Genomic DNA, 43,621 nt, shown 5'->3' with positions numbered 1-43,621 from the left:
TTTTACATTGGAGGATCTGGGCTTCATCTTCGTTCCTTCGTCACTACGACGAAGCCCAGATCCTCCTTAAATCACAACCTCAAATCTGTGCCATTGGTGCTGACGGCGGACAAGCAAACCCTCTTGTTCAACCCGCTCGATGCCCACGGTCGCACATGCCGCTACAACCCGCTCGCCTACATCAATCGACGCGATCAGGTCGAAGTCGTCAACGAGCTGCAAAAAATCAGCGTCATGCTTTTTCCCCTGCCCCTGCAGGGCGAGACGTTTTGGGCGGAAAGCGCAAGGACGGCGTTTCTCGGTGTCGCGGCCTATGTCGCCGCCACGGCGGATGATGGCGACGATGCGCTCCCCTTCACCATCGGCGAAATCTACCGCCAATTCGCCGCCGGCGATGCACAGAAGCGATTTCCCAAAATCATCTCGCAGCGCGAGCGGGAGGGCAAACCGCTATCAGGTGCGTGCGTGTCGGCGCTGCGGGATTGGATCATGGCCTCGGCCAATACCTTCACGTCAACCCGCCAGTCCGTCACCGCCAAGATCAATCTGTGGCTGAACCCCTATGTCGATGCGGCAACGGCTGTCAGCGATTTCGATCTGCGCGAGTTCCGCGACAAGCGGATCTCGCTCTATCTCGGCGTCTCGCCGGATGATCTGGATCGCGTGGCACCGATCTATGGCCTGCTTTTCCAGCAGCTCATTGACCTCAATGTCCGCGAGTTGCCCTCGGGTAACAAGCACCAGGTCCGCTTGCTGCTCTTGCTGGACGAGTTCTCGCGCCTCGGCCGCGCATCGGTGATCGCCAATGGCTTCAGCTACGTCGCCGGCTATGGCATTCGCCTCCTCCCCGTCATCCAGAGCGGAGCGCAGCTCGAGAACGTCTATGGGCCGAAAGTCGCCACGGAGATTGAATCCAACTGCGGCGTCCAGATGGTCATGCGCCCCGCGACCAACGATGATGCGAAGGATATTTCCGAGCGGCTTGGCACTTATACGTTTCGCGCCAAATCGCGCTCCTTCGGCATGTGGGGCCGTGGGGGCGGCTCGGTATCGGAATCCGATCAGCGCCGGCCCCTGATGCTTCCTCAAGAGCTGATGCAGCTCCCCGAAAAGGACATGATCGTCCTGCGCCTCGGCATCCCGCCCGTCTATGGCAAGAAAATCCGCTATTATACGGAGAAGGCCATGGTCGCACTGACCAAGATCCCCGCACCGCAAATGCCGAACATTCGACCCGACCCCACCGCACCGATAAACAGCCTGCGGGTGATCGCCGCGGCCGAGGCGGATGATAATGGCGCCCCTGGCTCGGCCCCGCCTGCTCATGGTCCTGGGCCGCAATCCGGAGGCGGCGGCACGGCCCCGACCCACCACCGCTTGAACCAAGCCGCGATCGCCGCCGCCATGGCCGCCCCTGCCGGGGAACGCACCAGCAAGCTTTTCCAACATATTGTTATGGTGGGCGAGGCAAAGGTCGCTTAGCGTTATGTGATCTTGCCCTCGCCGGTGGGATGACCCGAAGGGGGAACGGCTGCACAAGAGAGGCAGGCGCCTTGAAACCAATGGCAGTTTTTGCCATAATGGTAGTGAGGTGATTTATGGCTTCGATGAACGTCTCCCTTCCAGACCCCATGCGGGATTACGTCCAGCGCCGCATCGACAGCGGGCATTATGCCAGCGTGAGTGATTATGTTCGCGATCTCATTCGGCGCGATCAGGGTGAGACGCAGGATGTCGAACGGTGGCTGCATGATCTTGACGCCTCGATCGAACGCGGCCTTGCCGATGCGGAGGCGGGGCGCACCCACGACCTCGACGACGCCTGCGATGCTATCATCGACAGGATTCGGACACGGGCAAGCGCTCAGCCGCAATGAAAGTCATCCTGACGCCGGATGCGCTGGCCGACCTCGATCACATCGCCGAACATATCGAAAAGGACAATCCCGCGAGAGCCATCAGCTTTGTCGAGGAATTGCGTGAGGCGGCCCGTCGCCTTGCCGATCTGCCCCAGGGCTATCCTCTGGTGCCTCGCTATGAGCGCTACGGTATCCGTCGCCGTTCCTATCGCCGCTATGGCATCCTCTACCGGCCAGAAGCCCACCGTATCCTGATCCTGCGCTTTCTTGGCCCCGGTCAAGATCATGATCGCGCGCTCCAATTGGTTTGAGCGATCGCTTGCTAGGGATTGATCGGAGCGAAGGCGGGCCAGTCACGACTTTTGAGGCCGGGCTGTGACAGGAAGCTCGGGCCGTCCAGCAACAGCGTCATGCGCGTGTAGCCGATCCTGAGGGATTCGAGCGGCACCGCTCGCAATGTCTCTTCAAGACCGGCATATCGCTCGTCCGAGATCACCACATAGTTTATCCTGCCGGTCGAACATTCGATCAGGGCCTCGACAACCCGGCCCAGATTCATCCCGCTCTTGTCATCAACCGCCATGCCGATCAGGCCGGTCGCGGTGAACAGGTTCGGCGTATCGGATCTTTGGCTGGCTGTTTCGGCCGATCGGCCGCCATCCTCATATTTGGTCTGCTGCCCCAACCATCGCCAGATACCGACGAGGTTCGTCAGCATCAGGAATCCATTGGTGGCAACCAAGGCTGTCTGTCCTGTGGCGTAGCCCAATGTGGTCCAGCAAACCGAGCTGATGCTGAACACCACGAAGCCCCAGCCCGTCACGCGCGCGCCCAGGTTGGAAGCCGTCATCATCGCCGCGATCATCGTCGCGATCGTGGCGAGCCAACCGACGAGACTTATCATCGTCCCACCCCTCGCTGCGGCCCGCGTGGGGGCGGCGCAACCGGCAACGCCTTCACGCCGGCTGCGCCGACGCTTCCGCTGTCGGGAGCGAAACAGCCGCCTCGCTCGTCAGCAGCCGGAAGGTGAAGCTCTCTTGCAGGTACAGCTCAACCACCTCGGCGGTGTGGCTGAGATAGCCAATCGACAAGTCCTGTCCGAGATCGAGTTCGAAATCGCCGCCCCGTGTTGTCAGGACGACGCCGCCCGTGATGCCCGGCGCCCAGATGATATCGCCATCCACCAGACGATTGATGTGCTGGAGCACCGGATAGCCCTCCTCGCTGCCGCCGCTGATCGCGGTGAACGGATCATCGCCCAGCACCAGTCGATAAGGCCCCTCGACCCCGGCAAGGCGCAACCGGTCGACGGCTTGGGCGACGATGGCGGGATATCCGGCGACGGCCGTGGGCAGCGGCACCGGCTCGTTGCTCGCGCCGGGACGGATGCCGCCGATATCGGCAGCGGCATAGCCATCAAAGATCGCACGATTTTCGGCAAAGGCGATCGTGCGGGCAGCTTCCTTGAGCGGCTGCCAGTCGGAATCTTCGGAGCCACGCTCCACATCGTCGATCGCAGCGCGGGTCAGCGTGAAGGGCACGCGCAGTTCGACTACGGCATTGGCCGCACGCCGCACGGCCTGGACGCCATCGCTCGGCGCATCGATCGGCTTGGTGTGGCCCGTGCCCACGGCCGCGAGCGTAGCCCCCTTCGGGTCCGGCACGTCCACGACGCGGCGCGCGGCCAGATAGCGCTTGAGGGTTCGGGTCGCCTCTTGTTCGATCTGTGCCCAGGCGGCGTCTGAGATCGGGGCGAGTTCGCGATGGAGGTTATTCATGTCCGGCCTCGTCTTTGAGTGATCCAATGCGGAGCGATCCGTCCAATGCCGTTGGAGCCTCCGGGGTCGGAGCCGTGGGTGCCGGCGCAGCCACCGCTTCATCGCCATTGCTATCGTCGCCATCGGCCGCAGGCGGCCCCGGCGTCACGGCGTCCAGAAAGTCGGCCGACGGCACGAAATAGAGCGAGCCGGTCACGGCCCGGCTGACATCGAGCAGGCGATCGTAGTTGCCGGGCGGCAGGCCGATGAACATATTGTCGAGCATCCGCTCGATCCGCGTGGGTGAGCGGGCGTAACCGATGAAATAGGTGCCGAACTCCCCCTTGCCGACATCGCCGAACGGCATGTTGTCGCGCAGGATCTGGAGTTGCTCGCCGTCCTCCTCGATGTTGGTGAGGACGTTGTGCGCGAAGCTCGGCTTCGCTGCCTCGTCCAGCTCGATGTCCGACAGTTTCTCGCGCCCGACGATCTTCTCCTGTTGCTCGACGGGAATCGCGTTCCACTTGTCGAGGTCATGGAGGTATTTCTGGACGATCACATAGCTGCCGCCAGCGAAGACCGGATCGTCCGCCGCCCCGATCACCGTGGCATCTCTCGCCCCCTGCTCGACGGGGTTTTCCGTCCCATCGACGAAGCCCAGTAAGTCGCGATCATCGAAGTAGCGGAAGCCATGCACCTCGTCCGTGACCGAGGCGACGCCGGCGAGGCGCTTCACGATCTGCGCGGCCATCTCGAAGCACAGGTCCTGCCGTGCGGCGCGAATGTGGAACAGCAGGTCGCCGGGTGTCCAAGGCGCATGATGGACGCCATGAATTTCCCGGAACGGATGCAGCTCCTTCGGCCGCGGTGCCCCGAACAGTCGGTCCCAGGCATCGGAGCCGATCCCCATGATGCAGGAAAGCCCTCCATCCGCTGCCCTAAAGCCGACGCCACGCACCAGCGAGGAAAGGATTGCGCAGAGATTTCGCACCGCCATCTCGGGCTTTGCACCCGCGCCCATCGACACCACGAGGAAGATGGCTGCACGAGTGAGCCGGGCATCGACGGCCTGGGAACGTGCGGTAACATCCTGAGCGACAGTGGAAGGCAAGCTCGTCTCCTATGGCCGGACCCGGCCCATCGTTATGGCACACACCCAAGAGGCGGCTAAAGCGCCGCCTTGAGATAGGGCGCGGTCAGACTGCCTTCCGCCTCTGCAACGTCGCTAGGGACGCCGCTGGCGATGATTAGGCCACCTTCCTCCCCGGCTCCCGGTCCGAGATCGATGACCCAATCCACCTGTGCGATGGCGCGCATGTCATGCTCGACGACAACAACCGTATTGCCCACGTCGACAAGGCCCTGCAGGTGCCGCATCAGCCGGTCCGCGTCGGACGGGTGAAGCCCCGAAGTAGGCTCGTCGAGGATGTAGATGGTGTTGCCGCGCTGGGCGCGTTGCAGCTCGGTCGCAAGCTTGATGCGCTGCGCCTCGCCGCCCGACAGTTCCGTCGCCGGCTGCCCGAGCCTCAGATATCCAAGGCCGATCTCCCGCAGCACATCCAGCGAGCGCATGACGGACGCCTCACCCGCGAAGAAGTCGCACGCCTCGTCCACCGTCAGCTCCAGCACCTGGGCGATGTTGCGGCCGTTCCATTCGACTTCGAGCGTTTGCGGGTTGTAGCGGCTGCCGTGGCAGGTCGAGCACGGCGCATAGACGCTTGGCAGGAACAGCAGCTCCACCATCACGAACCCCTCGCCCTCACATACCGGGCAGCGGCCTTCGGCGACGTTGAACGAGAAGCGGCCGGGGCTGTAACGGCGCTTCTTGGCCAACGGAGTGCCGGCAAAGATCTTGCGCACATGATCGAACAGGCCGCTGTAGGTGGAGAGGTTCGAGCGTGGGGTGCGGCCGATCGGCTTCTGATCGACCCGCACCAGTCTGCGCACATGCTCCATGCCCGCAACGATGCGGCCTTCGGTCTCTTCCTGCGCAACATCAAGCAGCGGATCGGCATCCTCTTCCTCGGCAGCCGGCGAGCCGCCGAGCTGTTCCGCGACAAGCTCCGGCAGCGCCTGGCTGACCAGACTGGACTTGCCCGATCCCGAAACCCCGGTGACAGCGGTGAAGCAACCGATCGGAAGCTCGACGTCGAGGCCGCGCAGGTTGTTGCGCGTCACCCCCTCTAGACGGAGCCAAGCCTTTGCTTCGCGCGGGGTCCGGTCATGGGCGACGGGCTCTGCGAACAGATAGCGGCGCGTGATCGACGCCTCGACGTCGGCCAGTCCCGCGATCGGCCCGCTGTAGAGCACTTCACCGCCCTTTTCGCCTGCTCCTGGCCCTACATCGACCAGCCATTCGGCATGGCGGATCACGTCAAGATCATGCTCGACGACGAACAGCGAGTTGCCCGCCGCTTTCAGCCGCTCAAGGATGGTGAGCAAAGCTTCGCCGTCTGCCGGGTGCAGCCCCGCCGAGGGCTCGTCCAGCACATAGACCACGCCGAAAAGCTGCGAGGACAATTGAGTGGCAAGGCGCAGGCGTTGCAGCTCGCCGGAGGAAAGCGTCGGCGTGCTTCGGTCGAGCGAGATGTAGCCAAGGCCAAGATCGATCAGCGGGCCGAGCCGTTCGAGCAGCTCGGATGCGAGACGCTGCGCGGCGACCCGCTTCTCATCGGAGAGGTTGGGCGTGCGGCGCACGTCGGGCGCTGCCTTGTGCGCCGAGCCTCCCGCCGCGACCCTGCGTTCAACTGCCGCATCGCGGGCCGCCTTGCCAAGAACATGGCCCTTCGGGGCCGCCGCGGCGCCCCCATACTCGCCATGCGCGACAGGCGTGAGCAAGTCCCGGAGCTTCAGCACCGTCAGGTCGCCAAACTCGGCGATGTCGAGGCCCGCGAACTTCACCGACAGAGCCTCGCGCTTCAGCCGCTTGCCGTCGCAGGTCGGGCAATCGCGGCCTATGATATATTGCGAGACGCGCTTCTTCATCAGCGCGCTTTTGGTGTTGGCGAACGTCTCCAGCACATAGCGACGGGCGCCGGTGAAGGTGCCCTGATAGCTCGGCTCCATGCGGCGCTTGAGGGCGACGCGCGTCTGCTCGGGCGTCAGACCCGCATAGACCGGCACCGTCGGCGTCTCGTCGGTGAAGAGTATCCAGTCGCGATCCTTCTTCGGAAGATCCCGCCATGGGGTGTCGACATCATAGCCGAGCGAGACGAGGATATCGCGCAGGTTCTGGCCGTGCCACGCGGGCGGCCATGCGGCGATGGCGCGTTCCCGGATCGTCAGCGTGTCGTCGGGCACCATCGTCTCTTCGGTCGCGTCATAGACGCGCCCGATGCCGTGGCAGGTCGGGCAGGCGCCCGCGACTGTGTTTGGCGAGAAGTCCTCCGCATAGAGCATGGGCTGATTGCGCGGATATTCGCCGACGCGCGAGTAGAGCATCCGTACCAGGCTGGAGAGCGTCGTCACGCTCCCAACCGAGGACCGCGCATTGGCCGAGCCGCGCTGCTGCTGCAACGCGACTGCGGGAGGCAACCCGTCGATAGCGTCAACCTCCGGCACACCGGCCTGATCGATCAGGCGGCGGGCGTAGGGCGCGACCGATTCCAGATAGCGGCGCTGTGCCTCGGCATAGAGGGTGCCGAAAGCGAGGCTCGATTTGCCCGATCCGGATATGCCGGTGAACACCACGAAGGCGTCGCGCGGCACGTCCACGTCGACATTCTTGAGATTGTTCTGCCGCGCGCCGCGTACCTGAACGAAGCCGGAGCGCGGCGCGCGTTCCTTGCCGGGGGTGGTTTGAGGCTCCTGATCCTTGCTCATACGGTCACTTTCACTCGGCGCATCACAGATAGATGAACTGACGGTACAGGCCGTCCAACTCGCCCCGGATCGTCTCCGCCCGATCCTCGTCATCGTTATCTACTGCCGTCAGCAGCGCCTGTTCCTTCGCGGTGATCCGGTCGCACAGCTCGTACAGATTTTCGCAGAAAGCCTCCGAATGGACCGACGGCTCTTCCCGGTCGGGCTGCGCCGACGCCAGGCCGCGAACCGACGAGAGCGGGGTGACATCGTTCTCTTCGTTGAAGGCGATCTGGCGCTGTCGCCGACTCTCGGTCTCGTCGATCGCGGCCCTCATCGCCGGCGTCACGGTATCGGCGTAGAGAACTGCGGTGCCGTTCACGTTGCGCGCGACGCGGCCGATCATCTGGATCAGCGCCTGGGCCGAGCGCAGGAAGCCCGCGCGGTCCGCATCGAAGATCGCGATCAGCGACGCTTCGGGGATATCGAGCCCTTCGCGTAGCAGGCTGATACCGATCAGCACGTCGAACTCGCCCGCGCGCAGGCCCTCGATGATCGCGACCCGATCCTCGACCTTGACGTCAGAGTGCATGTAGCGCGCGCGCACGCCCTGGCTTTCGAGGAATGCGTGCAGCTCCTCGGTCGCGACCTTGGTCAGCGTCGTGACCAGCACGCGCTCATCGCGCTTCGTGCGCTGCGCGATCTCGCGTAGCAAATCATCCCGCGCGCCTTGGGACGGGCGGATTTCCACTTTCGGATCGAGCAGGCCGGTCGGCCGAACGATCTGTTCGACCACCCTGCCTTGCGAGGCCCTTACCTCATAGGCGCCGGGGGTGGCGGACACGAAGATCGTCTGCGGCTTGACCTGTTCGAACTCGTGGAAGCTCAAGGGGTGGCTGTCCTTCGAGGATGGCAGGCGGAAGCCATAATCGATCAGCGTATCCTTGCGGGCCTGGTCGCCCCGGAACATCGCCGAGATCTGCGGGATCATCACATGCGATTCGTCGACGAACAGCAGCCCATCCTTGGGCAGATAGTCGAGCAGGGTTATGGGCGGGAGCGCTGGGTCACGGCCGCTCAGATAGCAGGCGTAATTTTCCATGCCCGAGCAATATCCGACCTCGCGCAACATCTCGGCATCGTTGGTGATGCGATCATAGAGGCGCGCCGCTTCCGTCAGGCGATTTTCGCTGGTCAGCCGCTCGACCTGCGTCTCCATCTCTGCGAGGATCGCCGTTGCGGCCTTGCGGGCCTGATCGGCGGTCGCCGCCAGAACGGTCTTGGGCGATACGAGATAGTGATCGGTGCTCTCTAGCTGCCTTCCGGTCGCCGCATCGAACCACTGGAGGGACGCGATCAGGCCGTTCGCCAATCCGACCCGCAGGGCCTTATATTCCGAATCCGCCGGGTAAACCTCAACAGCGTCGCCATCAGCGCGATAGGTGCCGCGCTTCAGCTTGTGCTCGGCCCGATCATATTGCAGACGCGCCAGGCCGCGAAGAAGCTCTTCCTGTCCCAACCGCGCGCCCTCGGTCAGCGGAACCTGGAGCGCGCGATAATTGTCGGGATCGCCCATGCCATAGATCGACGATACCGAGGCAACGACGATCGTATCGCGGCGCTCAATCAGGGATTTTGTCGTCGAAAGGCGCAACCGTTCCAGATGCTCGTTGATCGAGGAATCTTTCGGAATGAACTCATCGCGGCCCGGCAAATACACCTCTGGCTGGAAATAGTCGTAGTAGGAGACGAAATACTCCACGGCGTTTTCAGGGAAAAATCGCCGCATTTCGTCATAGAGCTGCGACGTTAGCGTCTTGTTGGGGGCCAGGATCAGCGTGGGACGCTTCAGGCGATGGATCACGTTGGCCATCGTGAACGTCTTGCCCGACCCCGTGATGCCCTTGAGGGTCTGATGGTGCGCCCCCTCCTCGATGCCGGATATGAGCCGCGCGATCGCTTCGGGCTGATCGCCCGCCGGGGTATAGTCGGAGTGCAAAATGAATATGCCAGTCGACATCAGATATCCTCCTGCCAGGGCCAGGCCATGAACGCCTCAAGCGTGCCCAAAAACGATTGTCGGGTCACATCTGCCCCTTCGCGGGCGGCTGTCCATGGTCCTTGTGTGCGTGCCTGATCCGCCGAACGGTCCACCAGACACCAAGGAGGACAAGGGGAACCAAAGCTGCGATCACCAGCTCAGGCGCCACTGCGTCGTGAATGCCCGGTATGCCCTTGATGAAATAGGAGAGCAGGCCGATCACATAATAGGAGATTGCGGCGACAGACAGGCCCTCCACCGTCTGCTGAAGCTGCAATTGCAGCTTCGCCCGGTTGTTCATCGAGGCGAGCAGGTCGCTATTCTGGCGTTCGAGCTGCACATCGATCCAGGATCGCAGCAAGGTGGTCGCGCGCGCCAGCTTGTCCGAGAGATTGGCCTGCCGCTCCTCGATCACGCGACAGGTCCGCATGGCGGGGGCGATCCTGCGATGCAGGAAGCTGCGCCAGCGATAGCAGCCGGGGACGAAGGTTTCGCCGAGTGCGGCAAGCCGTTCCTCGACGATCTCGTAATAAGCGCGGCTCGCGCCGAAGCGGTAGAGGCTGGACGCCGTGTCCGCCTCCAGCTCGGCCGAGAGATCCGTCAATCTGGAAAGCAGCGCCTCGCTGTTGCGCCGAGCCGACTTGCGCATCTCATCCGTGATCGCGGCGAGGCGCTTTTCTATATTGCGTAGATGCGGACCCAGCGATTGGGTCAGGGGAATACCGAGCAGGGCCAACGTCCGATAGGTCTCGATTTCAAGGAGCCGCTGCGCCAGCGCGCCAAGCCGGATCGGCGTCAGGCCGCGATCGAGGATGAGGATGCGGGTCAGCCCATCTGCATCCTGACGGAAATCGGTAACGATATCCGCCATGCCGTCCTCGACGAGCGAATGGCAGCGGCTGATCGGATCGAAGCGGTCAATGTAGGTCGCGGTCTCTTCCGTCCACGCCACCACGTCCAACCGGATGCCGCAAATGACCGGCCCAGGCGGGGTGAAGCCGTGCTTGAACGGGTCTTCGCCCGCCAGATCCCCGGTGTCGGGATCAACAGGCGCGCTCCACAGGTAGGTCGAAAACTCCGTATGCTTCTCACAATGCAATTTGCCCTGATCCCAGGTCAGGCCATGAAGGGGGGAGTTCTGATCGGGCAGCGACGCGCCCATTCGGCTCGATATTTCCGCGAGCGTCGCCTTATCCTTGGCCAGATTGCCTTCATTCATGAAGGCGAGCTGCACCAGGGCGCGCGGTGACTCGATCAGGAGATATGGGCGCGCATGTACCTCGTCGATGGCAACCCGCCTATTTTCATAGGTCGGCATACCATAGACAGTCGAACCGCCATTCGGAGCGCTGCCCGCTTCACTCAATCGGCTTTCCCCCCTTGTCATCCTTCTCCCCCACGTCGCGATGATCTAGATCGCCATAAGTAATCAGCCGAGAGCCACGATATCCTATGCCATGGGTCCACAGCCAGCTTAGTGCCACACTAAGCCGGTTCTGCGCCCCGATCAGGAAATAAATGTGGATGAGCTTCCACATCCACCACGCCAGGGCCCCGCGCAACTTAAACCGACCCATGTCGACGACGGCAAGGCTGCGGCCTATAGTCGCCAAATTGCCCTGATGCCGGTAATGGAAGGGCGCGACCTCGTTCTGCCCCTTCAGGCGCTGGCGGATAAGCCGGGCGACATATTGACCCGCCTGCTTCGCAGCCGGCGCAAGACCGGGGACAGGCTTGCCATCGAACCCGTTCGAGGCCGCGGTGTCGCCGATCACGAAAATGTCGCGATGACCCGGCACCGTCAGGTCCGGTCCGACAATCACGCGGCCAGCGCGATCGGCTTCAGCGTTCAGCCAATGCGCGGCGGGCGATGCCTGGACGCCTGCTGCCCACAGGATCGTTTCGGCGGGAATCTGCTTCCCATCCACGACGACGCCATCGGCGGAGCATTCCGTGACCGGCGTGCCGAGCTTGATTTCGACGCCGAGCTTTTCGAGCGCCTGCCGGGTATAGGCGGAGAGGTCTTCCGGGAAAGCCTGCAAGAGCCGTTGCCCGGCTTCGATCAGCACGACGCGGGTCGCACGCGGGTCGATCGACCGGAAATCCCGCACCAGCGTCAGGCGGGCAAGCTCCGCGATCGTGCCGGCCAGCTCCACGCCGGTCGGGCCACCACCGATGATGACGAAGGTCTGCAAAGCGGCACGGCGCGCGGGGTCCGTCTCACGCTCGGCTTCCTCGAAGGCGACCAGAAGGCGCCGGCGAATGGTGGTTGCATCCTCCAGCGATTTCAGGCCGGGAGCAAACGGTTCCCATTGATCGTGGCCGAAATAGGAGTGCCGCGCGCCCGTCGCGATGACGAGCGTGTCATAGGCAACCGTCGAGCCGTCCTCCAGAATGACGCGCCGACCGCCTGTATCGACACCTTCAACCTCGCCGAGCAGGGTCCGCACGTCCTTCCGCTTGGCGAAGAGCGAACGGATCGGCCATGCGATCTCCGATGGCGACAGCGAGGCGCCCGCCACCTGATAGAGCAGCGGCTGAAAGAGATGGTGGTTGCGGCGATCGACGAGCGTGATGTCCACGCCGCTCCCGGCGAGCCGCTGCACGGTTTCAAGGCCGCCGAAGCCCGCCCCCACGACCACCACGCGATGGCGGCCGTGAGCCGGCTCATGGCTGGGCGCGATTTCGCGCATGGTTGAAGGTGACGGCCCGGTCATTGGGACAACGCCGCGGCATGGTGGGCGATATGTTCGCCGATGAAACTCGCGATGAAATAATAGCTGTGGTCGTATCCAGGCAGCCGATGGAGCGTCAGCGGGTGCTCGGCAGCCTTGCACGCCGCCTCCAGCAAGTCGGGGCGCAGCTCGCGCTCGACAAACTCGTCATCCAGACCCTGATGGACGAGCAACGGCAGACGCTCGCGGGCGGCCTTGATAAGTTCGATGGCGTCATATTGCTTCCACGCCTCGCGATCGTCACCCAGATAGGCCGTGAAGGCACGCTCGCCCCAAGGCACCTGGCTCGGCGCTACGATCGGCGAGAAGGCCGATACGCTGCGATAGCGTCCGGGGTTGCGCAGGGCGGCAACAAGGGCGCCATGCCCGCCCATGGAATGGCCCGCGATAGCCCGGCGATCATCGGCCGGGAATGTGGCTTCGATCAGCGCCGGCAATTCCTCGACGACATAATCGTACATGCGGTAGTGTGCGGCCCAAGGTTCCTGCGTCGCGTTGACGTAGAAGCCGGCGCCCTGCCCCAGATCATAGCCGGGATCGTCGGCCACGCCTTCGCCTCGCGGGCTGGTGTCCGGCACGACGAGGATGATCCCGTGCTCGGCCGCGAAACGCTGCGCGACAGCCTTGGTGATGAAATTCTGCTCGGTGCAGGTCAGGCCGGACAGCCAATACAGCACCGGCACGCGACCGTCCTTCACCTGGGGAGGCAGATAGACGCCGACCTTCATCGGACAACCGAGGCTGATCGAGTCATGCTGATAGACGTCCTGCCAACCGCCGAAGCTGGCGTGATGTTCGACACGTTCCATTTTTGTTTCCTTGCTTCGACGGTTGGTGGACGGTGTGGCGATAGGAGCCCTTTTGCTGGCTGTTGTGCGGGGGGAAGCGCCGGCGCCTGTTTCAGCGCCGGCGACAGCCAGTCATAGGGTTGCGGGTATCGCCCTCACCTTCCGGCTTCAGATGAAGGTGTACGAGCAGACCTTGTTGCCCGCCGGATCACGCAGATAGGCCGCATAGGCACCCGGCAGATGGCCACGCGGGCCGGGCTGGCCCTCGTCGGTGCCACCGGCCGCGAGGCCGGCCGCGTGGAAAGCGTCCACTTCGGCGGGCGTCGCGGCGGCAAAGCCAACCGTCACGCCGTTGCTGGAGGGCGCTTCGCCATTGCCGGGACGGGCAATGATGAAGGCGGGCTTGTCGCGACCGTACAGCACCCAGCCATTGCCGAAGGGGCCGAGGTTCTTGACGCCCAGGGCGCCCAGAGCGGCGTCATAGAACGCCGACGACTGCTCGACGTCGGCAGCGCCGATGAAGACGTGCGAGAACACGCCGTTGCCGGAGATAACGGGGTCAGCCATGATATTCTTCCTTGAGGTTAGTGTTTGAAACTAAACGGCGTAATCTGTCGGATCAGTAGTGGATCACGGTGCGGATCGACTTGCCTTCGTGCATCAGGTCGAACGCCTCGTTGATCTCATCGAGACCCATGGTGTGGGTGACGAAGGGCGCCAGATCGATCTCGCCCTTCATGGCGTCCTCGACCATGCCGGGAAGCTGGGTGCGCCCCTTGACGCCGCCAAAGGCCGACCCCTTCCAGACGCGGCCCGTGACGAGCTGGAACGGACGGGTGGAGATTTCCTGGCCCGCGCCGGCAACGCCGATGACGATCGACTGGCCCCAGCCACGATGCGCGGATTCCAGCGCGGCCCGCATGACATGGACGTTGCCGATGCACTCGAACGTGTGGTCGATGCCCCATCCGGTCATCTCGATCAGCACTTGCTGGATCGGCTTGTCATAGTCCTTGGGGTTGATGCAGTCGGTCGCGCCGAACTGACGTGCCAGCTCGAACTTCGTCGGGTTGGTGTCGATCGCGATGATGCGGCCTGCCTTGGCCTGACGCGCGCCCTGGATCGCGGCGAGACCGATGCCGCCCAGACCGAACACGGCAACCGAGTCACCCGGCTGCACCTTGGCGGTGTTGTGGACCGCGCCGATGCCGGTGGTGACGCCGCAGCCCAGAAGGCAGACATGCTCGGGGTTCGCTTCCGGGTTGATCTTGGCGAGCGAGACTTCGGCGACGACGGTGTATTCGCTGAACGTCGAGCAGCCCATGTAGTGATAGAGGGGCTGGCCGTTGTAGGAGAAGCGCGTGGTGCCATCAGGCATCAGGCCCTTGCCCTGCGTTTCGCGGACCGCGACGCACAGGTTGGTCTTGCCGGACAGACAGAACTCGCACTTGCCGCACTCGGCGGTGTAGAGCGGAATGACGTGATCGCCCGGCTTGACGCTGGTGACGCCCTCGCCGACCTCGACGACGATGCCCGCGCCCTCGTGACCGAGAACGACCGGGAAAATGCCCTCCGGATCGTTGCCGGACAGCGTGAAAGCGTCGGTGTGGCATACCCCGGTATGCGTGACCTTGATGAGCACTTCGCCTTTCTGGGGCGGTGCGACATCGATCTCGACGATTTCGAGCGGCTTGCCTGCCTCGAAGGCTACGGCGGCGCGAGATTTCATTTTGATTTCCCTCGTTGGTTGAATCGGACCGCCGGTTGTGAAGCCCGGCGAAGCGCGACTCTCGGACAAACACATACTGGCGGGAGTATGTCTAATATACTCCTAGCCAGTATGCAAGAGGGATATCGACTGAGGGATGGAGGCGCCTGACAGGACGTCATGGCTTGGGAAAGCGCAGCGCGATCGTTGATGCTGCGTTTCCGGAAAGGGGCGGCTTGCCGATCCGGGGGGGAGTTAGATCGACAAGCCGGAAGGGGGTGTTCGTGCGGAAAGCAGTCCGCCCCCTACGACTCAGAATATCCCCCGGTCATGACCGGGGGATATTCCGGGTTAGAAGAAGATCAGGCCGCTACGGAGCCGTGCGGATCGATGACGTACTTGAACGCCGATCCGTCATCGAACTCCTTGTAGGCCGCCGGCGCATCCTCCAGCTTGATGATCTTCGTGTTCATCATCGGGGTCAGATAGGGCATCCGATCGTTCAGGATCGCCCGCATGAGGGCGTGGTTGTAATTCGCCGTCGGCGACTGGCCTGCCGACATCCGCGGCGACTTGATCCAGCCACTGGCCCAATCGACTTCCATGCTGCCCTTCTTGTTGTCCCTATTCTTGGAGATCGGATTGGGGCAGTAAACGCCGACCGTGCTGGTCATCCCACCGAAGCGGACATATTTCAGCAGCGCGTTGGTGACGGCGTTCTCGACGATCTGGTCGGACTCCGCCCCGAACCCGCGACAGTCGAGGCCCACATAGTCGATGACGCGATCGGCCTCGCGCTTGCCGGTGATCCGTTCCAGATGATCCTCGATCGGAATGCCGTCCGACAGGTTGATGGTCTCGACGCCGTGCGGCTTGAGCAGATCGAGCCGCTCCTGAATGAAGTCGGCGACGATGATGGCGCCGGCACCGAGGAGCTTCGCGCAGGCTGCGCCCGCGCGACCGACAGGCCCCGCGCCGAAGATCAGCACGTTCTCGCCGACGATATACGCAGGCTGCGCCGGCCAGTCGGGCGCGGCGAACCCGTGGAACGCGGTCGGCAGCACGTCCGAAAGCAGCGTCAGATCACGGATCTTCGCCATGGCCGCGTCCTTGTCGGGGAAGGCCAGCAGATTGAAGTCTGCATAGGGCACGAACAGGTAATCCCCCTGACCGCCGGTCCATCCGCCCAGGTTGAAGCCGTAGGCGCCGCAATCGACTTCGGGGTTGGTGTGCTCGCACACGTCCGAGCGCATGTGCTTGCAGTTGTAGCAGCGTCCGCAGCCGACGTTGAAGGGAACGGACACGATATCGCCGACCTTGATATATTCGACGTCGGAGCCGACCTCGATCACCTCGCCGGTCATCTCGTGGCCCATCGTCATCCCCTTGGGGACTTCGAACGAACCGCGGTAGATGTGAAGGTCGCTGCCGCAGATGTTGGTGGTGACGATCTTGAGAATGGCGCCGTGGGGGGCTTTCTTGCCCTGCGGCGTAATCAGCTCCGGGAATTTGAAGGTGTTGACCTTCATCTCCATCGGCTTCTCGAATGTGACGATCCTGTTTCCGGTAGCCATCGAATTATCTCCTAGCTCTCGTCCGCCACCCCTCAATAATGTTGAAGTTTCTACCGGACGCGCCAAAGGAGCTGCGCTGAATTAAATCAACACAATACGCCTTTGGCGATCCAGACCTCTTCATTATCGTCCATGCAGAATGGCTTTGGCTGCATGTGACAGCAAACTCGAAGTTTCTATCTTGAGATAGGAAATTCCTATGAGCGTTTTTCGCACCGCAACATTGCCGGTTCAGCCCTTTCGAGGCTGAAATTGGCGATGCAATGCAAGGATTTCCTGCAAAGGAGACACGACTTTGGGAGTGTGGACCAGCTCAAGAAGGGCTGCCGAGGGCGGCGACTTTGCCTCCCCCTTGACGCTGACGAATCCAACATCTGCGTGCGCGCCCGCACCCGTCAGTGCTGAAGCCTGAAGGTTTGGAATGTGGGCGAGGCGGGTCGCAAGCGATTGGGGCAAGACTGCCGCGTAACGCCCTGTGGCCAGATGCGCCGCCAGAATGTCGATCGTGTCCGTGTTGATCGTCGCGGCCGAGCAGTGCGCGAGCTGCAACTGTGCCTCGCTGGGGAGCGCGCCTGCCAGAATGCAAAGCGGCAGGCTCACGACATGATCCCACGCGACTCGCTTGGGCTGCGGCTCTTTGCTCATCTGGAACAGGGTCGTATGTTCCCGGTAGAGATGATGGGTCTCGAACTCGTCCTTCGGAACCTCGCCGAGATAGGTCAGCGCCATGTCCATTTCGTGATCCAGCAAGGATCTCAACAGCGAAGCAGTGCCACTCGCCGTCACGGTTTGCCCCAGCAAGGGGATTTGATCCGCAAGAGCGGCGCTGACGATCGCGCCGACAGCCGAAGTGCCTGATACCATGCCCAAGCGGAACAGGCCCTCCAGCCCTCGCTTGAGGGCCGACAGGTCACTCTCCAGCCCGTCACAGTCCCGTTCGATCTTCTTGGCCCAGGCGAGCACTGTCCCGCCTTCCAATGTGAGACCGTCATATCGCCGGCCATGCCGCACGATCTCGACGCCCAGATCTTCCTCTAGCTGCTTGATCCCCGCCGAAAGCGTCGGCTGCGACACGTTGCAGCTCTTGGCGGCCCGCCCGAAGTGACCCTCGCGATCGAGCGCTATGAGATATTCGAAATTCTTGACGATCATATGCTATCCCATCTGCCTGCGGCATCCGGCGCAGCGACAATTCGCAATTGCGCTCGACTCGCTCGGGCATGGCGGCGGCAATCCTGCACTGAGACCCTTGGAAGATAGATCGGTCAGGATGCGGCGGCGTGTTGAAGCTGAATCATCAATCCAAGACACGGAACCGGAAAAATATATATCCGCCTCTTCGGACGATCTATGAAAACGCCAACCCACAAATCGTACCAAGCGAAGATTGGTCGTATCTTCATTATTACCACCACATTACCGATACATACGCATCAGATATCCAGATAATTACCTATACGGGATGATCTTGGCCGCGCTCATTTGAGATATGTTCTCAATATCTTCATGACCCCCTCCATGTCATTATCGTAAGAGTCACCGTCCTGCCCCCCAATCGCCTTGCTTGAGGGTCCGAACGTCTCTTTAAGATGGCTCTCCATCACCTCCGCCATCAATCCGTTGGTCGCTCCCCGCATTGCCACGATCTGTTGGAGCAGGGGTGCGCAGTCCGTACCTGCCTCGATCGCCCTTTCCAGCGCTTCCGCCTGCCCTTTGATACGGCGAAGGCGTGTGATGGCCCGCTTCTTGTCCTCTGGTGAATGTGGCATCGCGCTTTCCTGAAAGATCACCACTACATACTATACAGGGGGGGAGTTTCAAGCCGCTTGTGAATTAAGGGTCGCGGCTCGTCGACGGCCTCTGCCGATTCATAGCTGCAACGGCCCGCTTTCCCCCTCCAAACATCAGGAGCTGATCTATGGTTCCCTGCCCCCTTGATACTGGTGGGGAGTATGGTATTAAAGTGCGCAAGGCTGTTCCACCTTTCGCCGAGCACGCGCCGCAGCACCACAACGCTGGTCGCAGTTGAGGAGGCCGAAAGTCAGGGAGAAAATCTGGTGCTTGCGAATCTCGATCCGGTAATCCTGGCGCGCGCGCAATTCGCGTTCACGGTCTCCTTCCACTTCATTTTTCCGGCCTTCTCCATCGGCACGGCAAGCTACCTGATGGTGCTTGAAGGGTTGTGGCTGAAAACGGGGAGCGGCGTTTACGCCAACCTCTACCGCTATTGGCTCAAGATCTTCGCCGTAGCCTTCGGCATGGGCGTGGTCTCGGGCGTGGTCATGTCCTATCAGTTTGGGACGAACTGGTCGGTCTTCTCGGCCAAAGCCGGCCCCGTCATCGGCCCGTTGATGGCCTATGAGGTTCTCACCGCGTTCTTCCTTGAGGCGGGCTTCCTCGGTGTCATGCTGTTCGGAATCAACAAGGTGGGCAAAGGGCCGCACTTTTTCGCGACCTGCATGGTCGCCGTCGGGACGCTCATCTCGGCGACCTGGATCATTTCCGTGAATAGCTGGATGCAGACGCCGGCAGGCTATGCGATCAATGCCAAGGGCCAGTTCGTGCCCGCAGGTTCGTGGCTTCCGATCATCTTCAACGCGAGCTTTCCATACCGCCTCGTTCACACGGTCATCGGGGCCTATCTGACGACGGCGATGGTCGTCGGTGCGGTCGGGGGATGGCACCTTCTGCGCGACCGCGCGAATCCCGGCGCGCGCAAGATGTTCTCGATGGCGATGTGGATGGCGGCGCTCGTCGCTCCGATCCAGATTCTCGCGGGCGATCAGCACGGCCTCAACACGCTGGAGCATCAGCCGGCGAAGGTTCTCGCGATGGAAGGTCATTATGAGGCCAGCCCCGACGGCGCTTCGCTCATCCTTTTCGGCCTCCCGAGCAACAAGGATGCGGTGGTCCACGGCAAGGTCGAAATCCCCTATCTGGGATCGCTTATCCTCAAGCACGATCCCAAAGCGCCCCTCCCCGGCCTCAACGACTTCCCGCGCGATCGCTGGCCGCCCACGCCGATCGTCTTCTGGTCGTTTCGGATCATGGTGGCGATGGGCCTCGCCATGCTGGGGCTGGGACTTTGGAGCCTGCTCGCCCGCTGGCGCGGCAAGCTCTATGACTGGCACTGGCTTCACCGCGCCGCTGTCGCGCTTGGTCCGTCAGGTTTCGTCGCGGTCATAGCAGGATGGGTCACGACGGAGGTTGGGCGACAGCCCTTCACCGTTTACGGCCTGCTGCGAACCGCAGAGTCCCATTCCCCCTTGGCCGCACCCGCCGTCGCGGCGTCCCTCGTCGCTTTCATCCTCGTCTATTTCGGCGCCTTCGGGGCCGGCACCTATTATCTGCTCCGGATGATGGCAAAGCCGCCCGCAGCCGGTGAGCCGGAACCGTCCAAGGTGCCGCAACGCGCGGCGGGCATTACGCCGGCGAGCGGCGTCGTGGCATCGACCGGACGGGAGGCATGAACATGGAGCACCTCGATCTCACCATAATCTGGGCCGGTATCATCGGTTTTGCTGTCTTCGCCTATGTCGTGATGGACGGGTTCGATCTGGGGATCGGCATCCTCTTCCCGAGCCTTTCGGTCGGAGGGGAGCGCGATCAGGCGATGAACTCGATCGCGCCGGTCTGGGATGGCAACGAAACATGGCTGGTGCTGGGCGGAGGCGGTCTCTTCGCGGCCTTTCCCCTTGCCTACGCCATCATCCTTCCCGCGACCTACCCGCTCATCATCGCGATGTTGCTCGGTCTCGTGTTCCGCGGGGTGGCATTCGAGTTTCGTTGGCGAGATCCACGCCATCGTCCCTTCTGGGATGTCGCCTTCAGCTTTGGGTCCGTTCTCGCGGCGTTCTCGCAGGGGATCACGCTGGGCGCGATCCTGCAAGGCGTGCGGGTCGAGGCCGATGCCTATGCCGGGGGATGGCTGGATTGGCTGAGCGCGTTCAGCCTCTTGACCGGCGCGGCAGTCGTAATCGGATATGCGCTTCTCGGCGCGGCCTGGCTGGTCTGGAAAACCGAAGGGCCGGGCCAGGAACGCGCCCGTCGACTGGCATTTTGGCTCGGCGGTGCGACGCTACTCGCGCTTTTCGCCGTCAGTGCGGCGACGCCGTTCCTGACCTATGACTATTGGCGACGCTGGTTTGCGATGCCCGGCGTGCTTCTCACCGCGCAGGTTCCTCTGCTGGTGGCAATCTGCGCTGCAACCTTCTTCTGGAGTCTGAAGCGCGGCGCGGAGCGTCTGCCCTTCATTATGGCGCTTGGCCTGTTCTTTCTCGGTTTCGTTGGGCTGGGGATCAGCATCTATCCCTATGTCGTTCCCCGCGCCGTCACGATCTGGGATGCAGCCGCTCCCCCGCAAAGCCAGCTCTTCATGCTGGCGGGTGCGGCCATCATCATTCCGATCATTCTCGGCTATACCGCGTGGGCCTATTGGGTGTTCCGCGGTAAGGTCGGCGCCCACGGCTATCACTGATGGATGAGCAAAAACCGCTCGGTCGACGGCTCGCCTGGATGGTCTTAATCTGGGCGGCCAGCGTTTTGGCGCTGGGGGCTGTCGCGCAGGTCATTCGCCTCATCCTCAAACCCTGACGGCAGCTCGTTTCGACGAGCTGCCGAGGGAAATGCCGGCAAACAGGCGAAGGACATTCCACGGACCATGATCGTTCGATCGCAACCGAGCTTCCAAGATATCATTTTCACCGTGCATGGCTCGATCTTGCCGCGCATCGCGCGGAGGCTGGCGGCGATAGCGATCGTCAGTGTGATCGCCATCCTGGCCGCCCAAGCCCATCCCGGCATTTTCGCGCGTATCTCGACGATCCCTTTCACCCTGATCGGCATCGCGCTCTCGATCTTCATGAGCTTTCGCAACAATGCCTGCTATGCGCGATGGTGGGAGGGGCGGCAGCTATGGGGCGAGCTGATTATCTCGGCCCGTTCGTTCGCGCGCGAGACATCGCTTCTCCCTGACGAGGATCGGCGAGCGTTGCTCCACAGCATATGTGGCTTTGCCTGCGGCCTCACCGCACGCCTTCGCGGCGAGGACGAAATCGCCGCTATTGCGCCGTGGGTCGAAATCGGCCCGGCGACAAAGAGCCCGAACGTCACCAACCTCGTGCTCGATCGTATGGGGCGTAGGCTGCTCCACCTGAAGCAGACTGGCGTCATTACGCCGATTCACTATGCCGTCGTGGCAGAAGACATGCGATCCTTCGGCAAGGTTCAGGGCGCTTGCGAGCGGATATCCACGACGCCCGTGCCGTTCGCATATTCTCTGCTGCTTCATCGCACCGCAATTATCTTTTGCGTGATGCTTCCCTTCGCGCTCGCAGGATCACTCGACTGGTGGACGCTCCTGCCGGTGCTCCTTACCGCCTATACCTTTTTCGGCCTCGACGCGCTGGGACACGAGCTGGAAGACCCGTTCGGCGTCGAGCCCAACTGTCTGCCGCTTTATGCGATGAAGCGGACAATCGAGCGGGATATGTTGTCGCTGCTTGGCGAAGAAGATCTACCCGCTCCACTGGAACCCCATAAATCCGTCCTGAGCTAAATTTGCGCACTCCTTGATACTGGCAGGGAGTACCCTATATTCGGGTGCTGTGCTGGATAGTCGCGTGCTTGGCCCATGCGCCCCCGACTATCTGACCCCCAAGGTCAAAATCGAGGAGCTTGCGGCGATGGCAAATGGATGGGCACCCGATAGTGCGGTGCAGGACCAGATTGATGCAACGATCATGGACGCGGTTTTCGCCGCCCGATCGCGTCTGCCTTCCGGCGAGGGTAGCACCGACTGCGAGGTGTGCGGCGACGAAATCCCCGCGAAACGCCGCACGGCCATACCCGGCGTAAGAACCTGTGTCGCCTGTCAAAGCGAACGCGATAAGCGCCCCACCTTCACCGGCATCAATCGCCGGGGCAGCAAGGACAGCCAGTTGCGCTGATGACGAATGGAGGGCGGCCAAGGCCAAGAATCCGGTGTATTGTACGACGGAGCTGAAGGCCGCCCAATAGCGAGGCCGAACCTCAGTCGCAGCAGCCGCGCTTGAAATGCCGGATCAGGAACCAAACGGCGCCGGCCAGGATGGCGACGATGACGATGCCCTGAACCATGTGCCGCCCTCCGTTCGCGCAGCTTCATCGATCTTCTAGCAGGCTTCGCCATCTCGGTCATGGGCAAGCCGATCGGGCGGTGTTCAACGGCTGAACACGGTGTATCGAAATCTGCACCACGGGCGCGCTGATCGCTTTTGTGAATCACCGCCCCCGCACTGATTCAGGAATGTCGCCGGACTTCGCGGGCCTGATTTTGTAGGCTTTGCGCCATGAATGGCGCAGCTCTCCCGCTTTGTGATCCGATCGAGCTGGTGGCGCTTGACCCGGCCCGCAACGTCCGGCGCGGCTACAGCATCACCGCGAGCCTCGACCTGTTCGGCATGATCTTGGTGGAAACCCGCTGGGGCCGGATCGGCGCGCGCGGTCAGGCCCGTTCCCACGCCTTCGCCGATCGCGAGGCGGCCGAGCGCCATATCGCCGCGACCTTGCGCCGGCGCAACTCGGCCGAGAACCGGATCGGCGTCGCCTATCGGCCGCTATAGGGCGGACCCGGCCCCGCTCGCGTGATTTCCGCGCAGCCGCGCCCCATAGAGGGTATTCGGGCCGAGATGGATGCCGAGCGCATCGAGCAGGCCTGCGCAGCGGGCGACGGCCGCGATCAGCAGCGGATCGGCCGGGATGGCGCGGCCGTGGCTGGTGATACGCTGTTCCTGCGCGAGCCACGTCAGCAGCAGCATTTCGCCCTCGCCGACGAGGCGGGAACCGGGCGGCAGCACGGTGATGCCGTGGCGGGCCGCCACGCGGCGCAGCTCGGCGAAGAACAGCGCTTGCGACTTCGCGGCCTGGCGCGACGGCTCCGAGGCGCGGGCATCTTCATCGGCATGGAAATGCTGTTCGTCGCCGCGCAGCATGGCGAGGGCGCGGCGTTCGAGCGCGGGGCGGCGACGCAGCGCGATCGGGGAGAAGGGCGCGCTCAACGTAATAGGAACTCCACAGGCACTACCAGCTCGATTTCGTCGGGCCGTTCGGGCGGAATCTTGGGGAGCGGATCAGCGCGGCGCAGCGTGTCGAGCGCGGCCTGATCGAGCGCCGGGAAGCCGGAACTCCGCACCAGCGACGAGGATAGCACATGGCCGTCGCGGTTCATCCGGAACCGGATATAGGCGACGCCTTGCTGGCGGGCGCTCTTCGCCGCGCCGGGATAGCGCTGGTATTTCTGCAAGCGGGCGAGAACGCGGCCCTCCCACGTATCGGGCGCGTTGCTCGATACCTGCGGCGCGGGGGGCGCCGGCGCCGTCTTGGGCGCGGCGGTTTCCGGTTGCGGGGGCGTCGGATCGACGGGCTTCACCGCTGGCGCGGGTGGGGGCGGCGCGATCGTCGGGACCGGGATGATCGGACGCTCGACCGGCACGACCTTTTGCGGCGTGGGCTGGCGCTGGTGCTTCTCGACCGGCTTGGGCGCCTCTTTCGGTTTGGGCGGCGTCTCGGGCGGCGAGGCGAGCGGAAGCAGGCTCACCACCAGCGGCGCCGAGGGCGGCGGCGGGTTGAAATGATGCTCGAACGTCAGGAGCAGGCCGGCGAAGGCCACGGCAAAGACCAGGCATGTGCCGAGAAAGCCGAATATCTTGTGTTCGGGCGGCGGGGCATAGGGATGCCGCTCGACCGGGAGCGGCAGCACGATCGGCAGCGTTTCGGCATCGTCGCGCGCCTGGCGCGCGTCGTCGCCGTCAGGGCGCATGGTGGCGAGCATGTTGCGGCCTCCCTGTCGGTCGCAGGACGTGGCGCGCGATCACCAGCAGCGGGATCGCCAGCGCCGCCCACGACAGGCACCACCAGATGCCGCCTTCGCCGAACAGCGCCGAGAGCAAGCCGAACAGGGTCAGCGCCGCGAGGGCGATCGGCCACGACCATTGACGGCGAAAGGTGGAGCGATGCCGTTTCATCACTCGGCCGCCTCTAGCCCGGCTTATTCATCGGGTTCGGTCAGAAGGGTTGGCGGGAGTGGTTTAAGCGATTGCTTTGATGTAGGAAAATGGGTGTCTAGGCCATTCCTGCAGCGAGGCAATTTATGCCACGGACCACACCCGCCGGGAGCGATGATAGCGCGCCGGGATTTTCGTTTCCAGCGATCGGGCGCAAGAAGATCACAGCCGCGTTCGACGGAGGTCGGCTCACCTCGGATGGCGGTGTTCTGCTGCTGGCACAGGCCGAGCGCGCGATGGGGCTTTGCCGGCGGCTTGCGGCTTGCATTGCCGATCCGCGCGATCCTGCGCGGGTGATCCATCGCCTTGATGACATACTGCGTGCCCGCGTGTTCGCGATCGCGTGCGGCTACGAGGACGCCGATGATCTCGACGCTCTGCGTGACGATCCGGGCTTCCGCCTGGCGCTGGGCAAGCTGCCGGGATCGGGCGCGGGGCTGGCCAGCCAACCAACGATGAGCCGGTGGGAAAATGCGCCGACCACACGCGAGTTGGCCAGGATGATGTCCGCGATGATCGACATCTACTGCGCCAGTTACGATTGCAAGCGCCTACAGATACAGGCGGTTGTAGAGGTGATGAACACTTCGACCGTACCTTTCGCGCTCGCGGTCGATGACGTCCCGATCATCCTGATGGACATGACGCTGATCCTGGAGGACGCCGGCTTTCGCTGTCATGAGGCGATGGACGGCGATACCGCGATCGTGCTGCTGGAGGAGCAGGCCGACAACACCATCCTGCTGTTCTCCGATGTCGAGATGCCGGGATCGATCAACGGCTTTGCGCTGGCGCGTCATGTCGCACAGCACTGGCCCTGGATCGAGATCGTGATCGCCAGCGGCAATATCCGTCCCAATCCGGGTGACATGCCCGAGAAGGCGACGTTCATCCCGAAGCCCTTCTCGGCTGCGATCGTCCACGAGCACCTCCGCAGGACGCTGCCTGACGGCAAGAAGCCCGCGCCGCTGAAGAATGCGGTGACGACGCCGGTTCAGCCGGGAGCCTGAGCCACCCCTGCCGAGGCGAGCAACTGCGCGTCGGTCGCGTCGCGGTTGTCGATCCACCATTTGGCGTCCGCGATGCCGAGCAGCGCCGCGCCGGTTTCGACGCTATCGAGAGGTTGATCCTTGCGCAGCAAGGCGATCCGTTTCGCGCGAATGGTCGTTGCCCAGCTGACCTGTCGTTCCGAGCCGTTGAGCGGCGCCAGCGACAGATGGGCAACGGCTTGTTGCGAGGCCGCGGCGTCGCGCTCGTTCTCTTCCTGGCGCTGCTTGCGGTAGCACGCGCCGCAGACCGTCGTGCGCAGCCAGGTGGCCTTGCGCTCCTGCTGCGACGCGAACCCGGCAATGAAATGGGTTTGCTCATGGCCGCAGGTGTGGGTGATGCGATGGTCCATGACGTTCAGCCTGTCATATGGGCCGGATTTGTTCCAGCGGGATTGAGTCGAGCCGTTCGGTTCCGGCGACCGATGCTCGCGGCATGAAGATGGCGATCACGACCCGAGTGGGCTGCTCATCACCAGCACGGTCGCGCGCGCGATCGGCGCCGGCGCTACGCCGGCTCTGAAGGGGGCGACCGCCCCCCACCGCAGCGACTTGGCGACGGGGCGATAGCTGACCGGATGGATGCCATCCCGGCTCGGTTGCGCCCGCAGCGGGATGACGGTGTCGCCGAAACGTGCCGCGATCGACGTGACAATGGATGACGCGCGCAGGTCGTAGGGGGCAAGCCAGGCCACCTTGACGGCGGTGGTTCGCCGCCTGAGCGCAAGAAGGTTGGTTGGGAGCGCCGGACTGGCGGCATCGTTCGACCCGAGTGCGATGAGGGCGACGGTGGCGGCCGAAGCGCCCCTCACCCGCCGCTCGATCTCGGCCGAACCGGCACCCACGCGCGCATGAACCTCGCAGCGTATGCCCTGTGCTGCCAATGCCTGCGCCGTGCCGACCGCGGTGCTGTCGCCCAGGATCAGGCAGAAGGGAATCATGGCCGACCAGCCTGATGGGCAAGCGGTTTTCGTGGAGTGGTCATGTCGCCGTAGGCAAGTAGCCCGAAGATGGCGACAGCACAGCCGGCGATGCCGAACGCTGCGCGTGCCAGCCCGATCAGCCGCGCCTTGCGACCCTTGCGAAGGTGGTTCCACCCTCGATCGAGCGAGGTACGCCAGGACAGCCAGCCATCGCCGATATCGCTCGCGCCGAACATCGCGATGGGGATCGCGACGGCCAGCATGATATGCCGGATGTCGGCGCGGGCGATCACGATGGCGAGAAAGGTCGCGACCAGAATGAACAGCGCGATGGCGTTGATGACGCTGTAGAGCGGGCGCAGCCGAAAGATCCGACGCGAGGGCGCAGCGAGGTAGCGCACGATCGGACGGCGGCAGGTGTCGCAGACCAGCATGTGCTGCCCCAGCGGCCAGCGGCGCATCGCCTCATGGCAATACGGGCATTCGGGCCGGGGCAGGCTGATCATATTCATGCGACGTGGCCGACCCTGATCGCATCGGGAAGTGCAGCCCGGATCACGTCGGCGACGTCGGGCACGCAGATCCAGTTGGAGAATCTCGGGTTCCAGATCGCCTTGCCCTTGCACAACGCGGAAAGAACCTCCCTGCCGATCTCATCGTCGCGCGCGGCCCTGAATGCGATGCGGCCATCTGGCAGTGTCCGCTCGACGATCCCGGCGCATACCTCGATAGGTGCGCCCGCCTTGACGGGAACCGCCTTGGCAGGGGGCGATACCTCCAAAACGGTGCATTCAACCGCTACCGATGTGGAGGGACTTTGCGCCGGATGAACAGTGACAGGCTCTGCCTCGACGTACGGCGGCAATTCCGGCACAGACGCGGCCTGGACGATGGGCATGTTGATCGGCCCAGACGGGTCGCCGGTATGAGACGTATCGGCGGCGTCCGTGCTGTCAGGAACGATGCCGAGGCGGGTATAGATATCGCCCTCCTGGACATGGTCGGCGATGAGCTGGTCGGCGATCTCGACCATCTGCGCGGCGGTGACGCCGGTCGAAAACATTCGTCCCAGGGGCGATGACCCGCCGAACGGCACCCAGGCTTTGTAAAGGTTGTCGCATTTGTAGATCGGCTCGTCGCTGCCGATTTTGGAACGGTCGATCATCGCGGTGGGCGGAACGGACACGAATACGCCGACCTCCGCGAACGCCCTGTCATGCCCTTTTCGCTTCAGCCACGCCTGCAGCACCTTGCGTTGTCGTTTGGCCTGTTCGACCGGATTGGGGATGTTCTGCGGCTGACGTTGCGAGCGATACCAGACCATCCATTCGCCATGCTCGTTCTTCGAGATCCGGCCAGAGTAGTTCTTGGATTCGAAGATCGAGGCGGTGCGCGACGCCCGCGACAGCAGGATATGATCGAACTGCGCGAACCCGCCCTGCCCGTCCGGCAGGCGCAGATCGTGGATAAGCAGGTTGCGGTCGTTGTCAGGCCCGAATTGGTGATCGAGCATATAGGCGGTCTCGCGCTCGCCCCGCATCCCCTGGCGATGGTTCCGCACCGTCGATCGCACGCGCTCGGGGAGAGCCGCGAACTCGTCGGACGCCATCACTTCGTCGGCAAATGCGATCTCGGCCGCGCGGGTCGATTTCTTGCGGATCATCGTTTCGGCGTTCCCGGATTTGGCTGCGGCAGCGGTTGAACCGCCTGCGCCGGTAGCGGCGCGGAGGCGGGAGGCACCATTGCGGGCGGCTTGGCCGGCACCAGCCTCGCCTCGAGCCGTGGCCGTGCATCCTCGATCAGCTTGCGGAACGCATCGAGCGTCGCCAGCGTGGTGATCTTGCCGATGTCGGTCGAGGCGTAGCTTCCACCGAGCGCACCCACGCCAAGGCCGAGCAACAGCCCACCGCCCACGACGCCGATATCCTTCTTGCGCGCCGACCCGCTGGCGACCGCTTCCTGGATGCCGGTGTTCACGTCGACCAGCGTCATCAGCACCTGGCTTTCGAGTGTCTTCGACTTGAGCCCGACCGCCCCGCCGAACACACCGCCGACCCCGCCCCCGCTCTCACGCGACTTGGCGTCGGAATAGACCACCTTCACCTCGATCAGATAATCCGCCTTGGTGACAGGCCGGGTTGTGGCAGTCCCGCCATTGATCGCGCGTTCGCGTTCGAGCGCGCTGAACGCCTCGCCGCGATCGGCGACGCGGAAGCAATTGGATCGCGCGATCATCAGCTTGACCAGTGGCAGCGCGTCGACGCGCGCGGTCGAACCGCCGTTCTGCATCTCCGCCATGCGCATGAGCGCCTGCAGTTGCGGCGACAGGCCATCGGCCGGGTTGGCGGCCTTCTCCTCAACCAGCGCGGCAACGCCGAGCGGCACCTGGCATTGCGGCACGGCGGTCGTCTCGTCGACGCCGGTGCCGCCCTGCCCCAGCTTCTGGGCGTGGGCCATTGAAGGTGTGACGGCCGCGAGCGCGGCCGTCACGACGAGCATGCGGGTGCGATCAAGCACCGGCGCCCGCCTTCTTCGCATGCGCTGCGGGATCGCAGATCCCGGCACGCTCCTCGTCCGCCGCAACTTTCTTCGCGGCTTCGTCACAGTCCTTGCAGTCGGGACAGTCCGCGCAGTCCTTGCATTTGCCGTTGTGAAGCGCGTGCGCGCGATAGCGCGCCTTCTTCGCCTCGACCTCGCGCGCGGCATCGGTGCCGGCATGACTTCCGGCGAAGCTCGCCATCGCGAGCAGGACCGGCGCCGACGACTGCGCGCTGGCGGCCGACGGCAAGGCCACGGAGAGGGCGGCAAGCCCCAGCGCGGCGATCATCTTCAGTTTCATCGTGTGTACTCCTTCCCTGGCCGTTTTCAGAAGAAACCGTTGCGTCGGCCGTCGCGACGGTCATCGTGGCGGGCGCTGCTGTCGCCCAGCGCCGAGCGCCGGACCTCCAGCTCAACCCCGTCCCCCTTGCGGCGAATGCGGACATCCTGCGGGGCGATGTTGTTGCGCTTCGCCCAGCGGTCTGCGTCGGCATCCGAGCCGAACTCGCCCATTTCCTCGAAATCCCAGTTGCTCATGTCTCCTGTCCCGGTTGATCGCCGTGCCGGCGCGCGGGGGCCGGTCCTGGCGGTGCGATGCGAAATCCCCGCGCGTGGATGAAGGACAGTGTCACTGGATCGAGGCCGGTTTGGCGGCGATGCGCCGGACCACGAGATTGCTGTCGGCCCCCAGACGAAGATCGAGCGTGTGCCCGACCCGTCGCGTGAACAGCATCACGCCGGCAACCTCGTCGTGCAGCGTGCCCTTGCCGAAGAAGGTCCGAGAATCTGCCCATTCGCGGCCGTGGATGAAGCGGACGCGATATTGGCCGAGCGGGGCTGGCACGGTGACACGCTCGAAGGCGCGGACATAGACCGACAGCCGGTTCTTCGCCGTCGCCGGATCGAGCAGCTGGACGATGCTATTGTCTGCCGCACCCTGAATGGTCAGGTGGCTTCTGACGGTTCGCAGGTCGACGCTGGAGGAGACGGCGACCGTTCCCGATTCCGGAAAACCGGTGTTCGTCCCCACGATTGACGCGAACAGGCTGGAGGTTGCGCGCTTGATCTGGCCCTGCCCGGCCCAGGCCGCAAGGACCAGTGCGATGGCAACACCGACGCCCAGCGCCTGCCAGTAAGGGGCCGGCGTGAAGCGCGGGCGGGGCCGCCATCGACCGCGCTGATAATCGTGGCCCCTGTTCCTGGCTTCGAACCACGACCCTTTCGATCCGCCAGATATCCAGCTCGCGCTCCCCAGCGGCACCGATTTCCTGAACCCGAAGCGGTTCAGCTCGACCCGTGCCTTGCGATCGTTCCATTGCGTCGCACCGGGATCGAGCCCCTGCCGCTTGCGGTAGCGATCGCGCATATAGTCGCGATCATCGATGCCCATCGACCACCTCCATCGACTGCGAGGGGAGAGCCAGGGGAAACACGTCCATTCTGGACAGCATCGCGTGATCGCGCAGCGAGGCCTCGACGGCGACAACCTCGCTCGAAGTCAGTCCAGGTTCGCGTCGTACGAACAGGATGGTCGACGCCGATCCTGCCAGCCAGCGCGCGATGGAGATCCTGGGCATCAGCCGGTCGTGGTCGGCGAAAGCGTGGGTCGCTCGTCGCACGCCGGCCAGCACGGTCATTCCCCAACGCAGGGCGTGACCGTTTCCAGAATCGTGTCCCGCCGCCTCTGCGACGGCTTCCGGCGGGAGATCCCGTATCAGATCGCGGACGGCCGAAAGGGTCGCACCAGGTTCATCGCCGGCATGCTGGATCGCGCGGAGCAGCACATAGCGCGAAGCGCAGGTGTAGCCCGAGCAAACGTCAGGATCGTCGGGAAGGAACGCTTCGATCGCGGACGAGCGTGCATAGTCGCTCGGATGGTCTGCGAAGAAGTCCCAGTTGCCGCGCGCGGGGTCGATCAGCTGGTCGCGGACCTGGTCGGCGAGTTCGGCGATCGCGTCGCCATCGCCGAATACCGCGAGCCGGCCCCCGTCACCGGCGCGGACCGCTTCAAGCGCCGCTTCCGTCAGATCCGCGGTTTCGGCGATCGTGAGGGTCGCGTGCGTCGGCTCGGGTTGGCGCCGGAAGCGAAAAGGGAAACTACCGTCCACCGGGCGTACCTTGGGTTGCGGGCGGAACGAAAATTCCACCATCGGTGTGAAGCGACGCGCTGACGATTCCGCATCCGACCGCCCAGGCGAAGGTGAAAGCCGCCACCGCGGCCGCCAGGAGTCCCGCCTGACGCAACCGGCGCGTCAGCGGGACGATCATGCGTGGTGCGGTTGACCGTGGCTCCACGGGCTTCCTGCGGGCCTGATGGCCATACTCGGCCGTTCCCTCGATCGCGTCGCAGGGCGGCGTGTCGAGCCGCGAGGTCCGACCGATGCGGGGAGGCCCGTGCATATAGTCGCGGTCGGCGAGGCTCATCGTGCTGGCTCGGACCGGACCCGGAGGGCACGCAGCGCGCGGGTGAGCGGCAGGAGTAAGACGTAGGTCAGGCCGAAAATCGCGGCCATCGCAAGCGTTTCGCCGCCCCAGTCGAGCGCATCGTCGCGCCGCGCGAGCTGGCTGCATTGCGTGAGCGTATGAGTGTCGAGGTCGCAGGCGTGCCAGTGCTTGGTGGCGATCACCTGGTCCCAGGTCGGTGGTGATGTGGTCATGCTCATAGCTCCAGTCCGATGTCCTTTTCGGGGTAGGGAAGTTCAGGCCCTTTGGGCTCGACCGGGACGCTGAACCGGGAGAGGTCGAGCGAGGGATCGGTACGGATGTCGATCTTGCCGCCGGTCGAGGGGCGGGCTGTATCTGCGCTCGGCTCGCCTCCGACTTTCTCCGGTCCGCGATCGAGGTCGGGCGGCAGCGAAGGGTTGAACGTCTCGCCCGCGCCGGCTTTCGTGGCTGCGCCGGCAGCGCCGCGATCGGGGTCGATCGACAGCGCGCCGGTGGTCTCGAGCGCCGAGGTCTTGTTGCCCTCGTTGCGCTCGATCGCGGCGGTCAGCTTCTCGCGGTCGTCGGTGAACAGCTGGATGTCGTCGCGGACGCGCGTGACGGTGACGTTGAACAGCCGCTGGTTGGAGAGGTTCGATTCCCTGTGGCTCATCACCGCGATCGCGGTGTCGGTGGTGATGCCCTGCGCCGCGTGCATGTTGAGCGCGTAGGCGAGGCTGATCCGCTCCATCATCGGATCGCCCGCCTTCAGCTCGTGGAGGGTGCCGTCGCTCGCCTCCACCTTGATCCCCGACGGGTCGGCCGAGACGACGCGGGCGATATCGTTGTTGTTGAGGCCGCGGTCCTTGTCGTTCTGGGTCCAGCGGATCTTGTCGCCCTCATGCAGCTTGATCTGCTCGCGCTGGGCGAGCTGCATCGCGTCGGTCTTGTCGACCGGCGATATCTTCTGCGGATCGAAGGTCCGTACCCGGTTGCCGATCTGGACCTGAACGCGCCCCTTCGCGTCGACGCCGAGCACGTCATAGGTGCCGGGGCTGAGGCCGAGCTCGCGCATGGCATGGCGCAGGTCGATCACCTGGCCGGGCTTATAGGTATGCGCGTAGCGGAGTTCCTCGCGCGTGACGTTGACCTTGTCGAGGACCGGGGTGACGACGCCGTCCCCTTTCAACGTGCCCTCCGCGGCGAGGCCGTCCTGGATGCGCACGTTGAGCTCTGCGCGCGCGACGCGGCCCGACGAGAACATCGCGGTGGTCTCGCGCTGTTCGGGGGTTAGGCCCAGCCAGTGTTCGGCCGCGGCCTTCACATGCTCGGGGTTGGCGGTGACCTTGTCGCCGAGCATCGCCATCGCCTCGCGCACCTCGCCGCGGTTGGTCAGCGCGGCGACGGTGCGCAGCTGCTCGGTGCGCTGGCGCAGATTCTCGTCCATCCGCGCCAGCGTGATCCCGCCGGCCTGCGCGAGCGCGAACGCCTTGCCGGCGTCGACCGCGGTGATCTGCTGGCGATCGCCGATCATCAGGAAGCGATCGACGCCGAGCGCATTGGCGATGCCGACCAGGTGCTTCATCTGCTCCGAGCCGACCATCGAGGCTTCGTCGAGGATGAGCGTGGTGCCGGCGAGCGCGTCTCGCGCGCCGTCATAGCCCGCGCCCTTCCCAGCGAGCGCGTGGCGGGCATAGCTGTGGACGAACGAGGACACGGTGCGGCTCTCGATGCCGGCTTCGGCGCCGAGACGATCGGCGGTCGCCTTCATGAGCGCGAGACCGACCACCTTGCCGCCTTCCTGCTCGACATTGCGCGCGACGCTCGCCAGCATGGTCGACTTGCCGGCGCCCGAGACGCCCTGGACCGCGACGATGCGATCGGCGGAAGTGAGCGCCATCGTCGCGGCCGCCATCTGCCCTGCATTGAGTTCCTTGTCGCCCGATGCGGCGTTGATCCGCTCGATAACGGTGTCGGCGGAGACGATCACCCGCCCCTCCCCCTTGCCGCGCTCGATCTCTGCAAGGATGCCGCGCTCCGTCGCGAGCGCCTCGGGCGTCGTGACATGGGTGACGACGCTGTCGATCCGGTCATCCTTGCCCGGAATCAGCTTCTCGTTGCGGATGAGCTCGGAGACGCGCGCGTCGACATGCGCGGCGGTGACACCCTTCAGCCCGAGGTCGAGCGCGGTCCTGGTGATGTCCGGCACCGCGAACGCGGCTTCGCGTTGGGCATGGATGCGGATCGCGGAGGCGACGGCGTGCTGGGCGCGCAGATCCACCGGCGCGATGCGCAGCCGGTCGAGGCCGCTGGCGACGAGCGGATCGGCGGGTCGGAATAACTCGCCCAGGCTTTCGCGGAGATTGGCCAGGACGTCACCGAGGCGCTCCATCGGTCGTGGCTGGGCATCGAGGCCGCTGGCGCCAGCACGCTCGCGCGCGGCATCGACCAGTGCCTTGCCGTCGAATCCGAGCGCGGCCGCCCGGTCACGCCATTCCTGGCGCAGGGCATCGCGATCCTCGACGTTCAGCTTGGCGTCGCGGGTATTGTTGGTCACCTTGCGCAACGCCTCGGCGGAGGTGACACCGAGCTCGCCGGCTTTCGCCAGGATATCGGCGCGCCGCTGGCTGAAGGTGTCGATCACCTCCTTAGGCACGCCGGCGATCTCGAACTGGCCGTGCTTGCCGGTGACGCTTGTTTCGTAGCCGATCTTTGCCAGCTCGGCGCGAAACTGGGCGTGATAGGCCGCGCCGATCGTGGTGTTGTTCTTCCAGAGCTGCTGGTTGTGGAGCGCCTGCCATGCCCCGTTCGCCATCTTGGTCATGTTGGCGATAAGGACGTGGATGTGGCCCTGCGGATCGAGAGCGCGGCTCGTGTCGTGCTGGAACAGCGCATAGACGAGGTTGCCGGTTCGCACCGCATCCCCTGACCTGGACTGATCGTAGGTGCGGCCTTCGGCGAAGGTCTTCTCGACCCATCCCATCGTCGCCTTTACGGCGTTCATATGCGCGGTGAGGACACGGGTGTCGCAAGCGACATAGGCCATTACGCTGGCGGACTTCGGCATCGAGAAGGTCAGGTCGACACCGAGCCTGCGACCCTCGACCTGCCCGACCTTTTCGCCATCGGGCATCTCGCCGTTGAGGATCTTCTCGAAGTCTTCCTTGGTCACCTCGCCCTTGAGGCCAAGGTCGGCCGCGCCCACCCCGCCCCAGGCGGTCGCCTCGGACGAATGCTCGGCGGTGTAGTAATCGTCCTTGGCGAAATACTGCGCCGCGCCGGAGGCGGACTTGACGGAAGCGACCGACAGCATCGGCTACATCCCCATGTCCATGTCGTCATCGATCTCCGGCGAATGATCCGGGCCGTGATGACGATGGTGGTGATCGGGGTCGCGCTGCGTCGCAAACCCATCGCGCAATTCGCGGGTCGCCTGGTCCTCGTGGCGATCGGCATCACCGCGATCGGACCGGCTTTCCGGGGCATGGCGTGACGCCTCGCCGCGCGTCGGATCCACCCCGCTCTGCGGACCCGCACGGTTCTCGATCAGGGACATGCCCATGCCGCCGAGTTGGGCATCCAGACTGGATGAACCTCCCGTCACAGGCTTGGAAGGTTCGCCCCCGACCCTCGTTGCGGCATCCGACGCGCGGACGGCATCGACGCCGGTCGGGCTGCTGGCGACGCCCTTGCCGGTTATCTGATCGATCACCACCGGCAGCGACCCGGTGACCTCCATCGCCGCAGCCGCCTTTTCAGCCTCGCTACGCGGCTTCTCGGGCTGCGAGGCGGTCAGGTCCGGCTCTTGCCTTTCCTTCGCCTCCACGCCCCCCACAGGCCGTGTGGGGGTATGCTCGCGGCCACCCTCACCCCCCTCATCCGCGCCATTGTTCCGGGTGTTCTGACGACGCCGGTCTTCCGGCGAGACGTATTCGGTAGGCTTGAAGTTCTTGCGGGGCACCGCCCCCGGCGCGACCTCGGCATAGGAGCGGTATTTGAGTTCGATCCGCGCAGCGGGAAATCCATCGGGAAACTTCACGAAGCCGTGGAGCGACGGCAGGTTGTTGATGTCGTCGGGGATGACCAGCGGCTCGATCGCCGTGCGAGGCGTGAGGGTCGAGGCGTCGCGGGTGTTGTTGTAGCCGTAGCTGTAGGCCTCATCCATCTGGCGGACCTCGCGGCTGCCGATGAACTCGGAGCACTTTTCGGCTGTGGTTCGATCGGCGGTGGCGAGGATCAGCTTGGTGCGCGCAAGTCCGGTGAGCGCGGTCGCGTTCTGCAAGCCATAGGTCGCGACCAGCTTGTCGAACGAGTGGATCCCAAGGACGAACGCACCGCCGAAGTTGCGGGCCGACTGGAGGCCATGCTCGATACCAGGAAGCGCGTGAAGCGCATGGACTTCGTCAAACAGATACCAGGTCCGCAGGTCACGGGTCTTGGGCAGGCGCATGAGGTTGTTGACGGCCAGATCGATCCACAGCGTGAACAGACCGCGGGTCATCTCGAGGTCGTTGTACGAGCCGGTGATGAACATGATCGAGCCGTCGCGATTGTCGGTCGCGATCCAGTCGCGGATCGAGAAGGCGGGCGGGCCGCCCGGGACAGGGTCCGGCATGAAGCGTAGCGCCTGTCCGTTGACGTTCAGAACCGAGCGGATCGATTCCGCCATGCGGGCGGCTTTCTCGGTCGTCAGCGGGGCGGCGATGGTGTCATCGAGCTTGGCGTTGATCGACTTCAGATCGGCCTGCATCAGGTGGTGCGCGATCGCGGCGTTGTTCGCCTCACCCATCTCTTGAAGCTTCAGGCACATCTCGATGAAGAGCATCCGCGCGGCGTTCTGCCAGAACGGTTCCTTGTCGTCGGGATGCGAGGGAATGAGGGCCGATGCGGCCGAAACGAAGTCGGCATAGTTGCGGCATTCGTCGAACAGCGTCCACGGCGCGCAACGCTCGTCCATAGGGTTGAGAATGACGTCGGTTTCTGGGTTGTAGAACGTCTCCACGAACACGCCGGTCAGGTCAAAGATGACCGCGCGATGACCGCGCGCGCGAAGCTGCGAGACGTGGCTGCGCAGCTGGGTCGTCTTGCCGGTGCCGGTGGTGCCGATGAGCATGGTATGGCTCTGTTCGAGCCGCCACGGATAGGGGATGCCGGCGATCGTGTATGGAACGTGGATGCCCCGGTCGATCCGATCGAGGATCGGAGCCTTGGCGACGAGTTCGGGGACGTACGGCGGATCGTGTTCGGCGCACTCGGTGCGGAACTTGCGTCGGTTGTGGCCGCTGACAGTTTTGACGAGCACGTCACGCTCGACCAACAGGGCGCCGCGGTTGTGGCGTTCCTGGAGCATGTCGCTGCCGCGCTTGTTTGCCCACATGATGAACCACATGATGATCGGTGCTGCGATGAAGGCCGACATGACGAGTGTCGTCAGGAAGATCTTGACCGTCTTCGCCCAGGCATGAACGACATGGGGTTCGTAGGGGACGTAGCCGATCGGAACCTTGGTCACGATGCCGTTTGGCAAGGTCAGGTTGATGAGGTGGAATTTGTCCCCGCCGACCCACGTCCAGATGGCGGAATAGAGCTTCATCAGGTCGAGCTGGAATTCATGCTCGGCGAGGCCCAGCCAGACGAAGATATTGAACAGGACGATGAACGTCCCCAGCCATATCCAGATGGGCACCTGGAGGCCCGCCCAGGTCATCTTGTACTGACTGGCGAGAAGCTGCGAACCGCGGGTGAAATTGCCCGAGTTGCGGGTGATCCGCCCCCGCGCGGAATGGTGCTTTACGGTCGCCGCCTGACCGTTGAACCGGATGTCGCCGCTACGCATGGAACGTCGCCAGGCGCTCCTTCGCGGCTTCGCGAAGCTGGGGTACGACGTCGCCGTGATCGCGTGTGATAATCACGTCGATCGCCGCCTGCATGTACTCGAGAACGAGGACCGCACGGGTGATGTTGAAAGTATGCTCGGCCTCAGCGAAACGGATACCGAACATAAGCGCAGTGCGCGCGGCCTCAGACCGGGAGCACGACCGTTTCGCGGCTACACGATCAAGTGCCGCAATCTCTTCAGACGAAAGTCTGAAAGCTATCGTCGAGTTAGACATTCACCACCCACTTGAAAGTGGCTGGTGGGGTTTTCGGAGAGTGGAAAATACTACAGCCTGGTCCCGAGGTATAGAGTGAAAACGCATTCACCCTGCAAACAGGGATTTTCGCGCGTTCTCAAGCGCTTAGGGGAGAACCACCAAGGCGTTTGCAGGGGCAAACATGTTTGCCCCTGCAAACACCGGCAATTACAGACACTTAACCTGCGGCGTGCCGCGTACGGTGTGCAAATCCTTAGGGACTGTCGCGGTGGTGGTGGCATCATGGCTGGATGTCCGATCATTGGACTGGGTTCCGGGAGAGTAAGCGCCGCAGGCAGGCGACCACCGGACTGGACCGAAGGGTATTGGGCGGAGCAATCCCGCCCGACGACGGACCTGGCCGAAGGTCAGTGTCCGTCGCCTCATGCTGGTCCGGTAAAGCCGGACCAGCGAGCGATTATGAGTGTCGCTATTGTGCCGGTGGAGCGGTGCTGGCATCGTGGGAAATGGAGGCCGATCCACGATCAGAAAAGGCAGGTCATATGGCACGGAGTATCGAGCAGGAACGGGCACAGCTTGAGGCGGACGAACAGCGGCTCAACGAACGCCGCAAGCAACTGGCCGATCGTGAGCGTTCGGAGCTGCTGAAGGAGGTGGAACGGTCGGGGTTGATGAAGGCCGATCCTGCCCAGTTCAGCGCGATCATTGGAGCGATCAAGAAACTCGGGATCGCCGAGACCGTGAAGCGCCTGACCGCGTAAGCGGGTCAGCGCGAAAGCGGGCTCAAGCCCATCATGCAAATAGAAGGGGAGCTGCCGTTAGGCGCTCCCCTTTTCAATGCTTGGGCCGAGTTGGCGAAGCTTCGGTCCATTCAGGCATAAGAATGGGGAGCATCGAGGCGAAGCCCGATGCTCCCCGACGCGATGGCGACTGGAGGGAGGCTATCCCCAGACCATGCGTATCCCTTCACTGGTGTCGGCCTGAGCAGCGAGGGTGTCGAAGCGTTCGAGGTAACGACCATCGAGGCGACCAAGGTCGCGGCGAACATAGGGCTGGCCGAGTGTTTCGCGTAGTTGCCCGATGGGCATGCTGCCGCAATTATCGTCCGAAAGTCGTAGCGCGTCGAGGACGTGGAAGGCGTTGCCGTTCGCGAGATTGATCTCCGCTGCGCCGTCCGGGGTGCTGGCGACGCGCATCGTGATCGTGCGGGTCGCGTCATCGTGCCAGAAGCGCACGTTGAGGCCACGGAACTGGGCTTCCTCGACCACGGCGATGACACCCACATCGTGATCGAAGATCGCGCAGATCGACGCGAGCGACCAGGGGCAGACGCGAGCTTCGAACGAGCACGACACGAGCGGGTCATCATCCTCGTCTTCGAGCAGCTGGCCACGTTCGCGGGCGAAGGCGCGGAACGCGGCAAGCTGGCGGGCGGTGATGACGGCGGGCGCGGCGTCGGCTTTGCGATCGACGCTGAGGAAGAAGGTGATCGACATGGTCTGTCTCCCATTGGAACCATCATCTCCGGTTCCCCTCCCCTTCCGATCCGTCAGGATCGGCATGGCCGATCACGGGGTCATGGGTCGGTCCGCAGGACCGGGTGCCCGAGCGATGCGTAGCTGGTGCTCGCAATGCGCAGGCATTGCGGCACCGCGAGCGAGCCGGGCTTCGGTCGGACTGCGCCGGTCGATGCGTAGCGAGCGCGACACGCGCAGGCGTGGCCGCGATGCGAGCGAGACGGGCGCGGTCGATAAGCGGGTGCGATCGGCACGAGCGAGGCGTAGCGAACCGGCGATCCGAAGGGATCGCCGTGAAGCGAGCGAGCCGTGCCGGTCAGCTCCTGCGCGATGGCATCGGCACGGTGCGATGCGCAGCGGCAGCGCAGGCGATGCGACGGCATCGCCGCGCCCGCCAGCGAGCCGTGCCGATGCGGCAAGCGACATGCCGGGTGAGACGCGCCGGTCGATGCGTAGCGAGCGCGACATGCGCAGGCGTGGCCGCGATGCGAGCGAGACGGCGTGGCCGATCAATGGGTGCGATCGGCACGGCGCGATGCGCAGCGGCAGTGCAGGCGATGCGACGGCATCGCCGCGCCCGCCAGCGAGCCGTGCTGATGCCGCAAGCGTGACGCCGGTTGAACCGCGCCGGTCGATGCGTAGCGAGCGTGACACGCGCAGGCGTGGCCGCGATGCGAGCGAGACGGCGCGGTCGATAAGCCAACGCGATCGGCACGGCGATGCGTAGCGAACCGGCGATCCGAAGGGATCGCCGTGAAGCAAGCGAGGCGTGCCGATTGGTGTTCAACGACGATCGCCAGTCGTATCGGCCGAGGCGTAGCGCGCTGGTCATCGCATTCAGCGATGACCGCAAAGCGAGCGAGGCGATGCGACGGGTGTCGGTATCGACCCCGGCACCGGCGAGGCGTAGCTGGCAGTGGCAATGCGACGGCATTGCCCTGCCGCGAGCGAGCCGTGCCGAGCGGGCAACGTGGCGTGATCGACCGATAGGTCAGTCCCACGCGGCGCGATGGGGCTCGATGCCCCGGAGCGCCGCCCAGGGCGACGTAAAAAAGGGGAAGGACTCCGGTTGCCCGGAGCCCTTCCGTGGGTGCGTCAGGCGCGGCGGCTGCGCTGGCTCGGCTGCACCGGTGCCTGTCCGTCCTTGCGGAAGACGTGGAGCGGTACGCCGGCGGTACGCAACTTGCGAGCGAAGTCGATCTGGACGCCCGATCCTTCGCAGACGATCGCTTCGACGGGACGCAGCGAGGCGATGCGGTCGTTGCGGAGGAACCCGCCCCGGTTGCCGTGGCGCTTGTCGAGGAACATGCGCACCAGCTTGACCTCGCGCGAGGCCGCCCACGACGCTGCGATGGCGTCGGCACCCTTGTTCATGGCGGTGGTCATCAGGACCATCGACGGGATGCGACGCTTGATCTGGTCGAGGCGTTCGAAGAGCTGCTCGTGGTCGTGCCATTCCATGCCGCCCGAGAAGGCGACAATCGGGCCGCTCGGGTTGTGCTCGTCCCGACGCTTTGCCGCGCGTGCCGCCAGATAGTCGGCACCGTCGATCATCGAGGCGGTCAGCTTGGACGACACCCTGCTGCCGCGGACGGTCGAGAAGGGCCGTCCGGTCTCGACGCGATACACGTTCCCGGCGTGGTCCCGCATGCAGCGCATCGCCTCGGCGCAATTCTCGAGGGTCTGGCAGAGCAGCTGGGTCTCTTCGAGCTCCACCGCGTAGATCTCCGAGGGGTCGTAGCTGCGCACCAGGTCGCCAAGTTTCTTGGCGGCGTCATCCTCACGGCCCTCGATGCGCTTGGCCACCATGTGGAAGCTGTTGACGAAGCCCCATGCGAGGTCGGCGGCGAACTCCTCCATGCGAGTGTCGCGGAACACGTCGAACATCGTCGCCAGCATCTGCTCGACGGCGTGTGCGGCCTGCTCCGGGTCGGGCATGTCCAGCTTCTCGGCTTCGCTGACGATGGAAAGCTTCGCCATCTCGCTCGCCTCGATGAACGCCCCCTGATAGGTCTCGGTGGTGTGCTCGTCGGCGCGGCGCTCGTTGATCGCGCGGCCCATGTCGTTGAAGTTGCTGTACTTGGTCATGATAGCCTCCATGAGTTGAAAATCTCACCTTCTCTCGGTGAGGAATCTCATCCGGCATGCGGCGGTCAGGGCGGTCAGGGACGTTAACCGGGAAGCCGCGGCCCGCAGGGTCGCGGACCCCGGTTAACGCTCGCGCGCGGGGGAGCCGATTTTCTCGTGCCCTGGAGGCGGAGCGAAGCGGAGACGGAAGGGTGCGTGAAAATTGGGGGGACCGCGCGTCCTTGACGGCCCGCCAACCCCGCATGCCAGACTTCCTCATCACAGAGAGAGAAAATATTATGTTGTGGTGGGCACGCCGGGTCGGACCGAGCACGGGCGGCGGTGATGCGCCGGCACGGCGCAGCGCCGCAAAGGCAGCGCCAGTGAGCCCGGGAGGGCGAGCCAGCTGCCGCCGCCCGCGCGCAGGACGCCCGGCGCCGGCATAGGGATCGTCACCCGCAGGGCGGAGACCCCGCCAGGGGGCTCCGTGAGGCCCGCCAGGGCCGAATAGAGCCCGGTCCCGCCCACAAGGCGGGACGCCCCGCCCTGCCCCTCTACGGCCGTCCCACAGCCAGCACAGCAGGATCAGCAGGATCAGTCCCATTCATACTCGCCACCGTCATCCCCGGCATCGTAATCCGGCATCTCCTGGATTCCCGGGTCGTCTGGATCGCGGTTGGCATCGGGGTCCTCGCCGTGCGGGTCGGTCTGGATATCCGGTTCGGTTGCGAACCGGATATCTTCACCGATCCGGTCAGCAATGTCCGGCTCGACCGCGCTGTCATCGTCTAGCCAGCAGGAACGCGGACACTGGAGCAGCTGGTGACCACGATGGACGAAGGGCTGGCCGTTCATCAGGATGGGTCGCTCGGCGAGACGCCGGCAGGGTTCATTGCGACGGTTGCGGAAGCCGCACGGCACCGCCAGCGGGGCGAGCGCGACGGCATTGCCGTCGTGGTCGCCGCCGGCGGGTGCCGGCTCGTCGACCCGAGCGACCGGGTCCGGTGCCGCAGGTATCGGCTCGGGCGCGAACGGGTCGCCGTCGAACATGTCGCGCTGGACGGTCATGGTGCCGGACCTTTCAGGTGAGCGCGCGCTGGCGCAAGGCCGCGGTGCGAAGCACCGTGGGCGAGGCGTCCTGCGCGGGCGATGATGAAGCATGCGCGAAGGGCGACGCCCGCAGGCGCCGCCCGGTTCGCTGGCCGGTCAGTAGAACTCGGCGCGATCGGCGATGATCTCGCAGCCGTAGCGGTCGTTGCCGTCGCTGTCCTGCCAGCGGGTGTAGTGCAGGCGTCCCTCGATGGCGATGAGGTCGCCCTTCTTGCGGTTGCCGGCGATCGCCTTGGCGAGGCCGTTGAAGCAGGTGACCTTGTGGTATTCGGTCTCCTTGACGGTGAAGCCGTCGTCGCCTTTGTAGGTGTGGCCGTCCTTGTTGAGCTTCGGGCGATCGGTCGCCACGAAGATGGTCGCGACGCTGGTGGCGCGATTGACTTCGCGCAGTTCGGGGGTGCGGGTCAGGCGGCCGACGAGGTTCACGTTGTTCATGGCATTGCCTCCTTGGGTTGGTCGGCGGTCCGTCCGCCGGTGTCACCTGAAGGGCGTCGCGGTTCGGGGCGTCGCACCGGAGGGCGAGCTGGGCCGGCGCGCAGGCGGCGGGCCTGGTCGACCGGAGGGGAACCCCTTTTGCAGGGGTGGTGCGGGCAGCCGCGCGAAGCGCGGCAACACGGCCCTGCCAAAGGGGTTGCGAGGCCCCGGGGCGCGGCGCAGGTGACACGAAACGGCGGATGGGCCGTCGATCAGCCCAAGGTTCCCGCAGGCATTGCCATGGACAAACCTCGTGAACCGCTCATGTCGGTCGCCTGACCCGTACCCCCGAACGACCCGGCGCGAAGGCAGGCGTGCCGCCAGCGTCGCTCGCTGACCGACGTGGTGCCGCTCCGAAGCTCGACAAGGACGGCCGCGCCCGGGCGACGACGCACCGGCAAGGAGACCGGATGCCGCAAGGTCGCCCGACGGCCGACCCTCGCCAGGGCGATCGCCGGCAACCGCATCGGACCTGGGCGTCCTCATCGCCATAGGGGGCAAACGCCTGCCGATACCCGCTGGCAGAACAGCGACGGCTTTACGCGCCGCCCGGCTGCGGGATCATCGCCGATCGTGATGATCTTTCCACTCGGCCAGCGAACCGGGCTGTGTCTGCGGGCGCCGCCCTTCGGGTTGGCGAGGATCGATCGCCTACTCGGTTCGCCGGGTGGGGGTGATCCGATGCTCGACGATCAGCGCCGCGACACGTTGTACGATGCGGCTCGGCACCTCGGCGATGATGGTGCTACCGTCGTTACCGGCGCGAACGTCGGGTCCGACCCATGCGAAATCGTTCACGTCGTCCCACACGATGCGTGATCGGTCATCGAGGCCGAAGGCCTCAATGAATCGCGGCGGCAGAGGGATGGATGCAGCCGGTGAATAATCGCGCGTCGTCAGTGGCACCATCAGGACACGGAGCCTTCCGGCTGAGCGATAGCTGCCAACCACCATGCAGGGGCGGAGTTTCGAGCCGTCCTCGTCGCCCCGGTTATGTTCATGCCGCCAGAGGTAGAAATACCAGATCAGGTCACCGGCTTGCGGTTCAATCGACGTACTGATCGTTCTGGACGGACCCGGCGCTGGGCGTCGCGGTCCTGATGGCGTGGATGGCTTCATCGCTCA

Annotated in this window: 47 protein-coding genes and 1 pseudogene (1 of these 48 only partly in view); 12 read left to right on the top strand and 36 right to left on the bottom strand. The window is 64.3% G+C overall.

Translation table 11 applies throughout. The annotated features are described in order from the left end of the window. The 3 genes from FFS35_RS15805 to FFS35_RS15795 all read left to right on the top strand — a co-directional run. On the top strand, positions 1–1,482 hold a 1,482-nt coding region (locus FFS35_RS15805), incomplete at its 5' end, for a type IV secretory system conjugative DNA transfer family protein (protein WP_249341688.1). Between the two features lie 116 nt (positions 1,483–1,598). Beyond that, positions 1,599–1,877, top strand: coding sequence for a type II toxin-antitoxin system ParD family antitoxin (locus tag FFS35_RS15800; RefSeq protein WP_021233332.1), 279 nt, complete (start codon positions 1,599–1,601; stop codon positions 1,875–1,877). After that, positions 1,874–2,170 carry a type II toxin-antitoxin system RelE/ParE family toxin gene (locus FFS35_RS15795; protein ID WP_021233331.1) on the top strand — a complete coding sequence of 99 codons (297 nt, stop codon included), beginning with the start codon at positions 1,874–1,876 and terminating at the stop codon, positions 2,168–2,170. The genes FFS35_RS15800 and FFS35_RS15795 overlap by 4 nt, the downstream gene beginning before the upstream one ends. Before the next feature lie 11 nt (positions 2,171–2,181). Here the strand turns inward: FFS35_RS15795 and FFS35_RS15790 are convergent, their stop codons facing one another. From FFS35_RS15790 to FFS35_RS15730, 13 genes are all read right to left on the bottom strand, one after another. Continuing rightward, positions 2,182–2,763 (bottom strand): PRC-barrel domain-containing protein, encoded by a 582-nt coding sequence (locus FFS35_RS15790; RefSeq protein WP_062127261.1) that lies wholly within the window; start codon positions 2,761–2,763, stop codon positions 2,182–2,184. A 52-nt stretch (positions 2,764–2,815) separates the two neighbouring features. Further along, the gene (locus FFS35_RS15785; RefSeq protein ID WP_062127258.1) at positions 2,816–3,637 is read right to left on the bottom strand and encodes a family 1 encapsulin nanocompartment shell protein; all 822 of its coding nucleotides are present in this window, start codon (positions 3,635–3,637) and stop codon (positions 2,816–2,818) included. Continuing rightward, positions 3,630–4,727 (bottom strand): Dyp-type peroxidase, encoded by a 1,098-nt coding sequence (locus tag FFS35_RS15780; protein WP_137787968.1) that lies wholly within the window; start codon positions 4,725–4,727, stop codon positions 3,630–3,632. The genes FFS35_RS15785 and FFS35_RS15780 overlap by 8 nt, the downstream gene beginning before the upstream one ends. 56 nt (positions 4,728–4,783) lie before the next feature. Continuing rightward, positions 4,784–7,438 carry an excinuclease ABC subunit UvrA gene (locus FFS35_RS15775; protein ID WP_126014096.1) on the bottom strand — a complete coding sequence of 885 codons (2,655 nt, stop codon included), beginning with the start codon at positions 7,436–7,438 and terminating at the stop codon, positions 4,784–4,786. 22 nt (positions 7,439–7,460) lie between these two features. Further along, positions 7,461–9,437, bottom strand: coding sequence for an excinuclease ABC subunit UvrB (gene uvrB, locus FFS35_RS15770; RefSeq protein WP_062126562.1), 1,977 nt, complete (start codon positions 9,435–9,437; stop codon positions 7,461–7,463). A gap of 64 nt (positions 9,438–9,501) precedes the next feature. After that, on the bottom strand, positions 9,502–10,776 hold the full coding sequence (locus FFS35_RS15765; RefSeq protein WP_082824897.1) for a DUF3422 family protein: 1,275 nt from the start codon (positions 10,774–10,776) through the stop codon (positions 9,502–9,504). A 40-nt stretch (positions 10,777–10,816) separates the two neighbouring features. After that, positions 10,817–12,175: an NAD(P)/FAD-dependent oxidoreductase gene (locus FFS35_RS15760; protein ID WP_237237782.1), complete on the bottom strand. Its 1,359-nt coding sequence runs from the start codon at positions 12,173–12,175 to the stop codon at positions 10,817–10,819. Beyond that, a complete protein-coding gene (gene fghA, locus FFS35_RS15755) occupies positions 12,172–13,002 on the bottom strand; it encodes an S-formylglutathione hydrolase (RefSeq protein ID WP_062126555.1) in 831 nt (276 codons plus the stop codon). Before fghA ends, FFS35_RS15760 begins: the two co-directional genes overlap by 4 nt. Positions 13,003–13,149: 147 nt before the next feature. Next, positions 13,150–13,548 carry a VOC family protein gene (locus FFS35_RS15750; RefSeq protein WP_062126553.1) on the bottom strand — a complete coding sequence of 133 codons (399 nt, stop codon included), beginning with the start codon at positions 13,546–13,548 and terminating at the stop codon, positions 13,150–13,152. Positions 13,549–13,600: 52 nt separating this feature from the next. After that, positions 13,601–14,710: an S-(hydroxymethyl)glutathione dehydrogenase/class III alcohol dehydrogenase gene (locus FFS35_RS15745; RefSeq protein ID WP_017980840.1), complete on the bottom strand. Its 1,110-nt coding sequence runs from the start codon at positions 14,708–14,710 to the stop codon at positions 13,601–13,603. A 341-nt stretch (positions 14,711–15,051) separates the two neighbouring features. Next, positions 15,052–16,263 carry a glutathione-independent formaldehyde dehydrogenase gene (locus tag FFS35_RS15740; RefSeq protein ID WP_020486678.1) on the bottom strand — a complete coding sequence of 404 codons (1,212 nt, stop codon included), beginning with the start codon at positions 16,261–16,263 and terminating at the stop codon, positions 15,052–15,054. A 231-nt stretch (positions 16,264–16,494) separates the two neighbouring features. Next, complete coding sequence (locus tag FFS35_RS15735; RefSeq protein ID WP_062126550.1) at positions 16,495–17,415, bottom strand: LysR family transcriptional regulator; 921 nt, start codon at positions 17,413–17,415, stop codon at positions 16,495–16,497. A 326-nt stretch (positions 17,416–17,741) separates the two neighbouring features. Beyond that, positions 17,742–18,032: a metal/formaldehyde-sensitive transcriptional repressor gene (locus FFS35_RS15730; RefSeq protein WP_062126547.1), complete on the bottom strand. Its 291-nt coding sequence runs from the start codon at positions 18,030–18,032 to the stop codon at positions 17,742–17,744. Positions 18,033–18,320: 288 nt separating this feature from the next. Here FFS35_RS15730 and FFS35_RS15725 point away from each other — a divergent pair, with 288 nt between their 5' ends. The 6 genes from FFS35_RS15725 to FFS35_RS15700 all read left to right on the top strand — a co-directional run bounded on the left by FFS35_RS15725 (position 18,321) and on the right by FFS35_RS15700 (position 22,865). Further along, a complete protein-coding gene (locus tag FFS35_RS15725) occupies positions 18,321–19,733 on the top strand; it encodes a cytochrome ubiquinol oxidase subunit I (RefSeq protein WP_062126544.1) in 1,413 nt (470 codons plus the stop codon). Positions 19,734–19,735: 2 nt separating this feature from the next. Further along, positions 19,736–20,740 carry a cytochrome d ubiquinol oxidase subunit II gene (gene cydB / locus FFS35_RS15720; RefSeq protein WP_062126541.1) on the top strand — a complete coding sequence of 335 codons (1,005 nt, stop codon included), beginning with the start codon at positions 19,736–19,738 and terminating at the stop codon, positions 20,738–20,740. After that, on the top strand, positions 20,740–20,856 hold the full coding sequence (locus tag FFS35_RS15715; protein WP_082824896.1) for a DUF2474 domain-containing protein: 117 nt from the start codon (positions 20,740–20,742) through the stop codon (positions 20,854–20,856). The genes cydB and FFS35_RS15715 overlap by 1 nt, the downstream gene beginning before the upstream one ends. A 67-nt stretch (positions 20,857–20,923) precedes the next feature. Then, on the top strand, positions 20,924–21,820 hold the full coding sequence (locus FFS35_RS15710) for a bestrophin family protein (protein ID WP_062126538.1): 897 nt from the start codon (positions 20,924–20,926) through the stop codon (positions 21,818–21,820). Positions 21,821–21,947: 127 nt separating this feature from the next. After that, complete coding sequence (locus FFS35_RS15705; RefSeq protein ID WP_024310576.1) at positions 21,948–22,211, top strand: DksA/TraR family C4-type zinc finger protein; 264 nt, start codon at positions 21,948–21,950, stop codon at positions 22,209–22,211. Between the two features lie 381 nt (positions 22,212–22,592). After that, positions 22,593–22,865, top strand: coding sequence for a WGR domain-containing protein (locus FFS35_RS15700; protein ID WP_062126535.1), 273 nt, complete (start codon positions 22,593–22,595; stop codon positions 22,863–22,865). Here FFS35_RS15700 and FFS35_RS15695 read toward each other — a convergent pair. From FFS35_RS15695 to FFS35_RS15685, 3 genes are read right to left on the bottom strand one after another with little or no spacing between them, the layout of a single operon-like run. Beyond that, a complete protein-coding gene (locus tag FFS35_RS15695) occupies positions 22,860–23,300 on the bottom strand; it encodes a hypothetical protein (RefSeq protein ID WP_062126531.1) in 441 nt (146 codons plus the stop codon). The genes FFS35_RS15700 and FFS35_RS15695 overlap by 6 nt on opposite strands. Continuing rightward, positions 23,297–24,073 (bottom strand): energy transducer TonB, encoded by a 777-nt coding sequence (locus FFS35_RS15690; RefSeq protein WP_063113157.1) that lies wholly within the window; start codon positions 24,071–24,073, stop codon positions 23,297–23,299. Before FFS35_RS15690 ends, FFS35_RS15695 begins: the two co-directional genes overlap by 4 nt. Beyond that, positions 24,051–24,266, bottom strand: coding sequence for a hypothetical protein (locus tag FFS35_RS15685; protein WP_062126525.1), 216 nt, complete (start codon positions 24,264–24,266; stop codon positions 24,051–24,053). Before FFS35_RS15685 ends, FFS35_RS15690 begins: the two co-directional genes overlap by 23 nt. Positions 24,267–24,391: 125 nt before the next feature. On the opposite strand from FFS35_RS15685, the pseudogene FFS35_RS15680 reads away from it, so the two are divergent. Both FFS35_RS15680 and FFS35_RS15675 read left to right on the top strand, forming a co-directional pair. Then, positions 24,392–24,844 (top strand): annotated as a pseudogene (locus FFS35_RS15680) (transposase); the annotation flags it as partial. Then, the gene (locus FFS35_RS15675; RefSeq protein WP_307718164.1) at positions 24,818–25,315 is read left to right on the top strand and encodes a response regulator; all 498 of its coding nucleotides are present in this window, start codon (positions 24,818–24,820) and stop codon (positions 25,313–25,315) included. The pseudogene FFS35_RS15680 and the gene FFS35_RS15675, both read left to right, overlap by 27 nt. Here FFS35_RS15675 and FFS35_RS15670 read toward each other — a convergent pair. The 14 genes from FFS35_RS15670 to FFS35_RS20075 form a co-directional block, all read right to left on the bottom strand. Then, on the bottom strand, positions 25,300–25,704 hold the full coding sequence (locus FFS35_RS15670) for a hypothetical protein (protein WP_010409157.1): 405 nt from the start codon (positions 25,702–25,704) through the stop codon (positions 25,300–25,302). The genes FFS35_RS15675 and FFS35_RS15670 overlap by 16 nt on opposite strands. A gap of 96 nt (positions 25,705–25,800) precedes the next feature. After that, entirely contained in the window at positions 25,801–26,292 is a 492-nt protein-coding gene (locus tag FFS35_RS15665; RefSeq protein WP_010409155.1) for a hypothetical protein, read from the bottom strand. Beyond that, positions 26,289–26,786 (bottom strand): hypothetical protein, encoded by a 498-nt coding sequence (locus FFS35_RS15660; RefSeq protein ID WP_010409153.1) that lies wholly within the window; start codon positions 26,784–26,786, stop codon positions 26,289–26,291. Before FFS35_RS15660 ends, FFS35_RS15665 begins: the two co-directional genes overlap by 4 nt. Then, on the bottom strand, positions 26,783–27,937 hold the full coding sequence (locus FFS35_RS15655; protein WP_010409151.1) for a nuclease-related domain-containing protein: 1,155 nt from the start codon (positions 27,935–27,937) through the stop codon (positions 26,783–26,785). Before FFS35_RS15655 ends, FFS35_RS15660 begins: the two co-directional genes overlap by 4 nt. Next, entirely contained in the window at positions 27,934–28,791 is an 858-nt protein-coding gene (locus tag FFS35_RS15650) for a CsgG/HfaB family protein (RefSeq protein ID WP_010409149.1), read from the bottom strand. The genes FFS35_RS15655 and FFS35_RS15650 overlap by 4 nt, the downstream gene beginning before the upstream one ends. Further along, a complete protein-coding gene (locus FFS35_RS15645) occupies positions 28,784–29,113 on the bottom strand; it encodes a hypothetical protein (RefSeq protein ID WP_010409148.1) in 330 nt (109 codons plus the stop codon). Before FFS35_RS15645 ends, FFS35_RS15650 begins: the two co-directional genes overlap by 8 nt. 26 nt (positions 29,114–29,139) lie before the next feature. Beyond that, positions 29,140–29,349, bottom strand: coding sequence for a hypothetical protein (locus FFS35_RS15640; protein WP_010409146.1), 210 nt, complete (start codon positions 29,347–29,349; stop codon positions 29,140–29,142). Positions 29,350–29,440: 91 nt separating this feature from the next. Further along, positions 29,441–30,202 carry a hypothetical protein gene (locus FFS35_RS15635; RefSeq protein WP_010409145.1) on the bottom strand — a complete coding sequence of 254 codons (762 nt, stop codon included), beginning with the start codon at positions 30,200–30,202 and terminating at the stop codon, positions 29,441–29,443. Then, entirely contained in the window at positions 30,189–30,920 is a 732-nt protein-coding gene (locus FFS35_RS15630) for a hypothetical protein (protein ID WP_010409143.1), read from the bottom strand. The genes FFS35_RS15635 and FFS35_RS15630 overlap by 14 nt, the downstream gene beginning before the upstream one ends. Further along, positions 30,910–31,236: a hypothetical protein gene (locus FFS35_RS15625; protein ID WP_010409142.1), complete on the bottom strand. Its 327-nt coding sequence runs from the start codon at positions 31,234–31,236 to the stop codon at positions 30,910–30,912. Before FFS35_RS15625 ends, FFS35_RS15630 begins: the two co-directional genes overlap by 11 nt. Further along, on the bottom strand, positions 31,233–31,469 hold the full coding sequence (locus tag FFS35_RS15620; protein WP_033967468.1) for a hypothetical protein: 237 nt from the start codon (positions 31,467–31,469) through the stop codon (positions 31,233–31,235). The genes FFS35_RS15625 and FFS35_RS15620 overlap by 4 nt, the downstream gene beginning before the upstream one ends. Positions 31,470–31,471: 2 nt before the next feature. Further along, positions 31,472–34,546, bottom strand: a complete 3,075-nt coding sequence (gene mobF / locus FFS35_RS15615) for a MobF family relaxase (protein ID WP_010409137.1) — start codon at positions 34,544–34,546, stop codon at positions 31,472–31,474. A 3-nt stretch (positions 34,547–34,549) separates the two neighbouring features. Next, the gene (locus tag FFS35_RS15610) at positions 34,550–37,069 is read right to left on the bottom strand and encodes a type IV secretion system DNA-binding domain-containing protein (protein ID WP_033967470.1); all 2,520 of its coding nucleotides are present in this window, start codon (positions 37,067–37,069) and stop codon (positions 34,550–34,552) included. Further along, positions 37,062–37,235, bottom strand: a complete 174-nt coding sequence (locus FFS35_RS20075; protein ID WP_154651477.1) for a hypothetical protein — start codon at positions 37,233–37,235, stop codon at positions 37,062–37,064. The genes FFS35_RS15610 and FFS35_RS20075 overlap by 8 nt, the downstream gene beginning before the upstream one ends. A gap of 635 nt (positions 37,236–37,870) precedes the next feature. On the opposite strand from FFS35_RS20075, the gene FFS35_RS15605 reads away from it, so the two are divergent. Continuing rightward, positions 37,871–38,089: a hypothetical protein gene (locus tag FFS35_RS15605; protein ID WP_010409132.1), complete on the top strand. Its 219-nt coding sequence runs from the start codon at positions 37,871–37,873 to the stop codon at positions 38,087–38,089. Positions 38,090–38,269: 180 nt separating this feature from the next. Here the strand turns inward: FFS35_RS15605 and FFS35_RS15600 are convergent, their stop codons facing one another. The 6 genes from FFS35_RS15600 to FFS35_RS15575 all read right to left on the bottom strand — a co-directional run. After that, complete coding sequence (locus FFS35_RS15600; RefSeq protein WP_010409130.1) at positions 38,270–38,824, bottom strand: hypothetical protein; 555 nt, start codon at positions 38,822–38,824, stop codon at positions 38,270–38,272. A 1,116-nt stretch (positions 38,825–39,940) separates the two neighbouring features. Continuing rightward, complete coding sequence (locus FFS35_RS15595) at positions 39,941–40,933, bottom strand: SLOG family protein (RefSeq protein ID WP_037494485.1); 993 nt, start codon at positions 40,931–40,933, stop codon at positions 39,941–39,943. Positions 40,934–41,506: 573 nt separating this feature from the next. Next, entirely contained in the window at positions 41,507–41,980 is a 474-nt protein-coding gene (locus FFS35_RS15590) for a hypothetical protein (protein ID WP_062126517.1), read from the bottom strand. A gap of 138 nt (positions 41,981–42,118) precedes the next feature. Beyond that, positions 42,119–42,457 (bottom strand): single-stranded DNA-binding protein, encoded by a 339-nt coding sequence (locus FFS35_RS15585; protein WP_010409121.1) that lies wholly within the window; start codon positions 42,455–42,457, stop codon positions 42,119–42,121. Positions 42,458–43,147: 690 nt separating this feature from the next. Further along, on the bottom strand, positions 43,148–43,405 hold the full coding sequence (locus FFS35_RS15580; protein WP_062126514.1) for a hypothetical protein: 258 nt from the start codon (positions 43,403–43,405) through the stop codon (positions 43,148–43,150). A 136-nt stretch (positions 43,406–43,541) separates the two neighbouring features. After that, a protein-coding gene (locus FFS35_RS15575) for a type II toxin-antitoxin system Phd/YefM family antitoxin (protein WP_010409116.1) crosses the window boundary here: on the bottom strand, positions 43,542–43,621 show its 3' end. 187 nt of this gene lie beyond the right edge of the window; 80 of the gene's 267 nt are visible here — the last part of the coding sequence; its start codon lies beyond the right edge, outside the window; its stop codon occupies positions 43,542–43,544.

This window comes from Sphingomonas sp. 3P27F8, assembly GCF_005502745.1.
Lineage (GTDB): Bacteria > Pseudomonadota > Alphaproteobacteria > Sphingomonadales > Sphingomonadaceae > Sphingomonas.
This window is presented reverse-complemented; position numbering and strand designations above follow the sequence as displayed.

Excerpts from the sequence above, each read along its gene's own strand:
- FFS35_RS15800 (WP_021233332.1), top strand. The coding sequence starts at position 1,599 with ATGGCTTCGATGAACGTCTCCCTTCCAGACCCCATGCGGGATTACGTC.
- FFS35_RS15795 (WP_021233331.1), top strand. The coding sequence starts at position 1,874 with ATGAAAGTCATCCTGACGCCGGATGCGCTGGCCGACCTCGATCACATC.
- FFS35_RS15790 (WP_062127261.1), bottom strand. The coding sequence starts at position 2,763 with ATGATAAGTCTCGTCGGTTGGCTCGCCACGATCGCGACGATGATCGCG.
- FFS35_RS15785 (WP_062127258.1), bottom strand. The coding sequence starts at position 3,637 with ATGAATAACCTCCATCGCGAACTCGCCCCGATCTCAGACGCCGCCTGG.
- FFS35_RS15775 (WP_126014096.1), bottom strand. The coding sequence starts at position 7,438 with ATGAGCAAGGATCAGGAGCCTCAAACCACCCCCGGCAAGGAACGCGCG.
- uvrB (WP_062126562.1), bottom strand. The coding sequence starts at position 9,437 with ATGTCGACTGGCATATTCATTTTGCACTCCGACTATACCCCGGCGGGC.
- FFS35_RS15765 (WP_082824897.1), bottom strand. The coding sequence starts at position 10,776 with ATGCCGACCTATGAAAATAGGCGGGTTGCCATCGACGAGGTACATGCG.
- FFS35_RS15760 (WP_237237782.1), bottom strand. The coding sequence starts at position 12,175 with ATGACCGGGCCGTCACCTTCAACCATGCGCGAAATCGCGCCCAGCCAT.
- fghA (WP_062126555.1), bottom strand. The coding sequence starts at position 13,002 with ATGGAACGTGTCGAACATCACGCCAGCTTCGGCGGTTGGCAGGACGTC.
- FFS35_RS15750 (WP_062126553.1), bottom strand. The coding sequence starts at position 13,548 with ATGGCTGACCCCGTTATCTCCGGCAACGGCGTGTTCTCGCACGTCTTC.
- FFS35_RS15745 (WP_017980840.1), bottom strand. The coding sequence starts at position 14,710 with ATGAAATCTCGCGCCGCCGTAGCCTTCGAGGCAGGCAAGCCGCTCGAA.
- FFS35_RS15740 (WP_020486678.1), bottom strand. The coding sequence starts at position 16,263 with ATGGCTACCGGAAACAGGATCGTCACATTCGAGAAGCCGATGGAGATG.
- FFS35_RS15735 (WP_062126550.1), bottom strand. The coding sequence starts at position 17,415 with ATGATCGTCAAGAATTTCGAATATCTCATAGCGCTCGATCGCGAGGGT.
- FFS35_RS15730 (WP_062126547.1), bottom strand. The coding sequence starts at position 18,032 with ATGCCACATTCACCAGAGGACAAGAAGCGGGCCATCACACGCCTTCGC.
- cydB (WP_062126541.1), top strand. The coding sequence starts at position 19,736 with ATGGAGCACCTCGATCTCACCATAATCTGGGCCGGTATCATCGGTTTT.
- FFS35_RS15715 (WP_082824896.1), top strand. The coding sequence starts at position 20,740 with ATGGATGAGCAAAAACCGCTCGGTCGACGGCTCGCCTGGATGGTCTTA.
- FFS35_RS15710 (WP_062126538.1), top strand. The coding sequence starts at position 20,924 with ATGATCGTTCGATCGCAACCGAGCTTCCAAGATATCATTTTCACCGTG.
- FFS35_RS15705 (WP_024310576.1), top strand. The coding sequence starts at position 21,948 with ATGGCAAATGGATGGGCACCCGATAGTGCGGTGCAGGACCAGATTGAT.
- FFS35_RS15700 (WP_062126535.1), top strand. The coding sequence starts at position 22,593 with ATGAATGGCGCAGCTCTCCCGCTTTGTGATCCGATCGAGCTGGTGGCG.
- FFS35_RS15690 (WP_063113157.1), bottom strand. The coding sequence starts at position 24,073 with ATGCTCGCCACCATGCGCCCTGACGGCGACGACGCGCGCCAGGCGCGC.
- FFS35_RS15685 (WP_062126525.1), bottom strand. The coding sequence starts at position 24,266 with ATGAAACGGCATCGCTCCACCTTTCGCCGTCAATGGTCGTGGCCGATC.
- FFS35_RS15675 (WP_307718164.1), top strand. The coding sequence starts at position 24,818 with ATGATCGACATCTACTGCGCCAGTTACGATTGCAAGCGCCTACAGATA.
- FFS35_RS15670 (WP_010409157.1), bottom strand. The coding sequence starts at position 25,704 with ATGGACCATCGCATCACCCACACCTGCGGCCATGAGCAAACCCATTTC.
- FFS35_RS15665 (WP_010409155.1), bottom strand. The coding sequence starts at position 26,292 with ATGATTCCCTTCTGCCTGATCCTGGGCGACAGCACCGCGGTCGGCACG.
- FFS35_RS15660 (WP_010409153.1), bottom strand. The coding sequence starts at position 26,786 with ATGAATATGATCAGCCTGCCCCGGCCCGAATGCCCGTATTGCCATGAG.
- FFS35_RS15655 (WP_010409151.1), bottom strand. The coding sequence starts at position 27,937 with ATGATCCGCAAGAAATCGACCCGCGCGGCCGAGATCGCATTTGCCGAC.
- FFS35_RS15645 (WP_010409148.1), bottom strand. The coding sequence starts at position 29,113 with ATGAAACTGAAGATGATCGCCGCGCTGGGGCTTGCCGCCCTCTCCGTG.
- FFS35_RS15640 (WP_010409146.1), bottom strand. The coding sequence starts at position 29,349 with ATGAGCAACTGGGATTTCGAGGAAATGGGCGAGTTCGGCTCGGATGCC.
- FFS35_RS15635 (WP_010409145.1), bottom strand. The coding sequence starts at position 30,202 with ATGGGCATCGATGATCGCGACTATATGCGCGATCGCTACCGCAAGCGG.
- FFS35_RS15625 (WP_010409142.1), bottom strand. The coding sequence starts at position 31,236 with ATGAGCCTCGCCGACCGCGACTATATGCACGGGCCTCCCCGCATCGGT.
- FFS35_RS15620 (WP_033967468.1), bottom strand. The coding sequence starts at position 31,469 with ATGACCACATCACCACCGACCTGGGACCAGGTGATCGCCACCAAGCAC.
- mobF (WP_010409137.1), bottom strand. The coding sequence starts at position 34,546 with ATGCTGTCGGTCGCTTCCGTCAAGTCCGCCTCCGGCGCGGCGCAGTAT.
- FFS35_RS15610 (WP_033967470.1), bottom strand. The coding sequence starts at position 37,069 with ATGCGTAGCGGCGACATCCGGTTCAACGGTCAGGCGGCGACCGTAAAG.
- FFS35_RS20075 (WP_154651477.1), bottom strand. The coding sequence starts at position 37,235 with ATGTTCGGTATCCGTTTCGCTGAGGCCGAGCATACTTTCAACATCACC.
- FFS35_RS15605 (WP_010409132.1), top strand. The coding sequence starts at position 37,871 with ATGGCACGGAGTATCGAGCAGGAACGGGCACAGCTTGAGGCGGACGAA.
- FFS35_RS15600 (WP_010409130.1), bottom strand. The coding sequence starts at position 38,824 with ATGTCGATCACCTTCTTCCTCAGCGTCGATCGCAAAGCCGACGCCGCG.
- FFS35_RS15595 (WP_037494485.1), bottom strand. The coding sequence starts at position 40,933 with ATGACCAAGTACAGCAACTTCAACGACATGGGCCGCGCGATCAACGAG.
- FFS35_RS15590 (WP_062126517.1), bottom strand. The coding sequence starts at position 41,980 with ATGACCGTCCAGCGCGACATGTTCGACGGCGACCCGTTCGCGCCCGAG.
- FFS35_RS15585 (WP_010409121.1), bottom strand. The coding sequence starts at position 42,457 with ATGAACAACGTGAACCTCGTCGGCCGCCTGACCCGCACCCCCGAACTG.
- FFS35_RS15580 (WP_062126514.1), bottom strand. The coding sequence starts at position 43,405 with ATGGTGCCACTGACGACGCGCGATTATTCACCGGCTGCATCCATCCCT.